The 55,847-nt window shown below is 63.2% G+C and carries 49 protein-coding genes, 9 pseudogenes and 2 riboswitches; of the genes and pseudogenes, 27 read left to right on the top strand and 31 right to left on the bottom strand.

Going from position 1 to position 55,847, the window contains the following annotated elements; translation table 11 throughout:
- Window positions 1-297 precede the first annotated feature (297 nt).
- Together AC0L7P_RS17910 and argF are read left to right on the top strand one after the other, a co-directional pair.
- Window positions 298-1,479 carry an acetylornithine transaminase gene (locus AC0L7P_RS17910; protein WP_473433939.1) on the top strand — a complete coding sequence of 394 codons (1,182 nt, stop codon included), beginning with the start codon at window positions 298-300 and terminating at the stop codon, window positions 1,477-1,479.
- A gap of 44 nt (window positions 1,480-1,523) precedes the next feature.
- Window positions 1,524-2,429 carry an ornithine carbamoyltransferase gene (gene argF / locus AC0L7P_RS17905; RefSeq protein ID WP_473433938.1) on the top strand — a complete coding sequence of 302 codons (906 nt, stop codon included), beginning with the start codon at window positions 1,524-1,526 and terminating at the stop codon, window positions 2,427-2,429.
- 152 nt (window positions 2,430-2,581) lie between these two features.
- Here argF and AC0L7P_RS17900 read toward each other — a convergent pair.
- Window positions 2,582-4,535: pseudogene (locus tag AC0L7P_RS17900) on the bottom strand (bifunctional 2',3'-cyclic-nucleotide 2'-phosphodiesterase/3'-nucleotidase).
- A gap of 230 nt (window positions 4,536-4,765) precedes the next feature.
- On the opposite strand from AC0L7P_RS17900, the pseudogene nudC reads away from it, so the two are divergent.
- Together nudC and AC0L7P_RS17890 are read left to right on the top strand one after the other, a co-directional pair.
- A pseudogene (nudC, locus tag AC0L7P_RS17895) lies at window positions 4,766-5,728 on the top strand (NAD(+) diphosphatase).
- Window positions 5,729-5,773: 45 nt separating this feature from the next.
- Window positions 5,774-6,244: an SRPBCC family protein gene (locus AC0L7P_RS17890; protein WP_473433937.1), complete on the top strand. Its 471-nt coding sequence runs from the start codon at window positions 5,774-5,776 to the stop codon at window positions 6,242-6,244.
- A gap of 12 nt (window positions 6,245-6,256) precedes the next feature.
- Here the strand turns inward: AC0L7P_RS17890 and cobO are convergent, their stop codons facing one another.
- Together cobO and AC0L7P_RS17880 are read right to left on the bottom strand one after the other, a co-directional pair.
- On the bottom strand, window positions 6,257-6,895 hold the full coding sequence (gene cobO / locus AC0L7P_RS17885) for a cob(I)yrinic acid a,c-diamide adenosyltransferase (protein ID WP_473433936.1): 639 nt from the start codon (window positions 6,893-6,895) through the stop codon (window positions 6,257-6,259).
- Window positions 6,896-6,952: 57 nt separating this feature from the next.
- The gene (locus AC0L7P_RS17880; protein WP_473433935.1) at window positions 6,953-7,489 is read right to left on the bottom strand and encodes a hypothetical protein; all 537 of its coding nucleotides are present in this window, start codon (window positions 7,487-7,489) and stop codon (window positions 6,953-6,955) included.
- Window positions 7,490-7,640: 151 nt separating this feature from the next.
- On the opposite strand from AC0L7P_RS17880, the gene AC0L7P_RS17875 reads away from it, so the two are divergent.
- Window positions 7,641-7,967, top strand: coding sequence for a hypothetical protein (locus AC0L7P_RS17875; RefSeq protein ID WP_473433934.1), 327 nt, complete (start codon window positions 7,641-7,643; stop codon window positions 7,965-7,967).
- A gap of 78 nt (window positions 7,968-8,045) precedes the next feature.
- Here AC0L7P_RS17875 and cobN read toward each other — a convergent pair whose 3' ends face one another.
- Genes cobN through AC0L7P_RS17850 form a run of 5 tightly spaced genes read right to left on the bottom strand, consistent with a single transcriptional unit; the run spans window position 8,046 to window position 14,567 of the window.
- The gene (cobN, locus tag AC0L7P_RS17870) at window positions 8,046-11,783 is read right to left on the bottom strand and encodes a cobaltochelatase subunit CobN (protein WP_473433933.1); all 3,738 of its coding nucleotides are present in this window, start codon (window positions 11,781-11,783) and stop codon (window positions 8,046-8,048) included.
- A gap of 1 nt (window position 11,784) precedes the next feature.
- Complete coding sequence (locus tag AC0L7P_RS17865) at window positions 11,785-12,240, bottom strand: GNAT family N-acetyltransferase (RefSeq protein ID WP_473433932.1); 456 nt, start codon at window positions 12,238-12,240, stop codon at window positions 11,785-11,787.
- Entirely contained in the window at window positions 12,237-13,295 is a 1,059-nt protein-coding gene (cobW, locus tag AC0L7P_RS17860) for a cobalamin biosynthesis protein CobW (protein ID WP_473433931.1), read from the bottom strand. Before cobW ends, AC0L7P_RS17865 begins: the two co-directional genes overlap by 4 nt.
- Window positions 13,232-14,431, bottom strand: a complete 1,200-nt coding sequence (locus AC0L7P_RS17855; RefSeq protein WP_473433930.1) for a CbtA family protein — start codon at window positions 14,429-14,431, stop codon at window positions 13,232-13,234. The genes cobW and AC0L7P_RS17855 overlap by 64 nt, the downstream gene beginning before the upstream one ends.
- Entirely contained in the window at window positions 14,394-14,567 is a 174-nt protein-coding gene (locus tag AC0L7P_RS17850; RefSeq protein WP_473433929.1) for a CbtB domain-containing protein, read from the bottom strand. Before AC0L7P_RS17850 ends, AC0L7P_RS17855 begins: the two co-directional genes overlap by 38 nt.
- A gap of 36 nt (window positions 14,568-14,603) precedes the next feature.
- Window positions 14,604-14,820, bottom strand: a riboswitch (cobalamin riboswitch).
- A gap of 99 nt (window positions 14,821-14,919) precedes the next feature.
- A riboswitch (cobalamin riboswitch) is annotated at window positions 14,920-15,140 on the top strand.
- A 122-nt stretch (window positions 15,141-15,262) separates the two neighbouring features.
- Here AC0L7P_RS17850 and AC0L7P_RS17845 point away from each other — a divergent pair.
- From AC0L7P_RS17845 to AC0L7P_RS17820, 6 genes and pseudogenes are all read left to right on the top strand, one after another.
- Window positions 15,263-15,679 (top strand): DUF1636 family protein, encoded by a 417-nt coding sequence (locus tag AC0L7P_RS17845; RefSeq protein ID WP_473433928.1) that lies wholly within the window; start codon window positions 15,263-15,265, stop codon window positions 15,677-15,679.
- Window positions 15,676-15,915, top strand: a pseudogene (locus tag AC0L7P_RS17840) (ATP-binding cassette domain-containing protein); the annotation flags it as partial. The gene AC0L7P_RS17845 and the pseudogene AC0L7P_RS17840, both read left to right, overlap by 4 nt.
- Window positions 15,916-16,016: 101 nt before the next feature.
- Complete coding sequence (locus AC0L7P_RS17835) at window positions 16,017-16,457, top strand: ABC transporter ATP-binding protein (RefSeq protein WP_473433927.1); 441 nt, start codon at window positions 16,017-16,019, stop codon at window positions 16,455-16,457.
- A gap of 10 nt (window positions 16,458-16,467) precedes the next feature.
- Window positions 16,468-17,404, top strand: a pseudogene (locus tag AC0L7P_RS17830) (ABC transporter substrate-binding protein).
- 3 nt (window positions 17,405-17,407) lie between these two features.
- Window positions 17,408-18,463, top strand: a complete 1,056-nt coding sequence (locus tag AC0L7P_RS17825) for a FecCD family ABC transporter permease (protein ID WP_473433926.1) — start codon at window positions 17,408-17,410, stop codon at window positions 18,461-18,463.
- 118 nt (window positions 18,464-18,581) lie between these two features.
- Window positions 18,582-22,036, top strand: a pseudogene (locus AC0L7P_RS17820) (chromosome segregation SMC family protein).
- Window positions 22,037-22,107: 71 nt separating this feature from the next.
- Here the strand turns inward: AC0L7P_RS17820 and AC0L7P_RS17815 are convergent.
- On the bottom strand, window positions 22,108-22,986 hold the full coding sequence (locus AC0L7P_RS17815; RefSeq protein WP_473433925.1) for a PRC-barrel domain-containing protein: 879 nt from the start codon (window positions 22,984-22,986) through the stop codon (window positions 22,108-22,110).
- A gap of 226 nt (window positions 22,987-23,212) precedes the next feature.
- Between AC0L7P_RS17815 and AC0L7P_RS17810 the strand changes: the two genes are divergently transcribed.
- Entirely contained in the window at window positions 23,213-23,776 is a 564-nt protein-coding gene (locus tag AC0L7P_RS17810) for a YbjN domain-containing protein (RefSeq protein WP_473433924.1), read from the top strand.
- A 53-nt stretch (window positions 23,777-23,829) separates the two neighbouring features.
- On the opposite strand, the gene AC0L7P_RS17805 is transcribed toward AC0L7P_RS17810, so the two are convergent.
- Genes AC0L7P_RS17805 through AC0L7P_RS17790 form a run of 4 tightly spaced genes read right to left on the bottom strand, consistent with a single transcriptional unit; the run spans window position 23,830 to window position 27,310 of the window.
- Complete coding sequence (locus tag AC0L7P_RS17805; RefSeq protein WP_473433923.1) at window positions 23,830-25,014, bottom strand: lytic murein transglycosylase; 1,185 nt, start codon at window positions 25,012-25,014, stop codon at window positions 23,830-23,832.
- Window positions 25,015-25,068: 54 nt separating this feature from the next.
- Window positions 25,069-25,971 (bottom strand): adenosylcobinamide-phosphate synthase CbiB, encoded by a 903-nt coding sequence (cbiB, locus tag AC0L7P_RS17800; RefSeq protein WP_473433922.1) that lies wholly within the window; start codon window positions 25,969-25,971, stop codon window positions 25,069-25,071.
- Window positions 25,968-26,942, bottom strand: a complete 975-nt coding sequence (locus AC0L7P_RS17795) for an aminotransferase class I/II-fold pyridoxal phosphate-dependent enzyme (protein WP_473433921.1) — start codon at window positions 26,940-26,942, stop codon at window positions 25,968-25,970. The genes cbiB and AC0L7P_RS17795 overlap by 4 nt, the downstream gene beginning before the upstream one ends.
- Window positions 26,939-27,310, bottom strand: a complete 372-nt coding sequence (locus AC0L7P_RS17790) for a DUF1636 family protein (protein WP_473433920.1) — start codon at window positions 27,308-27,310, stop codon at window positions 26,939-26,941. The genes AC0L7P_RS17795 and AC0L7P_RS17790 overlap by 4 nt, the downstream gene beginning before the upstream one ends.
- A 227-nt stretch (window positions 27,311-27,537) precedes the next feature.
- On the opposite strand from AC0L7P_RS17790, the gene AC0L7P_RS17785 reads away from it, so the two are divergent.
- Window positions 27,538-27,906, top strand: coding sequence for a hypothetical protein (locus AC0L7P_RS17785; protein WP_473433919.1), 369 nt, complete (start codon window positions 27,538-27,540; stop codon window positions 27,904-27,906).
- An 11-nt stretch (window positions 27,907-27,917) separates the two neighbouring features.
- Here AC0L7P_RS17785 and AC0L7P_RS17780 read toward each other — a convergent pair whose 3' ends face one another.
- The 3 genes and pseudogenes from AC0L7P_RS17780 to AC0L7P_RS17770 all read right to left on the bottom strand — a co-directional run bounded on the left by AC0L7P_RS17780 (window position 27,918) and on the right by AC0L7P_RS17770 (window position 29,181).
- A complete protein-coding gene (locus tag AC0L7P_RS17780; RefSeq protein ID WP_473435499.1) occupies window positions 27,918-28,334 on the bottom strand; it encodes an MOFRL family protein in 417 nt (138 codons plus the stop codon).
- Between the two features lie 201 nt (window positions 28,335-28,535).
- Window positions 28,536-29,014, bottom strand: a pseudogene (locus AC0L7P_RS17775) (DUF4147 domain-containing protein); the annotation flags it as partial.
- Between the two features lie 29 nt (window positions 29,015-29,043).
- Window positions 29,044-29,181: a hypothetical protein gene (locus tag AC0L7P_RS17770; RefSeq protein WP_473433918.1), complete on the bottom strand. Its 138-nt coding sequence runs from the start codon at window positions 29,179-29,181 to the stop codon at window positions 29,044-29,046.
- A 187-nt stretch (window positions 29,182-29,368) separates the two neighbouring features.
- Here AC0L7P_RS17770 and fnrL point away from each other — a divergent pair, with 187 nt between their 5' ends.
- Entirely contained in the window at window positions 29,369-30,136 is a 768-nt protein-coding gene (gene fnrL, locus AC0L7P_RS17765) for a transcriptional regulator FnrL (protein ID WP_473433917.1), read from the top strand.
- A 14-nt stretch (window positions 30,137-30,150) separates the two neighbouring features.
- Here fnrL and AC0L7P_RS17760 read toward each other — a convergent pair whose 3' ends face one another.
- Complete coding sequence (locus tag AC0L7P_RS17760) at window positions 30,151-30,990, bottom strand: universal stress protein (protein ID WP_473433916.1); 840 nt, start codon at window positions 30,988-30,990, stop codon at window positions 30,151-30,153.
- A gap of 193 nt (window positions 30,991-31,183) precedes the next feature.
- Between AC0L7P_RS17760 and ccoN the strand changes: the two are divergent.
- From ccoN to AC0L7P_RS17710, 10 genes and pseudogenes are all read left to right on the top strand, one after another.
- Window positions 31,184-32,781, top strand: a pseudogene (gene ccoN / locus AC0L7P_RS17755) (cytochrome-c oxidase, cbb3-type subunit I).
- A 13-nt stretch (window positions 32,782-32,794) separates the two neighbouring features.
- The gene (gene ccoO, locus AC0L7P_RS17750) at window positions 32,795-33,571 is read left to right on the top strand and encodes a cytochrome-c oxidase, cbb3-type subunit II (RefSeq protein WP_473433915.1); all 777 of its coding nucleotides are present in this window, start codon (window positions 32,795-32,797) and stop codon (window positions 33,569-33,571) included.
- Window positions 33,572-33,580: 9 nt separating this feature from the next.
- Window positions 33,581-33,766 carry a cbb3-type cytochrome c oxidase subunit 3 gene (locus AC0L7P_RS17745; protein ID WP_473433914.1) on the top strand — a complete coding sequence of 62 codons (186 nt, stop codon included), beginning with the start codon at window positions 33,581-33,583 and terminating at the stop codon, window positions 33,764-33,766.
- The gene (gene ccoP / locus AC0L7P_RS17740; protein ID WP_473433913.1) at window positions 33,763-34,626 is read left to right on the top strand and encodes a cytochrome-c oxidase, cbb3-type subunit III; all 864 of its coding nucleotides are present in this window, start codon (window positions 33,763-33,765) and stop codon (window positions 34,624-34,626) included. Before AC0L7P_RS17745 ends, ccoP begins: the two co-directional genes overlap by 4 nt.
- Window positions 34,571-35,188 (top strand): GFA family protein, encoded by a 618-nt coding sequence (locus tag AC0L7P_RS17735; protein ID WP_473433912.1) that lies wholly within the window; start codon window positions 34,571-34,573, stop codon window positions 35,186-35,188. Before ccoP ends, AC0L7P_RS17735 begins: the two co-directional genes overlap by 56 nt.
- Window positions 35,189-35,386: 198 nt before the next feature.
- Window positions 35,387-36,942 (top strand): annotated as a pseudogene (gene ccoG / locus AC0L7P_RS17730) (cytochrome c oxidase accessory protein CcoG).
- Window positions 36,939-37,397 (top strand): FixH family protein, encoded by a 459-nt coding sequence (locus AC0L7P_RS17725; RefSeq protein WP_473433911.1) that lies wholly within the window; start codon window positions 36,939-36,941, stop codon window positions 37,395-37,397. Before ccoG ends, AC0L7P_RS17725 begins: the two are co-directional and overlap by 4 nt.
- Window positions 37,394-39,523, top strand: coding sequence for a heavy metal translocating P-type ATPase (locus AC0L7P_RS17720; protein WP_473433910.1), 2,130 nt, complete (start codon window positions 37,394-37,396; stop codon window positions 39,521-39,523). Before AC0L7P_RS17725 ends, AC0L7P_RS17720 begins: the two co-directional genes overlap by 4 nt.
- A gap of 108 nt (window positions 39,524-39,631) precedes the next feature.
- Window positions 39,632-40,792, top strand: coding sequence for an isovaleryl-CoA dehydrogenase (locus AC0L7P_RS17715; RefSeq protein ID WP_473433909.1), 1,161 nt, complete (start codon window positions 39,632-39,634; stop codon window positions 40,790-40,792).
- On the top strand, window positions 40,792-41,118 hold the full coding sequence (locus AC0L7P_RS17710) for a hypothetical protein (RefSeq protein WP_473433908.1): 327 nt from the start codon (window positions 40,792-40,794) through the stop codon (window positions 41,116-41,118). The genes AC0L7P_RS17715 and AC0L7P_RS17710 overlap by 1 nt, the downstream gene beginning before the upstream one ends.
- Here the strand turns inward: AC0L7P_RS17710 and AC0L7P_RS17705 are convergent.
- Window positions 41,115-42,131, bottom strand: coding sequence for a ribose-phosphate pyrophosphokinase (locus AC0L7P_RS17705; protein WP_473433907.1), 1,017 nt, complete (start codon window positions 42,129-42,131; stop codon window positions 41,115-41,117). The genes AC0L7P_RS17710 and AC0L7P_RS17705 overlap by 4 nt on opposite strands.
- Window positions 42,132-42,237: 106 nt before the next feature.
- Here AC0L7P_RS17705 and AC0L7P_RS17700 point away from each other — a divergent pair.
- Both AC0L7P_RS17700 and AC0L7P_RS17695 read left to right on the top strand, forming a co-directional pair.
- A pseudogene (locus AC0L7P_RS17700) lies at window positions 42,238-42,830 on the top strand (DsbA family protein).
- Entirely contained in the window at window positions 42,830-43,621 is a 792-nt protein-coding gene (locus AC0L7P_RS17695) for an alpha/beta fold hydrolase (RefSeq protein ID WP_473433906.1), read from the top strand. The pseudogene AC0L7P_RS17700 and the gene AC0L7P_RS17695 overlap by 1 nt, the downstream one beginning before the upstream one ends.
- On the opposite strand, the gene AC0L7P_RS17690 is transcribed toward AC0L7P_RS17695, so the two are convergent.
- From AC0L7P_RS17690 to AC0L7P_RS17655, 8 genes are all read right to left on the bottom strand, one after another.
- Entirely contained in the window at window positions 43,605-44,627 is a 1,023-nt protein-coding gene (locus AC0L7P_RS17690) for a threonine aldolase family protein (RefSeq protein ID WP_473433905.1), read from the bottom strand. The two genes, AC0L7P_RS17695 and AC0L7P_RS17690, sit on opposite strands and share 17 nt — an antisense overlap.
- Entirely contained in the window at window positions 44,627-45,097 is a 471-nt protein-coding gene (locus tag AC0L7P_RS17685) for a YcgN family cysteine cluster protein (protein WP_473433904.1), read from the bottom strand. The genes AC0L7P_RS17690 and AC0L7P_RS17685 overlap by 1 nt, the downstream gene beginning before the upstream one ends.
- Window positions 45,094-46,032 carry a bifunctional riboflavin kinase/FAD synthetase gene (locus AC0L7P_RS17680; protein WP_473433903.1) on the bottom strand — a complete coding sequence of 313 codons (939 nt, stop codon included), beginning with the start codon at window positions 46,030-46,032 and terminating at the stop codon, window positions 45,094-45,096. Before AC0L7P_RS17680 ends, AC0L7P_RS17685 begins: the two co-directional genes overlap by 4 nt.
- Before the next feature lie 38 nt (window positions 46,033-46,070).
- Entirely contained in the window at window positions 46,071-46,514 is a 444-nt protein-coding gene (locus AC0L7P_RS17675; RefSeq protein WP_473433902.1) for a MaoC family dehydratase, read from the bottom strand.
- A 103-nt stretch (window positions 46,515-46,617) separates the two neighbouring features.
- Entirely contained in the window at window positions 46,618-47,490 is an 873-nt protein-coding gene (locus tag AC0L7P_RS17670; RefSeq protein WP_473435498.1) for a TIGR01459 family HAD-type hydrolase, read from the bottom strand.
- 71 nt (window positions 47,491-47,561) lie between these two features.
- On the bottom strand, window positions 47,562-48,914 hold the full coding sequence (locus tag AC0L7P_RS17665; protein ID WP_473433901.1) for an 8-oxoguanine deaminase: 1,353 nt from the start codon (window positions 48,912-48,914) through the stop codon (window positions 47,562-47,564).
- The gene (locus AC0L7P_RS17660) at window positions 48,911-49,711 is read right to left on the bottom strand and encodes an inositol monophosphatase family protein (RefSeq protein WP_473433900.1); all 801 of its coding nucleotides are present in this window, start codon (window positions 49,709-49,711) and stop codon (window positions 48,911-48,913) included. The genes AC0L7P_RS17665 and AC0L7P_RS17660 overlap by 4 nt, the downstream gene beginning before the upstream one ends.
- 71 nt (window positions 49,712-49,782) lie before the next feature.
- Window positions 49,783-50,157 (bottom strand): helix-turn-helix domain-containing protein, encoded by a 375-nt coding sequence (locus AC0L7P_RS17655; protein ID WP_473433899.1) that lies wholly within the window; start codon window positions 50,155-50,157, stop codon window positions 49,783-49,785.
- Window positions 50,158-50,452: 295 nt separating this feature from the next.
- Here AC0L7P_RS17655 and AC0L7P_RS17650 point away from each other — a divergent pair, with 295 nt between their 5' ends.
- Window positions 50,453-51,415 (top strand): NADPH:quinone oxidoreductase family protein, encoded by a 963-nt coding sequence (locus AC0L7P_RS17650; RefSeq protein ID WP_473433898.1) that lies wholly within the window; start codon window positions 50,453-50,455, stop codon window positions 51,413-51,415.
- Window positions 51,416-51,424: 9 nt separating this feature from the next.
- On the opposite strand, the gene AC0L7P_RS17645 is transcribed toward AC0L7P_RS17650, so the two are convergent.
- From AC0L7P_RS17645 to AC0L7P_RS17625, 5 genes are all read right to left on the bottom strand, one after another.
- On the bottom strand, window positions 51,425-52,051 hold the full coding sequence (locus AC0L7P_RS17645) for a hypothetical protein (RefSeq protein WP_473435497.1): 627 nt from the start codon (window positions 52,049-52,051) through the stop codon (window positions 51,425-51,427).
- Window positions 52,052-52,065: 14 nt separating this feature from the next.
- Window positions 52,066-52,806: a YebC/PmpR family DNA-binding transcriptional regulator gene (locus AC0L7P_RS17640; RefSeq protein WP_473433897.1), complete on the bottom strand. Its 741-nt coding sequence runs from the start codon at window positions 52,804-52,806 to the stop codon at window positions 52,066-52,068.
- Between the two features lie 172 nt (window positions 52,807-52,978).
- Complete coding sequence (locus AC0L7P_RS17635) at window positions 52,979-53,356, bottom strand: hypothetical protein (RefSeq protein ID WP_473433896.1); 378 nt, start codon at window positions 53,354-53,356, stop codon at window positions 52,979-52,981.
- A complete protein-coding gene (locus tag AC0L7P_RS17630) occupies window positions 53,323-55,302 on the bottom strand; it encodes an SLC13 family permease (protein ID WP_473433895.1) in 1,980 nt (659 codons plus the stop codon). Before AC0L7P_RS17630 ends, AC0L7P_RS17635 begins: the two co-directional genes overlap by 34 nt.
- Window positions 55,303-55,387: 85 nt before the next feature.
- Window positions 55,388-55,804, bottom strand: coding sequence for an EamA family transporter (locus AC0L7P_RS17625; protein ID WP_473433894.1), 417 nt, complete (start codon window positions 55,802-55,804; stop codon window positions 55,388-55,390).
- Between the last annotated feature and the right edge of the window lie 43 nt (window positions 55,805-55,847).

Here is a 55,847-nt window from a genome sequence, read left to right as displayed (position 1 = left end):
CACCCACGCGGCGGATACAAGGGATAGGCGACGCGACGTTGCATCGGGACGGCGGCAAAAAGGTTGGGTTGGCCGGGTGGCGGGGATGTGGCGCGAAAATTTACTTCACAAACCGCCCTTTCCGACGTATCCAAACCGAATGAGCATATTTACCCAGATCACGCTGCGACGCCGACGCTGATCCCGATTCCCGGGCGCGCCTTGCTGTGCCCGCTGCTCTGACCCTTCGCAAATTGTTGACAGCCCCGTGCCAAACGGCCACCAAAAGGGGCCTGTCTTGTCTTAAGGACCGATCCCATGATCCCTTCGATTCTGCCCACCTATAACCGCGCCCCCCTATCGTTTGAAAAAGGCGAAGGCGCCTGGCTGACCGAAGCGGACGGGACGCGATACCTTGATCTGGGGGCGGGGATCGCGGTGAATGCCCTGGGCCATGCCAACCCCGATCTGGTGGCGGCCCTGACGAAACAGGCGGGCGCGCTGTGGCATGTCAGCAATCTTTACAACATTCCGGCCCAGCAGAAGCTGGCCGATCTTCTGGTCGAACACACCTTTGCCGACACGGTGTTTTTCACCAATTCCGGCACCGAAGCCTGTGAATTGGCGGTCAAGATGGCGCGCAAGCATTTTTACGACGCGGGCCAGCCGGAAAAGACCGACATCATCACCTTTTCCGGTTCGTTCCATGGCCGTTCGGCCGCAGGGATTGCCGCAGCCGGATCGGAAAAGATGACCAAGGGCTTTGGCCCGCTGTTGCCCGGCTTCGTCAATCTGCCCTTTGGCGATCACGAGGCGCTGAGCAATGGGATCACCCACACCACAGCCGCCATTATGGTTGAACCGATTCAGGGGGAAGGCGGCATTCGCCCGCTGCCTGATCAATGCCTTAAAGGGCTGCGCGACCGGTGCAATTATCACGGCATCCTGCTGATTCTGGATGAGGTGCAATGTGGCATGGGGCGGACGGGAAAATTGTTTGCCCATGAATGGGCGGGGATTGAGCCGGACATCATGATGGTGGCCAAGGGTATTGGCGGCGGTTTCCCCCTGGGCGCGGTTCTGGCGAGCGAGGCTGCCGCGAGTGGCATGACGGCGGGCAGCCATGGGTCAACCTATGGCGGCAATCCGCTGGCCTGTGCCGTGGGGGCGCGGGTGATGGAAATCATGACCGATGCGGCGTTCCTGCCCGAAGTGAACCGCAAGGCGGCGCTGTTTCGGCAGGGGTTGGAATCCCTTGTCGCCGCGCACCCCGGGGTGTTCGAGGCGGTGCGGGGCAACGGATTGATGCTGGGGCTGAAATGCGTGGCCCCGAACACCGATGTGATGGCGGCGGGATATTCCGAACATGTGCTGACGGTGCCGGCCGCCGACAATGTTCTGCGCCTTTTGCCGCCGCTGACCCTGACGGACGCCGATATCGCCGAGGCACTGACCCGCCTTGACCGCGCCGCCGCCAGAGTTCAGGCGCACACCGGCTGAATTGACCACCTTTGCCCGACGCCTTCCCCCAAGAGACAGATTGTATGACCCATTTTCTTGATATCGACAAAACCGACCCTGCCGCGCTGCGGCAGATCATCGACAGCGCCATGGCGATGAAAAAGGCCCGCAAGGGCCAGTTGCGCGGCACGCCGGACGCAGAACTGCCACTGGCAAACCACATGGTCGCGCTGATTTTTGAAAAGCCCAGCACCCGCACCCGGGTCAGCTTTGACGTAGGGGTGCGGCAGATGGGGGGGCAGACGATGGTGCTGTCCGGGGCCGACATGCAGTTGGGCCACGGCGAAACCATCGCCGACACCGCCCGCGTGTTAAGCCGCTATGTCGATCTGATCATGATCCGCACATTTGAGGAACAAACCCTGCTGGACATGGCCGAATATGCCACCGTGCCGGTGATCAACGGGCTGACCAACGCGTCGCACCCCTGCCAGATCATGGCCGATATTCAGACGTTTGAGGAACATCGCGGCCCGATCAAAGGGCGCCGCGTTGTGTGGTCTGGGGATGGCAACAATGTCTTTGCCAGTTTCGCCCATGCGGCAAAGCAATTGGACTTTGAACTGGTCTTTACCGGCCCGCCGCCCCTTGACCCCGATCCGGCCCTGAGCGGGCTTTATAAGATCGAGCGTGATCCGCAGGCTGCCGTGCGGGGGGCCGATCTGGTGGTGACCGACACCTGGGTCAGCATGCATGATCCGCAATCGGCCCGGGAGCGGCGCCACAATCAATTGCGTGGCTATCAGGTGAATGAGGCCCTGATGGCCAAGGCAAACGAGGATGCGTTGTTCATGCACTGCCTGCCCGCCCACCGCGACGACGAGGCGACGAGCGCGGTGATGGACGGCCCCAATTCGGTGATCTTTGACGAGGCCGAAAACCGTTTGCATGCGCAAAAGGCGATCATGCGCTGGTGTCTCGGGGTCTGATCCAAAGGCGCGCTGCGCGCAGAACATTCCTTTGCCGCCCTTCGGGCGGGCGTGCCATCGTTGGCGGGATGTTGGGTGGCAAGTGTTGTATGAGTATTTTTATCAGTAAAAGCGGGGCGCGCCGCGATGTGGCGCGCCCTGATCACCAGGCCTCAGAGGGTCAGGCGGAAGCGGGTGAAGCCGTCGTCGCCATCGCCCATCGGAGTGAGCGTGACGCCGGGGACGGCATCTGCATAGGCCGCACCGCCGGGACCGGTATCGAAGGTGGCCGTGGTGTCGGGGAGGGGGCAAAGGACCAGTTGCCATCGGCCCTTGGGTTGATGGTGCCCTGTTCCACGATATAGCGCACGATCACGTCGCGGTTTGTATCGGGGCCTTCAAAAACGATGGTATCGCCCTTTGCACCCGGGAAATCACCGCCGCCCGACGCGCGGTAGTTGTTCGTGGCGACGATGAATTCCATCTCGTCGGTCACGGGTTCGCCCTGATATTCGAGGTTCACGATCCGCGATGCCCCGGGATTGAGCGGGGCGCCCTGGGGGGTAAAGCGCGATGGTTGGGACAGGTCGATCTGATAGGTGACGCCATCCATGACATCGAAGTTATAGCTGGGGAAATCGGGATTGAGCAGGGGTTGATCCTTGCCGCCTGCCGGGATCTGGTTGAACATCCCGGCACTGCGTTCAAGCCAGCCGTGCAACTGGGCGCCGCTGATTTTTACTGCCCGGATGGTATTGGGATAGAGGTAGAGATCGGCGACGTTCTTGATCGCCACATCCCCCACGGGCACATCGGTGTAATATTCCGGGCCGCCCCGCCCGCCGGCCTTGAACGGGGCGGCGGCGGACAGGATCGGCAGGCCCTCATATTCGGTGCCGGCCATCATCTGGGCGATATACCAGGTTTGCGCCTGGCTGACGATCTGCACCGAGGGGTCATCGGCCACCAGGGCAAAATAGCTGTAGAGGGGGCTGAGGTTTTGCCGACGCCGCGCCGGACATAGGCCAGTGTCGCGTCGTGATCGGCCTGAGCCGCCGCCAGGACCGCCGGATCGCTTTGGACCAGCGGCGTGACCGTGCGATCTTCGTTGCGTTTGACGATGGGGCGGGTTTCGCTGGCGTGGCTGGCAATCCGCCAGCCCGCGCCATCGCGTTCCAGCATCAGATCGACGACGCCAAGGTGGCTGCCCCAAAAGCCGCCCATGGTGGCGGGTTTGCCATGCAGCGTGCCCTTTGCGGCATCGACCCCGGCAAACCCTTCATAATTCGGCCCCGGGAAAACCAGGTGCGAATGGCCGGTCAGGATCGCGTCGATCCCATCGACGAGGGCCAGTGCCGTCGAGGCGTTTTCTAGGCCCTCGTGGTCTTCTGGTGCGCCGATGCCCGAATGGGACAGGGCGATGATGATGTCGGCGCCCTGTTCTTTCATCACCGGAACATGGGCGCGGGCGGCGGTCAGGATGTCGCGGGTGGTGACCTTGCCCTCAAGGTGCTTGCGGTCCCAGTTCATGATCTGCGGTGGCACAAAGCCGATCAGCCCGATCTTGATCGGGTGGGTTTCGCCGGCGCCGTCGGTCAGGGTGCGATCGAGGATGATGAAGGGGGGCAGCAGCGTTGTGTCTTTGGTCGGATCACTGCCCTGTTGCTTGACCACATTGGCCGAGACGATGGGGAACCCGGCACCGGCCACGGATTTCATCAGGAAATCAAGGCCATAGTTGAATTCGTGGTTGCCCAGGGTGCTGGCATCAAAGCCCAGCGTATTCATCGCGGCCATGACGGGATGCAGGTCGCCGTCTTTCATGCCACGCTCATAAGCGATGTAATCGCCCATGGGGTTGCCCTGAAGAAAATCGCCATTATCCAGCAGCAGGGTATTGGTTGCCTCGGCGCGGATGTCAGCAATATGGGCGGCGGTGCGGGCCAGACCGACGGTATCGACCGGACGATCCGAATAATAATCATAAGGGAAGACATGCACATGCAGGTCGGTGGTTTCCATCAACCGCAGGTGTGCCTGCCCTGCCGCGGCCTGGGCCGAAAAGGGGTGAACCATGACCAGCGCGCCGCCGGCCGCGGTGAGGTTAAGGAAGGAACGGCGGCTCATGTTGGGTACAGCTTTGACAGACATCCGGATCTCCTGAGTGGGGTGGCGGGATCATACGAGAGCATCATGACAGGAATTCCTTTGGCAAGGAATATTTCGCATATACGTTTCCGGGAGTGAATAGATTTAAGATCGCCTTTAGATTGAGAGTGTAAATATTTTCGTCTGTGGTGCATTTACCGCGTCGTGCTGGCGTGGCACCCAATGGGGGCAACCGGGCGGAGAGCGGAATGAAACTGGCGGAAACGGTGATCTTTGGTGGCGGTGCGTTGAACCGCGCGGCAGAGCTGCGCGGCGACGGGGCGGCGTTGGCGCGGATGCTGGACGATCCGGCGGCGCGGGTGCTGCCCATATGGCGGGGCAAGCCGTTGTTTTCCCTTGTGGGGGGCGCCCGACCCCCGGCTGGCTTTCCCCTGGCGATCCGGTGCTGAAGGATGGCGGGCCGCCGGTGTTTCTGGGGTTGGACAATGGCCCGCGTTTTGCCGTCGACCTGTCGGCATGGGAGCCGGAGGCGCTTCCCGATACATTGAATGATTTCTTTGATCCGTCGCAACAGCGCCACCCCGGCGTATCCGGGGATCAGGCATTTGCCGAGTTGCGCGGCGTGATGAGCGATCTGTCGCCGCAGGATGCCGAATTGGTTGCCACGGCCAAGGCCGTGCTGGGATGGCATGTGACCCATCGGTTTTGCGCCCGTTGCGGCACCGAATCACAGATGGCCATGGCGGGCTGGCAGCGCGATTGCCCGGCCTGTGGTGGCCATCACTTTCCGCGCACCGATCCGGTGGTGATCATGCTGATCACCCGGGGCAATTCGGTTTTGCTGGGCCGGCTCGCCCGGCTGGCCTGCGGGGATGTTTTCGTTGCTGGCGGGGTTTGTCGAACCGGGTGAAACCATCGAGGCCGCCGTGCGCCGGGAGGTGTTTGAAGAGGCGGGCATTCGCGTGGGGGACGTGGGGTATCTGGCGTCACAGCCCTGGCCGTTTCCCGCTTCGTTGATGTTTGGGTGCCAGGGGGTGGCACTGGACGATGAGATCACAATCGACCCGGCCGAGATCGAAGAGGCATTGTGGCTGTCGCGCGAGGATATGATGCAGGTTTTCGCCGGCGAACATCCGCGCATCAATGCCCCGCGCAAGGGCGCGATCGCCGGGTTTCTTTTATCCCATTGGGTTGCGGACAGTCTGGATTAGGTCAAAAATCCACACGCCGCCACGACACAACCAAAAGGGCAGGGCATGATCGAATTTTCGACCCGCAAGGATATCGAGGCACCGCAGGCTTATGTGTTCCGCGCCGCCTGCGATTTCACCGCGTTTGAGCGGCAGGCCTTGCGGCGCGGAATCGATGTCAGCCGCACCAGTGGCCCCGGCCCTGTGGGGCCTGACTCCACATGGGTTCTGAATGCCGAATATCGCAACCGGACCTGGAAGATAGACGGGCGCATGGTGCAGTTTGACCCCCCTTCGGGGTATGAATTGCACGGGGCGACCGCTGGCGTTGATTTGAACATCGCGGTGGATGTCATGGCGCTGGCGCGATCCGTGACGCGTCTTACGGTTGCCTTTTCCGTGGCGCCCCGCACCCTGAGCGCGCGGCTCTTGGTGCAATCCTTGCGGTTGGCGCGCCGCTCCATCGAGACACGAATGGAAACCCGCGTGGCTGTGTTTGCCAGCGATATAGAGGACAAGTTTCGCGGCATCGCCTGAGCGCGCGGGGCGTCAGAATTCCACGCCGATCTGCGCCTTGACGCCCGAACGGAACGGATGTTTCACCAATTCCATTTCTGTCACCAGATCGGCGATTTCGATCAATTCATCCTTGGCGTTGCGCCCGGTCAGAACCACATGGGTCATGGGCGGTTTGTCATCGCGCAGGAATGCCACAACCTCGTTTACATCAAGATAGTCATAGCGCAGGGCGATGTTGATTTCATCCAGCAGAACCATGGTGTTGGCCGGATCACGGATCAGTTCTTTGGCTTTGTCCCAGGCGGCAGCGGCCATTTCCATATCACGTGATTTGTCCTGGGTTTCCCAGGTAAACCCTTCGCCCATGGTGTGAAAGGCGCAGGTGTCGGTGAAGTGGCGCAGGATAAGATCACGTTCGCCCGTGCTCATCCCGCCTTTGATGAATTGAACCACGGCGCACTGCATACCGTGGGCGATACAGCGAAAGATCATGCCAAAGGCGGCGCTGGATTTGCCCTTGCCCTTACCTGTATGAACGATCACCAGCCCCTTTTGATCGGTCTTGGTCGCCATGATCTTGTCTCGGGCGGCCTTTTTCTTGGCCATCTTGGCATTGTGGCGATCAAGATCGGCCTGGGTGTCGGGCTTTGGCGTGTCGGTCATGGTCATATCCCCCGGTGTAGTCGCGCCCAGAGTGTCGCGCCTGTGAGGTGGGTGCAAGGGGGCTTATTTCAGGCGCACCGAAACGAGCGGGTATTTGAATTCGTCGGTTTGCGGGTTCGTCTGGGCGGCATTGACCGCGCCGATCACGATGGCGCCCAGAATGCCTGTGCCGATGGCGGCGTTTTGTCGCTGGGCCGAGGTGAAATTGAACGCGCTGACCGTGGACGATCCGGCGCGCCCGTCGGGGTGGGTGCAGCGCACAAAGATCGCCGGAGAGTTCGGACCGTAATCAGGCACCACCACATTGGCCGGAGTATTGAACCGGGCGGTGTAAAGCCCCGCATCCAGCACGCAGGGCACGCCGCTGATTTCCACATTGCCGCCGCCGTTTTCACCGGTGCCACGGGTGCGGATGGTGACGGTTTCCTGACCGCGGAACCGCGGCACCGGATTGCCCCGCGAACGATCACGGGCATAGACATCAATCCCCACGGCGTTGCCCGGGGTTTTGGGCGTGATCATGATTGGCGGCGTGGTGACATCGGCAACGTCACAGGCGGCGAGGGACAGAAGAACGAGAGGAAAGTAAGCGCGACGCATTGAATGGGGAACTCCGGTTTGCAAGTGATGCGATGATATTGTCCAGCCTGCGCTGTGGACAGCTGCCCGGCCAAGTATATCTTTTATTTCATCGGGTTGTGGCTAAAATACCGTTAACCAATATTTAACCTCGTTGTGGTGATAACGGGGTATGAAAAATTTATATCCTGCTTTTTTGGTATTTGCGGCAGTGGTTCTGACAGGCTGTGACAGCCCCAGCATCGCTTTTCAGGGCGTCCCGGCGCAGCAGATCACCGTTGGCCCCTCGACGTTCAGCGTCCGGGTGCGCGGCGATCGGGCCGAAGCAATGCGCATCAGCCGGGAATGGCGCCCAGGCGAGGCGGCGATCCTGGCCCGTGCGGAAACGGCGATTATGCAGGCGTCTGGCTGTGAGGTCGCCAAGAACGGGCTGACCGGGGATCAGGCGATAGTCCGGGCCAGGCTGAACTGTGATTACGGCACTTCTCGCAATACCTGAAACACTCAGTATCACCCAAGGCGTTGAAATCTCTGATTTCAGGCAGTGTTGGGTGATACAGGTTTTTGCGAAAGTGCTTTAGTGGCGCAACCGGTCGATCAGGGCGTGGGCCGAATTGGATTTCGGGGTCCAGAGGCCACGTTTGATCGCCTCGTCCAGCCGCTGGGCGATTTCGCGCAGGGCCGGGGCGTTGTGTTCGGCGATGAATTCGCGGGTGGCGTCGTCTTCGAGAAAGGCGGCATGGACCAGATCAAAGTGGTGGGATTTCACCGCGCCGGTGGTGGCTGCAAAGGCAAACATGTAATCCACGGTCGCGGCGATTTCGAAAGCGCCTTTATAGCCGTGGCGTTTTACCCCATCAATCCATTTCGGGTTGACCACGCGCGAGCGGACAACCCGCCCGATTTCATCGTCCAAAGTGCGGATGACCGGGCGTTCGGGGCGTGAGTGATCGTTGTGATAGATCGGGCGTTGCTGCCCTTGCAGGGTTTGCACAGCGGCGGCGGCACCGCCCTCGAACTGGTAATAATCGTCGGAATCCAGCAGATCATGTTCTCGGTTGTCTTGGTTCTGGACGATCGCCTCGGTTTGTTTCAGGCGGGTTTCAAATGCTCTTCGGTCCTGACGTCCCTCATCGCCCCTGCCATAGGCATAGCTGCCCCAGGCGAGATAGGCGTCAGCCAGATCGGCGGTATTGGCCCAGAGTTTTTCGTCGATCATGGCTTGCAGGCCCGCGCCATAGGCCCCGGGTTTGGAGCCGAAAACCCGGGTCGTGTCGTTTTCGCTGCGGGCACGATGGGCGGCGGGGTTCATATCCTGTGGTTCGTCCAGCGCCATGACGGCGCGTGCGGCGCTGTCAATCAGATCAATCAGTTGCGGAAAGGCGTCGCGGAAAAAGCCCGAAACGCGCAGGGTGACATCGACCCGGGGGCGGGCGAGGGTGCTGGCGGGAAGGATCTCAAAGCCGGTCACGCGGCGGTTGGCGGAATCCCATGTGGGTTTCACCCCCATGAGGGCGAGGGCCTGGGCGATGTCGTCGCCGCCGGTGCGCATGTTGGCGGTGCCCCAGGCGGTGATCAACAGGGTGCGGGGCCAGTCACCGTGATCCTGGAGGTGTTTTTCGATCAGTAGATTGGCGGATTTCCACCCCAGCGCCCAGGCGGTTGGCGTGGGCACGGCGCGGCTGTCGACGCTGAAAAAATTGCGCCCGGTCGGAAGCGTGTCAAGGCGGCCCCGTGTGGGGGCGCCGGAGGGGCCGGGCGGGATGGCACGGCCGTCAAGAGCGGTGAGCAGGGCGGTGGATTCGGCGGGGCCGCATCGGGTGACGGTCTGGGTGATGGTTTTGAGTTCGTCGAGGACTTGTGTTGTTGCGGGGCCGGGGGACGGCGCGCGGCTGTCGCCGACGCCCCGCCCACCGTCCCATAGGGTTTGGGCCAGGAGTTCGAGGCGTTCGATTGTGTCGCCGGTCGTGCGCCAGGGCTCATTGGTGAGGTCAAGCGCTGTTGGGCGCGGGCCGCTCCAGTGGGCGGCCATATCGGCATCGAGTGGGTCGAATTGCAGATCGAGATCATGGGCCAAGGCGCGCAGGAGCGATGCGTTCTTTCCTTTGCCGTCGCCCCGGGGGATGCGGGCGAGGGCGATGGCGAGATCGCGCAGCAGGGGGCCGGTTGGGGATTGGCCGAAGATGTGCAGGCCGTCACGGATCTGGGCCTCTTTCAATTCACAGAGGTAGGCATCGAGTTTGGCAAGGTCGCTGTCGGTGTCGCCGGTGAACTGCGCGTCCTTGTCGAGGCCCGATATGGCCGTGAGCGACAGGATTTCCCGGCGCAGGTGGGTGATGCGCCGGGGATCGACGCCTGCCGCCTCGTAATATTCGTCGACCAGCGCTTCGAGGTCGCGCAGGGGACCATAGGTTTCTGCGCGGGTCAGGGGCGGGGTCAGGTGATCGACGATCACCGCCTGGGCGCGGCGTTTGGCCTGGGTGCCTTCGCCGGGATCGTTCACGATGAAGGGATAGATGTGGGGCATCGGCCCCATGGCCGCCTCGGGGAAACATTCATCGGAAAGCGCGAGGGATTTGCCCGGGAGCCATTCGAGGTTGCCGTGTTTGCCCATATGGACAAGGGCGTGGGCGCCCCAGTGTTCGCGCAGCCAGATGTAGAAGGCGAGATAATTGTGCGGCGGAACCAGATCGGGGGAATGGTAGGTTTCGGTCGGGTCGATGTTATAGCCGCGCGCCGGTTGCAGGGCGACGACCGCGTTGCCGAACCGGTGGATGGAGAGTTTGAAGCCTGCGGTCGGGGCGGTGCCGGATTTGAGTATTTGAGTCAGTAAAAAGGGGTCTTGTTCGGGTTTGCCCCAGCGGGATTCGATCTGGTCGCGCAGGGCGAGGGGGAGTTTTGCGTAGTGCTTTTCGTAGGTGGCGAGGGGGAGAGTTTGCCCGCCCTTTTTGTCGGCGTGATCGGTGAGCCAGTTGGTGGGACCAGCGAGGAGGCTTTCCATCAGGGATTGGCTGTCGGCTGGGGCATTTTCGATGGTGTAGCCTGCGTTTGACAGGGTGCGCAGGGCATGGGCGGTGGCGGCGGGGGTGTCGAGGCCGACGCCGTTGGCCAGGCGCCCGTCCTTGTTGGGGTAGTTGGCGAGGATCAGGGCGATTTTGCGGTTTTTTGGTTTCGTGTTGCGCAGGGTGGCCCAGTTTTTGGTCAGGCTTGCCACGAAATCTATCCGTTCACCGTTGGCGCGGTAGGTGGCAATGGGGCATTGGGTGGCGTCGTCGAAGTAAGCCTCGCCCTTGAAGCTGATGGCGCGCGACAGGATGCGGCCGTCGACCTCGGGGAGGGCGACGTTCATGGCAATGTCACGCCCCGACAGGCCGGTTGTGCCCTTGGCCCAGGATTCTTCGGTGCCCGAGGCAAGGACGACCTGAAACACCGGGGCATTGTTGGCGGTGGGCATCGCCAGAGGGTTGGTGGTTTCGCGGTCGCCCTGATGGGGCGAGCCGGTGGCGAAGGCGGTGGTGTTGAGGATTACGTCCGGCGGGGCGGCGGTGAAGAGGTGATCGAGGGTGGCGGCGGATACCGGATCTTTCAGCGAGGCGACAAAGACGGGCAGCGGGTTCAACCCGGCGCGCAGCAGGGCGCGGGTGAGGCGGTTGATCGGGTGCAGCCCGGCGCCCTGTACCAACGCGCGATAGAATATGATCGGCACGACGGGCGCGACATCCTGCCAGTGTTCGCGGAGCGTGGCGAGCGGGGTTGGGCCGCTGCCTGGCCAATAGGCGCCCGCGCGCAACAGGGGCGCGGCGGCGGGGGTTTCGGCGCGCCGGGAGGGCGCGTTCAGCATCGCATCGGCGTAGCGCAGCAGGTTGGTGGCGTTGGCGGGGCCGCCTTCGACGAAATAGGACCAGAGCGCGTCATAGTCTTCGTCTGAGACGGTTGAAAGCGCACGGATTTCGGCATCGGGTTTGTCATCACCGGGCAGGGCGGCAAAGGGGATGCCCGCCGCATGAAGGCGGGCGGCATATTGGGTGAACCCGTATTTCCAGTATCCCGCACCGCCCAGCATCCGGGCGATGACCAGCCGGGATTTCGTGGCGCAGTTGTCCAGATGCAGATCAACCGACATGGGGTGGATCAGGTGGGTCAGGTTGGCCAGCCGCAGGGTGGGCGCATCGGCCAGTTCGGCGCGCGCCTCGGACAGGGCGGCCAGTTCGGTGTCGGCGGCCGAGATGAGCACGATATCGGCGGGGGTCTGGCCCAGATCGACGGGCTCATTTCCGTCGTCCACGGTGCCGGGGGTGGCGGCAAGAAGGTGCATGTCAGTCCAGCCGCTTTTCCAGGAAAATGCTTGTTGTGTTGGCGAGGTAAGCGCCGAAGGGGCCACAGGCGGTAAACCCGTGGCGCGCGTAAAGGCGATGGGCGGCGTGCAGGATGTTGCCGGTTTCAAGACGCAGCAGGGGCAGGCCGAGGGCGCGGGCGTGATCCTCGATCTGGCGCAACAGGGCGCCTGCCACGCCGCGCCCACGGGCGGTTTCAGAGGTGAACATGGATTTTACTTCGCCGTAGCCGTCCTTTTGTGCCAATGCGCCGGTGCCCAATGTTTCGGCCCCGTCGCGGGCGACAAAGAACGCGATTTCGGGGGATTTCAACGCGTCGAGCGAGAGGTAATGATTGTCCTCGGCGGGAAAGGACGCCTCCATCAACGCGTGGCTGGCGGCCAACAGCGCGGCGGGGCCGGGCGCAAGGGGGTCGCCCGGTTCGACAATCAATGTCACGCCAGCGCCTTTTCAATGGCGGCGCGGTTCAGCCCGGCCTGTCCGATCACCACAAGGCGGGTTTCGCGGGGTTCATTTGCGCCAAGGGGGCGGTCAAAATAGCTGTCGATGCGGGGGCCGACGGCCTGCATGGTCAGGCGCATGGGTTTGCCGGTGACGGCGGCAAAGCCTTTGAGGCGCAGGATGTTGTGGGCCTTTATCGTTTCGACCACCCGGGCCGAAAACGCCGCCGGATCGCTGAGTTCTGGCAGGGTGAGCACGAAGGATTCAAATTCGTCGTGGCCATGTTCGTGTTCATGGTCGTGATCATCATCTTCGTCGTGGTGATGGTGATGATGCACCTCGTGGCGGGCCTCAAGGCTGGCTTCGGCGGCGGCGTTCTGGCCCAAAAGCACACCAATGGGCAGGGCACCCATGGTGGCGGTGACCACCTGCACGCCATCGCGGCTGTCGGATTTCAGGCGGCTGGCCAGTGCAGTGGCCTCGTCTGTGCCCAGCAGATCGGCCTTGTTCACCACGATCATGTCGGCACAGGCGATCTGATCTTCGAACAGCTCGGACAGGGGCGTTTCGTGATCGAGGTTTTCATCCTGCGCGCGCTGGGCATCCACAGCGGCGATGTTATGGGCAAACTGGCCCGTGCTGACCGCCTTGCCATCCACCACCGTGACCACGCCATCGACCGTGACACGGGTGTTGATGCCGGGCCAGTTGAACGCCCGTACCAAAGGTTGCGGCAGGGCAAGGCCGCTGGTTTCAATCACGATGTGATCGGGCGGGTTGGGACGGTCCAGCAGCTTTTCCATGGCGGGGATGAAATCATCGGCCACGGTGCAGCAGATACAGCCGTTGGACAGCTCCATCACGTCGTCATCGGTGCAGGTTTCATCGCCGCACCCTTTCAGGATGTCGCCATCCACGCCAAGGTCACCGAATTCGTTGATGATCAGGGCAATGCGCCGTCCTTCGGCGTGTTGCAGCATGTGGCGGATCAGGGTCGTCTTGCCAGAGCCGAGAAAGCCGGTAACGACGGTGGCAGGGATTTTTGCGGGCATGGGGTATCCTTTGGGCGGGGCTTGATCGGCGGGCACACCTGAATTAGGGGCGGGCGATGAGCCATGAAATTGTGATATGCGCGTCCTGTCGGGCCGGGACCACGGCCAAAGGGGCCGCGCTGATTGCCGCGCTGGTGGTTCCCGTTGGTTTCATCCTGCGGCAGGTCGATTGCATGACCATGTGTGGCGAACCGGTGAGCGTGGCGTTTCGGGCGCCGGGCAAGGCGACATATCTGTTTTCCGGGGTGGATGCCGGCGATTGCGCCGACATCCATGGATTTGCGGCGCTGTATGCGCAGGCACCAGATGGCTGGATCGAGGATGCGCGCGCCGCCGGGCGGTTGCGCCTGTGCCTCAAGGGAAGGGTGCCTGCGTGATCGTTCATGCGGGGACGGGATTGCCCTGTTCGGCCAGCCGGGAATAAAAGAACCCGGCAAGATACCCCAGAATTGCCCATCCGGCGGCGGCTGACCCGAGGCTGCGGGTGGCAAATTCGGCAGACAGTTCCGGGGGGCAATGCCAAAGTATGTGTCAAGCATCGGCGCGCCGAATACCTGCGGCAGCAGGATCAGAACAATCCCCACCAGCGGCACCAACGACCGGCCAAAAGCGATCAGCGCGATGCCGCCCCCCGTGGCAAGGGTCGTTGCGGCCCACCAGATCTGGCGCGCGTCCACATCCGCGGCGATCGTGCCGGGCAATTCTGGCGGCAGGCCAAAGGCGGGCGCCAGTTGCACGGCAAAGAACCCGCACAGCCCCCAGATCAGCCCCGAACGTGGGGTGATTGTATGGCCGCGCAGGGCCGCCAGTGACATGCCCGCCAACAACAGAAACGCAAAGCCGGTATAGGTGACGACGTTGAACGCCACGGTCAGGCCATGGCGTGCCCAGTCGGTGCCAATGGCAGGCGCGGCGGAAATGCTCTGGGTGGTGCCGTCGATGGCGAAATGCACCCGGGCGCCGGTTTCGTACAATTCGCCTTCCAACAGCAGCGGAATCACGAACTGAAACTGGATCAGCGCGGCGCAAACGCCTGCCGCCAGCCCAGCGAACACCGCGCTGGTCAGTACAGTTTTGAACATGTTTTCGGCCTTGGGATCAGTGGCAGGGAAATGCCATGGCGTGGCGTTGGTCATGGGCGGCGTCATGCATGACGCTGGCCTGCGCAAGACCCGAGGCACAGATCAAAAGGATACCGGCAACCACCGCGAACAGGATCACGGCAGGGGTCGCCGTTTGTGTGCGGGGCAGGGTTTGTGTTTGTGTCGTCATTTGGTTCATCTCCTTGGCCCGTCACACCCGACGGGAGGGTTGCATCGCCGCATGGCAGGTCTCCTGGCTGGCGGGTCATCACATGCGCTGGCCTTCCCGGATCGCTCCAGTGGCATTCTCAGCGCAGGCTCGCCGCGGACAGTCGCGGGGGCGGCTGTGGTGGCAGGCCCCGGATTGGGTCACCTGTTCCACATTCCCAATTATGCCCGGCGTGTGGATCACGGGTTTGGGCACCATGCTGTGCCATTTGGCACCGGCGGCGGGTCCGGGTCAAGGTGATTTGCGACAATCATGGGCATGGCTGCGCCACCGGCTGCGGGCATTTTGCGGCCTTGACCGGCGCGGGTGAATCCCCCAAACAGGCGGCGATGGTTCCCGGCAGCCTAAGGCGTAAACCGGGATGAAAAGGGAATACGGTGAGGAAGAGCCAAGGCGCGCCAACTCCGTAACTGCCCCCGCAACTGTAAGCGGCGAGCGACCCCGAGGATCACCACTGTGCCCCGAATGGCACGGGAAGGATCGGGCAAGCAGCGACCCGCGAGTCAGGAGACCTGCCATCACGGGTGCCGATGTTCGGCACTTTGATGCAACCAACCCGGGCGGGGTGTCCGGTCAGGAGATCATGATGCGTTCACGGATTGCGCCGTGCCCCATGCGATGTTCGCCGCCTGCCCCGCCATTGCGCGGAGGGCGACATGGGCCAGGAAACCAACACGACCACACACAGAATAACCGTCTGCCTGTCGTGCAGACACACCGGGGCGCCTTGTTGGTCCGGTTATGAACTGATCACGCGATTGCGTGCGGCCATTGCGGCGGCGGGCGATCTGGTCGATGCCGATTTCGCCATTTCCGGCGTCGCCTGCATGACGTGCTGTTCGCGGCCCTGCACTGTGGCCTATCATGCCACGCGCAAGGCGACCTATCTGTTCGGGGATACCACACCCGAGGATGACATCGACGATCTGGTGGCTTTTGCGCAAACCTATGCCCTGCGGTACAATGGCGGGTGTTCGTCGGTGGAGCGCCCCGGCACATTGCGCAAATCGACACTGGCGCGGGTGCCGTCGATGATGATCGTGACCGAAGAAGATGACAGGCGCCTGTCATGAGCGCCGCCCATCTGACAGTTGAAAATGCCACCTGGGCGCCGCGTAAACGCGCCCCCCTGGTGCTGCATCCTGTGCGTTTTCACGTCGCTGCGGGGCGGGTTCTGGGGGTGGTCGGACCGAATGGCGCGGGCAAATCCACCTTGCTGCGCCTGCTGTACCGGTTTCACGCGCCGCATTCGGGCCGGGTTCTGGTGGGGGGCGATGACCTGTGGCAACTGCCCGCCCGCGCCGCCGCGCGCCGGGTGGCGGCGGTGTTGCAGGAACAGCCCGCCGGCCTTGGGTTGAGCGTGCGTGAGATTGTGGCGCTGGGCCGCACCCCCACCGCGCCGCGCTGTCCATGTCGGGGGCGGGGGATGGGGCGGTCGTTGATGGCATTCTGGCGCGGCTGGACCTTGCGCAATTACAGCACCGCGAATTCGCCACCTTGTCGGGCGGTGAGCGGCAGCGCGCCATGGTGGCCCGCGCCCTGGCGCAGGGCCCACAGATTCTGGTGCTGGACGAACCGACGAACCATCTCGATATCCGTCACCAGCTTGAGGTGCTGGCCCTGATCCGGGATCTGGATCTGACCATCGTGGTGTCGTTGCACGATTTGAACATGGCCGCCGCGATCTGTGACGATATCCTGATCCTTGATCGCGGACATATGCGCGGCTTTGGCCTGCCCGATACCCTGCTGAGCGAACCTTTGGTGTCTGACATCTTTCGTGTCAATGCCCGGCGCGAACGCCTGTCGATCAGCGACACCAATCATTTTTCCTTTCACCTTCCCACCTGAGAGTATTGCAATGAAAACCATCGCAGCCGCCGCTGCCCTGTGCCTGTTGGCCAGTGGCGCCATCGCCCAGACCACCGTGAAAAGCTGTGATCGCGTGGTGACATTTGATGCCCCGCCAAGGGCCGCCGTATCGCAGGATGTGAACATGACGGAAATGATGCTGGTTCTTGGGCTGGCGGACCGGATGGCGGGATACATCGGTATTTCCGACCGCCGAAAGATGAACCCTGAAATGCGCGAAGCGGTGGCAAAACTACCCGAACTGGCGCCGAAATCCCCCAGCAAGGAGGTGCTGATCGGGGCGGATGCCGATTTTTACTTGGCGGGGTGGAATTACGGCATGAAAGTGGGCGGCGAAGTGACCCCCGAAACAGCTCGCCCCATTCGGGATCAAGGTTTACGAACTGTCCGAAAGCTGTATCCACATCGGCCCCAAGGCCCCCGCCAGCATGGAGGACATGTATAACGATCTGCGCAATCTGGGCGCGATCTTTGGTGTGTCTGACAAGGCCGCCGCGCTGATCGAGGGTTACAAGGCCGATCTGGCCGGTTTCCTTGCCACCCAGCCGCCGCTGAGAACACCGCCCCGGGTGTTCGTCTATGACAGCGGCGAAGATGTGCCCTTCACCGCCGGGCGCTATGCCATGCCCAACGCCCTGATCCAACAGGCAGGCGGCATCAACATCATGAATGATTTTGAGAAAAGCTGGGCGACCGTCGGGTGGGAGGCCGTGGTGGAACGAAACCCCGAGGTGATCGTCATCGTGAATTATGGCAGCGTCACCGCCGAACAGAAGGCCGATTTCATGCGCAATAATCCCGCCTTTGCCGGGATCGACGCCGTGAAAAACGACCGCTTCGTCGTGCTGGATTATATCGAGGCCACGCCGGGGCCGCGCAACATTGCCGCGGTGAAAACCCTTGCCGCCGCCTTTCGCGCGCCCTGAGCCATGAGCGGACAAACTGACGATCACGCGCCCCGGCTTGGGCGCACATTCGGGCTGAGCCTTACTCTCTTTCTGGGGACGGTTGCCTTGCTGCTGTCGCTTTCGGTGGCGGTCAGCGTGGGGGCCGTGCAGGTGCCGATGCAAACCGTCTGGGGCGTGGTGATCAACCGGATCGTCCCCGGTACCATGGATGTCACCTGGAGCGCGGGGCGCGCCGCCATCGTGTGGGATATCCGCCTGCCCCGGGCCGCGCTGGCCTGTCTGGTGGGGGGTGGTTTGGCCGTGGTGGGGGCCAGCCTTCAGGCGGTCACGCGCAACCCTTTGGCCGATCCGCATCTGTTGGGCATTTCGGCGGGCGGGGCGTTTGGCGCCATATTGGCGCTGCTGCACACGGGGTTGTTCATCGGGTTCCTCACTGTGCCACTGATGGCTTTTGGCGGGGCGCTGGGCGCGACATTGCTGGTGCTGGCGGTGGCGCGGCTTGCCTCGGCCACCAGCGCCGATCGCTTGGTTCTGGCCGGGGTTGCGGTGTCGTTCATCGTGATGTCGGCGGCCAACATGCTGATCTTTCTGGGCGATCCGCGCGCCACCCACACGGTGGTGTTCTGGATGCTTGGCGGGCTGGGCCTGGCCCAATGGGGGCAGTTGGCCTATCCGCTGGTGGTGCTGGCCCTTTGCGGGGTCTGGCTGTTTCTGAACGCGGGCAACCTGAACGCAATGACCGTGGGCGATGAAACCGCCTCGACCCTTGGCATTCCCGTGGCGCGGTTCCGGCTGTCGGTTTTTGTGGTCGGGGCGCTGATCACCGGGGTGATGGTGGCCTTTTCCGGGGTTATCGGGTTTGTCGGACTGATGGTGCCCCATATCGTGCGGATGATCGTCGGCGGCGATCATGTGCGTCTGTTGCCGGTGTCGGCGCTGTTCGGGGCGCTGTTCCTGCTTTGGGCCGATATTCTGGCGCGCACAGTGATGGCGCCCGACGATATTCCGGTGGGCATTGTGACGGGCCTGATCGGCGGGGCGTTCTTTGTCTGGCTTTTGCGCCGCAAGGTCGGATGATCCGCGATATATTGTGGATAACTGCACTGATCCGCCGATATGCAGGGGCGGCGCGTTGACTCTGCCCATCCGGATTGGCCAAAATAGCGCCTGATCTTGCAACAGGGGCCACAGCGACGTGCGATTCACCCGTCTGAAACTCAACGGTTTCAAATCCTTTGTCGATCCGACCGACCTGATCATCGCCGAGGGGCTGACCGGGGTTGTCGGGCCGAACGGTTGTGGCAAATCCAACCTGCTTGAGGCGCTGCGCTGGGTCATGGGGGAAAACCGCGCCTCGGCCATGCGCGGCGGCGGGATGGAGGATGTGATTTTCGCTGGCACCTCATCACGCCCGGCGCGCAATTTCGCCGAGGTCGCGCTGCATCTGGACAATTCCGAACGGCTGGCGCCCACAGGGTTCAACGATGCCGATGTTCTTGAGGTGACGCGCCGGATCACCCGTGATGCCGGCTCTGCCTACAAGGCCAACAGCAAAGAGGTGCGGGCGCGTGATATTCAGATGCTGTTCGCCGATGCCTCGACCGGCGCCCATTCGCCCGCCTTGGTGCGGCAGGGGCAGATCTCGGAACTGATCAACGCCAAACCAAAATCCCGCCGTCGCATTCTGGAAGAGGCGGCAGGGATTTCCGGCCTGTATCAGCGCCGCCACGAGGCCGAGCTGAAGCTGAAAGCCGCCGAAGCCAACCTTTTGCGCGTCGATGATGTGGTCGAGGCATTGGCAGGGCAACTGGCGCAACTGGCCCAGCAGGCCCGTCAGGCGGCGCGCTACCGTGAAATCGGCGCTGAATTGCGGCGCGCCGAAGGGTTGCTTTTGTATCGCCGCTGGCGCGAGGCAGACGTGGCGCATCAGCGCGATCAGGCCGGGCTGCGCGACCGCACCGCGCGCGCGCGCGAAGCCGAACGCGCCGCACTGGCGGCAGAACAGGCGCGCGACGTGGCCGACGCCGCCTTGCCCCCCTGCGCGAGGAAGAGGCAATCGCCAGCGCGGTATTGCAACGCCTGACGGTCGAGCGCGAGGCACTGGCCGAGAGCGAGACCCGCGCCCGCGCCCAGATCGACACGTTGCAAAAACGCATCGGTCAGCTTGAACATGACGCCGAGCGGGAAGAGACCCTGAACAGCGATGCCGGTGAAACCATCGCCCGGCTGGAGGGTGAGGCGGCAGAGCTGGCCCACGCGATGGAAGGGCAGGCCGAGGCACTGGCCATCGCCGCCGCCGCCGCGCGCGAAGCGACCGAGGTTCTGGCAACGCGCGAGACAGCCCTGGGCGCGCAGACCGAAGAGGTGGCGCGCCTGTCCGCCCGTCACCATTCGGCCCAGCGGTTGGTCGAGGATTCCCGCCGCACCCGTGATCGCGCCATGGGCGAGGCCGAAAGTGCGCGCGCCGCTGTGACGGCTGCCGAAGCGGCATTGGCCAGGGTTGCCGCGAATTTCGACACCGCCGCCGCCGCCCAAACCGCCGCCGCCGATCTGGCCGCACGGGTCGAGGCGGCGCTGATTGCTGCCGATGAGGCGCGCAGCGATGCCCAATCGCGCGAGGCCGACGCCCGCGCCGAACGCAGCGCCGCCGAGGGGGAACTTGGCGCGCTTCGGGCCGAGGCGGCGGCGCTGTCCAAACTGGTGGCGCGTGACACCGCCGAAGACGGTCAGGTGATGGATCTTTTGTCCGTCGCGCCGGGCTATGAAAAGGCGCTGGGCGCCGCACTCGCCGATGATCTGCGCGCCCCGGCCATTGGGGTGGCGGGGGTGTCGGGCTGGGCGCCCTTGCCCGGTTACGGCGTGGCACAGCCCTTGCCCGAGGGTATCGTTTCGCTGGCCGATCATGTGCGCGTGCCGGATGTGCTGACCCGCCGGATCGGGCAGATCGGCCTTGTCGCGCCCGAGGAAGGCGCGCAGATGCAGGGCACCTTGCTGCCCGGTCAGCGGTTGGTCAGCACCGAAGGCGATCTGTGGCGCTGGGACGGGTTTCGCGCCGGGGCCGAAGATGCGCCCTCTGCCGCCGCCCTGCGGCTGCAACAGATGAACCGGATCGAGGGATTGAAGCAGGAGATGGAGCGCGTCAGCGCCCGTGCCGAAGGGGCCGCGACGGCCCATGACATGCTGAAAACCCGGCTTGAGGATCTGACCCGCACCGACCGCGAAGCGCGCGAGGCGCGTCGTGATGCCGACCGGCAGGTGTCTGAAACCAACCGCGCCCTGTCGCGCCTTGAGGCCGATCGCAACATTGCCGATGGCAAGCTGGAAAGCGCCCGTCTGGCCGTGACCCGCCACGAAGAAGAGGCGATGGCCGCCCGCACCCGGGTGAATGAGGCCGAAACGGCACTGGCGGGACTGCCCGATCTGGGCGGGCTGCGCGCCGAGGTCGAGGACGTGAAAATGACGGTTGAGGCATCGCGCATGACGATGATGCAGCGCCGCTCGGCCCATGATGAATTGCGCCGGGACGGCGAGGCGCGCAGCCGGCGCGCACAGGCGGTGAACAAGGAACTGACCGGGTGGCAGAGCCGTCTGGAAACGGCGGGCAAACGCATGGCCGAGCTTGAATCGCGTCTTGCCACATCGCGCGGCGAACTGGCGGCGGCCAGTGGCGCGCCCGATGAAATCGCGGCGAAACGGGCCGATCTGGACCGGGGATTTGAGGATGCGACAGCGCGCAAGGGCGCGGCGGCGGAGGGTCTGGCCAGCGCTGAAACGGGTCAGCGGATGGCGGTGATCGCCGCCCGTGATGCCGAACGCCAAGCAAGCGAAGCGCGCGAGGCCCGCGCCGCCGCCGAGGCCCGGGCCGAGGCCGCCGGTGCGGCCGTGGAACAGACGGCGGCGCGGATATTCGAGGCCCTGGAGGTGACGCCGCAGGTGTTGCTGGACACGCTGGATGCCGACCCCGAGGCGATGCCTCCGGCGGAACAGATCGAAACCGAGGTAAACCGCCTGAAACGGCAGCGCGATGCATTGGGCGCGGTGAACCTGCGCGCCGAAGAGGATGCGCGCGAGGTGCAGGGCGAGCATGACCTGCTGATCACTGAAAAGGCCGATCTGGAAGAGGCGATCAAGGCCCTGCGCACCGGTATTGCCGGGCTGAACCGCGAAGGGCGCGAACGGCTTTTGACCGCCTTCGAACAGGTAAACGCCAATTTTGCACAATTGTTCACCCACCTGTTTGGCGGCGGCGACGCGCGGTTGGAACTGGTGGAATCCGACGACCCGCTGGATGCGGGGCTTGAGATCATGTGCCAGCCGCCGGGCAAGAAACTGTCGACGCTTTCACTGCTGAGCGGCGGTGAGCAGACCCTGACGGCAATGGCCCTGATTTTTGCGGTGTTTCTGGCCAATCCGGCGCCGATCTGCGTGCTGGATGAGGTGGACGCGCCCTTGGACGATGCCAATGTGACGCGGTTTTGCGACCTGTTGGATGAAATGACCCGCCAGACCGAAACCCGGTTCCTGATCATCACCCACCACGGGGTGACGATGGCCCGGATGGACCGTCTGTTCGGGGTGACCATGGGCGAATTGGGGGTGAGCCAGCTTGTCTCGGTCGATCTGAAAAAGGCCGAAGCGCTGGTCGCCTGAGGGCTGAACGCGAAACGGGCCGGTGCGTTTGCACCGGCCCATCGTTGTTTGCAAGAAAGGTTGGGGGCGGATTATTTGTCCGCATCTTTCCATTCGGGCATATCCTTGAGCGCGTCACCGCTGGCGGCGATATGCACGCTGATATCGTCGGCATCGGCCTCGGGGTGCATCAGCGTCAGCTCATCCATGCTCACGGCGACCGGGTGTTCGCCCATCCCAAGAAAACCGCCGATGTCGAGCACGACTTCGTTCACCTTGCCTTCGTCCGAAATCAGCAGTTTGGACACATCGCCGATCCATTCGTTTTCGGCATCATAGACCCGGGCGCCGATCAGGGCATCACTGTCCACCTCGGTTGCGGCGACTTCGACGCGTTTGTCCATGTCATCCATCTTGGCGGGCATGGTGGTGTCAGCCTGGGTTGTGGTGGCGACAGTTTCCGGCGCGGCAGGGGCCGTGGTGGTTGCCGGTTGCGTGGCGTTGCCCATGGTCCAGCCATCTACGCTTTTGGCGTCGAATTCAGGGGCGCTGTCCAACTGCGCCTGAGAGGCTGTCACGACGATGAAATAATCATTCGCGTCGTTGCCATCACGCACAAAATTCAGCTTGTCCATGGTAACGGCCACGGTGCGTTCGCCAATTCCCAGAAAGCCGCCAATGTCGAGCAGGACTGCTTCGGTGCTGCCGTCGCGCGCCATGAGGATATCGCTGATTTCGCCTACATCGTTCCAGTCGTCGGACACGTCCATGGTTTCGGCGTCGGCGAATTTGACTTCGGACGTATAGAGCCGTTTGCCGATCAGATCCGAGGCGCGCAGCTCAAACGGGGTTGCTGCGGTTTGGCTGTCGGTGGGGGCCGTATAGAAGGGGCCGTCGCTCATGTTGTCCTGCGCCAGCACGGGGGTGGCCAGAAGGGCGACGAGTGCGGTTGTTGTCATGAACTTTTTCATGTCGAAGGTTCCTTTTGTTGCGCTGCGGGGAAGGCCCCGCCGTTGGGCAATCAATGTTTGTCGGGCCGCGTTGTTCCGCGATATCCGGGAAAAACTGTGTCTTTTGGCGGCAAGGGCAGGGCAAAGGATGACAAATCGCTTCATCCGGGGGGCGGCGTGCGCGTGCCGCTTGACCCAGAGGCAGGCAGTGAGGTTAACTTGGATGATTGAAGGGCGAGGAAACAACATGAACCGAATTCTTATTGCCGCCTGTGCGGTCGCGATCGGGGTTGGTGCGCCTGCGCTGGCCGAGGGAATAAGCAAGGGCGTGGGCAGCTTTCCCGTCACTGACACGCCAGAGGCCGAGACGCCGGCACCCCCGGCACCGGTTGCAGGCGGCTTGCGCAAGGGGCTGTTGGCGTCGGACCCGGAATCGATTCAGGCGGCGATGCTGTCCGAAGGGTATCAGGCAAAGCTGACCACCACCAGTTCGGGCAATCCGATGATTACCGGTAAGGTGTCAAGAAGCGATTACTGGGTGTATTTTCTGGATTGCAAGGACGGGAAAAACTGTAAGGGGATTCAGTTTCACAGCGCGTATATCCTGAACCGTCCGATTGATGCGGCCGAAATGAACGATTTCAATTCGCGCTATCGCTATGTGCGGGCCTGGCTGAGCGATGAGGGAAACCCGCGGATGCAGATGGATCTGTTGATGCGCGATGATGGCATGGGGCCGGAAACCTTTGCCACCTATCTGGATCTGTGGCGCCAGTTGGTTGTGCTTTGGGAAAAGCAACTGGGTGTCTGAGGGATGGGGGCGACGCGCGGCTGCGCCGACGCCCCACCCGCCATCCCGCAGGGTCAGAGTTGGTTGAGAAGCGTCGGCGTCGGCCAGGCATCGGCGGGCAGGCCAAGACGCTGTTGTTCGCTTTGCACCGCTTCACGGGTCTTTTCCCCAAGGATGCCGTCGATACCGCCCACGTCATGGCCAAGGGCGACCAGTTTCGTTTGCAGGGCTTTCATGCCGTCACCGTCCAGCCCCGGATCGGACGTTCCGGCGGAGAAGACTTTTGCGCCTTCCAGCCGGGTGGCGAAATAGGCGGCGGTGGTGACGTAGACGAAACTTTGGTTCCACTCAAAGTAGACGTTGAAGTTTGGATAGGCCAGAAAGGCCGGTCCCTTGCGCCCCTGGGGCAGCAGGACCGAGGCCATCAGCCCATCATCGCCAAGGGCGCCGTTGCGGGGGGTGACCCCCATGGCGCGCCATTCGGCCACGCTGCGTGGGTGGTTGAGGCCGGTTTTTGACCAATCGAGCGTTTGGGGCACCGTGATTTCGTGCAGCCAGGGTTCGCCCGGTCGCCAGCCGAGGGTTTTGAGCATGGATGCCCCGGACATCAGCGCATCGGGGGGCGAGGTTTTCAGGCTGATCTTGCCATCGCCATCGCCATCCACACCGTTGCTAAGGATGTCCTCGGGGAGCATCTGCACCATGCCGATTTCACCGGCCCAGGCGCCGGTGGTGGTGTTGGGGTCAAGTTCACCCTGTTCAAATAACGTGAGCGCGGCAAAGACCTGGGGGCGGAACAGATCGGGGCGGCGGCAATCGTGGGCCAGGGTCATCAGCGAGTTGACGGTGTTGAAATCGCCCTGCACCGCGCCGTAATCGGTTTCCAGCGCCCAGAACGCCAGCAGAACGCCGGGGCTGACGCCGTATTCGGCTTTTACCCTGTCGAACACCTTGCCCCATTTGCGCAGGTTGGCGCGGCCGTTGTCGATGCGGTTCTGGCTGATCACCCGGCGCGAGAATTCGACAAAGGGCAGTTGAAACACGCCCTGGCGACGGTCGGCGCGCAGGGTGCTGTCATCCTGACGGGTGTTGCGGAAGAAGGCATCGATGCTGGCCGGGTCGTGGCCGCGGGCCAGGGCCTCGGCCTGCATCCGGGCGCGGAAATCGGCAAAGCTGCCGCCGCAGGGCACGGCGGATTGCGCCGTGGCAAGGGTGGTGCCCAGAGCAAGGGCGGCCAAGGTTGCGAGGGGCAGGTTCATCAATGGATCCTTTGGTGCGGAGCGTCTGGGTTGCAGGGTAACAGGTGGCGCCGGTCAGGCAATGGCCAGCAGTGTCACGAGGATGAGAGCGGCCGCCCAGGCGCGCCACAACAGGCCGACGGCGGCGTCGATGTCAGAGGCGCCGGGGGTGCGGTTTCCGTCGGGGTTGACGAAAGGGAACTGTGTCAGCTTGCCATCATAGCTGCGCGGGCCGGCGAGGGCGATGCCAAGGGCGCGGGCCATGGCGGATTCGGGCCAGCCGGCGTTGGGCGATCTGTGCAGGGCGGCATCGCGGCGGATATTGGCAAACTGGTACAATTGGCCCGAGGTTGCGGCGATCAGCAGGGCGGTCAGGCGGGCGGGAACCAGGTTGAGCAGATCGTCGAACCGGGCGGCAGCCCAGCCGAAGTCTTCGTGGCGCGGGGTGCGATAGCCGATCATGCTGTCGGCGGTGTTGGTGAATTTGTAAATCAAGAGGCCCGGCAGACCGGCGACAGCAAACCAGAAGGCCGGGGCGATCACCCCGTCGCTGAGGTTTTCGGAGGCGGATTCGATGGCGCTGCGGGCGATGGCGGCATTGTCCATGTCGCGGGTGTCGCGGCTGACGATCAGGGCGACGGCGCGGCGGGCGGCACTGCGCGATTGGCGCATGGCATCTGCGACAGCACGGACATGGTCAGACAGGCTGCGTTGGGCCAGCAGGATTGCGGCGGCGATCAGTTCGGGGAAGGGGCCGAGGGGCAGGGCGGCGATCAGCGCGGCGCAGAATAGCGCGAGGGCGCAGAGCAGAACAAGGGCGAGTATGCCCTTGGCGCGGCGGGCTGTGCCGGTGTTGAGGTGTGTATCGCAGAAGGTAACGGCGCGGCCCATGAGGACGGCGGGGTGGGGCAGGCGCGCCCAAATCCAGCGTGGTTCGCCCAGCAGGGCGTCGAGCAGGAAAGCGACGGGGAGGATCATGGCTGGTGGGTGACGCGCGGCTGCGCCGACGCCCCACCCGCCATCCCACAGGCCGTTTCAACCCGGTGCCAGTCGCCGGGGGCGGGCAGGCCAAGGCGCAGCCAGCCGGGGGCATAGTGGAAAATGCGGGTGAGGATGTGGTGTTCGGCAAAGGCGACGTGCCAGCGGTGGGCATCGGGGACAGTATAGAGGCGGAACAGCGGGCAATCGCCCTGCACGGTAGCGCCGGCGCTGGTCATCAGGCTGTCAAGGCGGGCGGCATCGGTTGTGAGCCGTGCGCGTGTGGCATTGGCCCATGTGTCATCGGCCAGCGCCGCCGCGCCGATGCGCAGGGCCGGGCCGCTGACGGGCCAGGGGCCAAGGCGGGCACGCAATTGTCCGATCACCGCCGGATCACCGATGGCAAAGCCCAGCCGCAGCCCCGCCAGCCCCCAGAATTTGCCGAAGCTCTTGAGAATGACGCAGCCCGGCCCAGACATTGGCATATGGCTGTGATCGGGGGCGGTGTCACAGAAGCTTTCGTCGAGCACGGTGAAGCGGGCGAAAGGGCCGCCCCGGAATTCACCCGTAGGGTTGTTGGGATGCACCACCACGCAGGTGTCGGCGCGATCCGGCCCCACGTCCCAACCGGCATGGCGGAATGCGGCGGCATGTTCGTTATAGGTGTCGTCGCGGATCTGCACCTGCTGGCCGCTGAGGCAATAGGGAAGCGCGGCGATCAGGGCCGAGGCACCCGGCGCCGCCAAAAATGCGGCACCGTCCGGCACGGCCCAGGCCCTGCGCGCGGCCTGTTCCAGCGCGTGGGCGGCGGCGCTGTCGGGCAGGGCGCCCCAATCGGCGGGGGCCAGGGGCGGCAGGGGATAGGGAACAGGGTTGATCCCGGTTGACAGGTCGATCCAGTCGGACCGTTGCCCGCCCCATTGCGCGATTGCGCCGTCCAATGCGCCGCCGTGATCGCGTTTCGGGGTCATTCCCCCTCCGTGGGAAGTGGCGGATGGCGCGTAACGAAATGGCCTTTAACCCCTTGGGGCCACTGACGATAGGGCACCTGCCCGGTTTCTGTGGCCGCATGAAGGGCGGCGTAATCGGCGATCGCCTCGGCGGCCTCGGCATCGGGGGTGAACCGGCCCAAGGTATAGTTCAGCTTGCCCGCCCCCTGAACCGCCACGTTGCAGCCGTGGGTACACCCCATGAGGCAGGACACCCGGCGCGTGCGCACGCCGGGACGCGGAACTGCCTCGATCAGGGCGGCAAGGCGGGCGCCGTCGGTGATTTCGGCGCCGGATTCTTCCCACCCCTCACGTTTGCAAGTGTCGCAGATGGTGATCCAGGTGGTCATTGGGCGTGGTTCCCGCTGTTGGGTGATTTTCCGACCCTGTCACGGATCGGCGCGAAAATTCACCGCTCGGGCGGAAACTGCAAGCGGAATATCGCCAGATTGGCGAAGCTGATGCCGATCCCGCGATTGTGAGGTATTTGCCGGGTTTCGTTAACCGTTCGTTAACGGTTGGGTTGGAAACCTCCAGACGACAGGCACGCGTCGCCGATCTGATGGGTGGAGGCAGTATGAATGTGCTTTTGGTACAAGAGAATCCGGCGCTGGCCGATCTCTGGGCCGGTTGCCTGCGGCGCAAGGGCGCGCGGGTGTCGGTGGTGCGGTCGCAAGACGCGGCGATCAGGTTTCTGAGCTGTGGCAACGCCGAAATCGTGATCCTTGATCTTGGGCTGCGCGATGGCTCTCCTCTGGCGGTGGCGGATTACGCCAGCTATCGCCATCCGGGGATCAGGATCATTCCGGTGACCGCCGATTCATTCTTTTCGGACGGGTCGGTTTTTGCCCATGTCCCCAATACCTGCACCACCATGGCACCGGGCATCCTGCCCGAGGATATGGCCGCCATCGTGCAGCATTACGGCGCCAGCGCCGGAGGGTGAGCGCGGGTCGCTTATGCCGGAAGGGACAGCAGGATCTGGATGTCGGCCACGTTGGTGCCTGACGCCCCGGTGATCAGCAGATCGCCGGACAGGGCCAGCGCGGCGTTGCTGTCGTTGTTGGCCAGCAGGGCGGTGGGATTGCCCGCAGCGGCCATGCGCGCCCAGCTTTCGCTGTCGGTGATCCCGCCGGCCGCTTCGGTGGGGCCGTCGCGCCCGTCGGTGCCGCCGGACAGGAACACCCAGCGCCGGGTTATGGGCGCATCATTTGCCAGGGCCGCAACACGCAGGGCCAGTTCCTGATTGCGGCCACCAAGGCCGTCACCGGTCAGTTTTACCGTGGTTTCCCCGCCCCAGAGCAGGGCCGTGGCCGGCGCATCGGCAGGCAGGGCGCGGGCGGCGGCGTGAATGGCGCGGGCGGCGTCGGCCACATCGCCGGTCAGGTTGTCGCTGACGATGCGGGTGTCGAAATCAGTTTCAGCAGCTTTGGCCACCGCGCGCAGGGATTGGCCGTTTGACCCGATCAGGTGGTTGTCGGCCTGCACCGGTTCCGGGGCGTCGGCGGGGGCCGAAAGATGGGTGCGCAAGGGTTCGGGCAGATCGTCCCATACGCCGGCGCGGTGCAGGGTTTCGGCGGCTTGCGCCCGGGTGCCGATGGGCGCGACCGTCGGCCCCGAGGCGATGGCGCGCAGATCATCCCCGATCACATCGGACAGCAAAAGGCCCGTCACCGGTGCGGGCATGGCCAGCCGTGCAAATCCACCCCCTTGAGGCGCGAAACCTGTTGGCGGATCAGGTTCATGTCCACGATATCCAGCCCGCTGGCCAACAAGGCGCGGTTCAGCGCGATCTTGTCATCCAGTGTCAGCCCCGCCACCGGCGCCGGAACCAGGGCCGAACCACCCCCGGAAATCAGCGCGATCACCTGATCGTCGGCGCCGGCCTGTTCCAGCAGGGTGATTACCGCCTGTCCGGCGGCCTCTCCGGCGGCATCGGGCACCGGGTGGCCCGCGCGCATCACCGTGGCGCCCGGACAATCGGCGGTATTTTCGTGATGGGTGACGCAGAGGGCCACATGCGGCCCGCTGACCCGCGTCAGTGCGGCGCGCATCATGGCGGGGGCCGCCTTGCCGATGGCGATCAGGATGGTGCGGCCCTTTGCCCGGGGCAGGGGGTGAGGTCAAGCTGACGGGCAACGGCCGCCGCCGGATCGGCCTGGGCAATTGCCTTTGCGAACAGGGATTGGGCGCTGTCGCGCAGATCTGACAAATTGCTCATGGGTGTGGTTCCGGGGCAGAATATGAATTGCGGACAAACAACGGGCTGGGACTCTGAGTGTCAAGCGCGGTGGTGGAGTATTCGTCGCACCCCGCATTCCCGGTGTGGCATTTTGTCCGGCAATTTTCGGGGGCTTCGATCCCGGTGCCGCCTTGTCGGCCAGAGGGGGCGTGGGTAAGTCAGGCCGATGAAAAACACTGCCATCTCCTCGCCTGTTCCGCAATTGCAAGAGGGCAGCCTTTTGTCGGGCGATGTCGGCAAATGCTGTGCCTGCCCGATTCGGACCAGGGCGATCTGTTCGCGCTCGGGGGCGGATGAATTGTTGCAGCTGGAACAAATCAAATATTATCGCACCTTCGCCCCGGGTCAGCCCATCGTCTGGCGGGGCGACCGGATGGAGCATGTGGCCTCGGTGGTCAGTGGGGTCGCCGCGATCAGCCAATCCCTTGAGGATGGTCGCACCCAGATTGTCGGGCTGCTGTTGAGCAGCGATTTCATCGGGCGCCCGGGGCGTGAAATCGCGCCCTATGATGTCAGCGCGATCAGCGCGGTGACCCTGTGCTGTTTCCGGCGCCGCCCGTTTGAACGGTTGATCGCGACCTCGCCCAGTGTTTCCAAGCGCCTGTTGGAAGTGGTGCTGGACGAATTGGACTGCGCACGCGACTGGATGCTTTTGCTGGGGCGCAAGACGGCGCGCGAAAAGATCGCAAGCCTGCTGGCCCTGATCGCCCGCCGTGCGCGGCTGGCCGATACGGGGCCTTTTGAATTGCCACTGACGCGGGAAATGATGGGGGATTATCTGGGGCTGACGCTGGAAACCGTCAGCCGCCAGATGTCCGCGCTCAGGGCCGAAGGGATTATCACGGTCGATGGCAGCCGGGCGATTTCGGTGCCCGATATGGTCCGGCTGCGCCGCGAGGCCGGGGATGACGACGGGATGATCAACGCCCGGTAAACGCCGTGTGGCGGTCAGTGGGCCATGAGAACCGGCAGGGGGCAATGTTCCAGCATGCGCCGGGTGGTGCCGCCAAGGAAATACTGGCGCATCCGTGAATGCCCATAGCCGCCCATGACAATCATATCCGCCCCCTGGGCCGTGGCTTCGGCGACGATCACCTCGGACACCCGCGCCCCTGCCGACGGCACCACGCTGATGCGCACCTTGGCGCCGTGACGGTTCAGGAACGCCGCCAGCGCGCCGCCCGGGTCCGACCGTTCGGGGCCTTGGCCGGGCGGGTCAATGACACAGATCACCACCTCTTTTGCCTGTGCCAGAAACGGGATCGCAGCCCGCGCCGCCGTAAGGGTGGATTTGCCCTGATCCCAGGCCAGCAGAATGCGTTCCGGTGTGTCCAGTGTTTTAGTGCCTTCGGGCAACAGCAACAGCGGCGCATCACTGTCCAGCAGCGCCGCCTCGACCGCGGCGATATCGACCTGGCCGCGCCATTTTCCATAGGGCTGCGGCAGGATTGTCAGATCAGAGAACCGCGCCTGCTGAGCAAGGACATAGCCAATGCCCGCGCTGGGGGCGACCACGGCGATGTCATCCCAGCTTACGTCTTCGGCGGCCATGCGTTTGGCCAATGCCTCGGTCATTTCGGCGGTGGATGTATCGGCATCCGCCAGCGATGTCGTGATCAGCGTGGTGTTTATGCCGGCATAGCTCAGCCCCGGATCGACAGAATTGACCCCCACCAGAACGACACTGAGGTGCGCCTCGAGGCGTCGCGCCAGATCTATTGCCGCATCCAATGTGTCGGTGTTCTGCGATTCACTGTGCAGAAGCGTCGTGATTGTCTTGAAACTCATGGGTGGCCTCCTGTTTCGGGGATATGCGCAGCGGACGCTGTGAACTGCCGTCGCGTGTCATGATCCTTGTCATGATAAATGTGGGCAAGTGTTGATTTAGATCAAGGCGCCGCCGTCACGTTTGCGAGATCAGCCCTGTCGACAGAACGGGCACGACGCATTGCCCGGCAACGATGGGAACGGGGCGCGGGCCATGGTCAACACATTCAAACTTGTCCTTTTGGGGGAATCGCGCTTTTGGCGGCGATTGCTGCCAATTACGGGCGTGATCTGGCGTATCAGGTTCATGCCATCATCATCATGTTCGTTGCGGCGGGAATGTTCATCTGGGTGCTGCGCCGCTTTGGTGACGCAACGCCACCGGCCGATACCTCGGGGTATATGGACGGGGTGATCCGGTATGGCGTGGTGGCCACAGCGTTTTGGGGGATCGTCGGGTTTCTGGCCGGGACGTTCATTGCGTTTCAACTGGCGTTTCCGGCGCTGAACCTTGAATTCGCCCAGCCGTTCGTGAATTTCGGCCGCCTGCGCCCCCTGCACACCAGTGCGGTGATTTTCGCCTTTGGCGGCAATGCGTTGATCGCCACCTCGTTTTACGTGGTGCAACGCACCAGCAGTGCGCGGCTTTGGGGCGGGAACCTCGCGTGGTTCGTGTTCTGGGGCTACAACCTGTTTATCGTGCTGGCGGCGACCGGGTATCTTCTGGGGTCGACCCAATCCAAGGAATACGCCGAGCCGGAATGGTATGTGGATATCTGGCTGACCATCGTGTGGCTTGCCTATCTGGCGGTGTTTATGGGAACGCTGATCGTCCGGGCCGAAAAGCACATCTATGTCGCCAACTGGTTTTACATGGGGTTCATTCTGACCGTGGCGATGCTGCATGTGGTGAACAACCTATCGATCCCGGTGTCGGTCTTTGGCTCCAAATCGGTGCAGGTGTTTTCCGGGGTGCAGGATGCCATGGTGCAATGGTGGTATGGCCACAACGCCGTGGGCTTTTTCCTGACCGCCGGTTTCCTGGGGATGATGTATTACTTTGTTCCGAAACAGGCGGGGCGCCCGGTTTACAGTTATAAACTGTCGATCATCCACTTCTGGGCGCTGATTTTTCTCTATATCTGGGCCGGTCCGCACCATTTGCATTACACCGCCCTGCCTGATTGGGCCGCGACACTGGGCATGGTGTTTTCGATCATCCTGTGGATGCCCAGTTGGGGCGGCATGATCAATGGCCTGATGACCCTGCAAGGCGCCTGGGACAAACTGCGCACCGATCCGATCATTCGCATGATGGTGGCCGCGCTGGCCTTTTATGGCATGTCCACGTTCGAGGGGCCGATGATGTCGATCCGCGCGGTGAATTCGCTGAGCCACTACACCGACTGGACCATCGGCCATGTGCATTCCGGTGCTTTGGGCTGGAACGGGATGATCACCTTTGCCGCGCTTTATTTCATGACGCCGCGGTTGTGGGGACGTGAAAGGATGTATTCCATGGCGGCAATCAACTGGCATTTCTGGTTGGCGACAATCGGCATCGTTCTTTACGCCTCGTCCATGTGGGTCAGCGGTATCATGGAGGGCCTGATGTGGCGCGAGGTGGATGCGCAGGGGTTCCTCGTCAACAGCTTTGCCGACACGGTTGCAGCGAAATATCCGATGTATGTGGTGCGCGGGCTGGGCGGGGTAATGTATCTGGCCGGTGGTCTGATCATGGGATGGAACATGTGGATGACGATCCGCGGAGGTGCCCGCGTCAAGGCCCCCGTCGCCGTCCCGGCAGAATAAGGAGGCCGCAGATATGGCCAAGACCCCGAACTCCCCCGAAGACAGTGCCGCGCCGCGCCGCAAGGCATCGTTTCTCAGCCGTCACCAGATCCTTGAACGGTCCCCCACCCTGCTGCTGGTGGCGTCGCTGCTGGTGGTGTCGGTTGGTGGCGCGGTCGAGATCGCACCGCTGTTCTATCTGCAAAACACCATCGAGGATGTGGAGGGCATGCGCCCCTATACCCCGCTGGAGCTGACCGGGCGCGATATTTATGTCCGCGAGGGGTGCTATCTGTGCCACAGCCAGATGATCCGCCCCATGCGCGACGAGGTCGAACGCTATGGGCATTATTCGCTGGCGGCGGAATCCATGTATGACCACCCCTTCCAGTGGGGCAGCAAACGCACCGGCCCTGATCTGGCGCGTGTGGGCGGGCGGTATTCCGATGCCTGGCACGTGGATCATCTGAAGAATCCGCAATCGGTGGTGCCTGAATCGATCATGCCGAAATATGCCTTTCTGGCCGATACGCAGATCGACGGCAGATATGTGGCTGATCTGATCGGCACCAACCGTTTCGTTGGTGTTCCCTACACCGATGAAATGGTCGAACAGGCTCGCGCGGATTTCACGGTACAGGCCGATCCTGACGGTGATTATGACGGGTTGCAAAATCGCTATCCGGGGGCCGTTGTCAGCAACTTTGACGGGCAGCCACAGTTGACCGAAATGGATGCGCTGGTCGCTTATCTTCAGATGTTGGGCACGCTGGTTGATTTTTCGACCTTCACCCCCGACGCAAGCCGATAGGGGGCTGCGATGGAACGCTATACCTTTCTGCGCCACTTGGCCGATAGCTGGGTTTTGCTGGCCTTGACGCTGTTTTTTCTGGCTGTGATCGCCTGGGCCTTTCGCCCCGGCAGTCGCGGAATGCACGACGATATCTCGCAGATCCCCCTGCGGGACGACACTGAAAGCCTTGCAATCAGGGGGCGAAAGAAATGAGTCGGAAGACCACCGATAAAGCGACCGGCGTTGAAACCACGGGCCATGAATGGGACGGCATCAAGGAATTGAACAACCCGCTGCCACGCTGGTGGCTGTGGACGTTGTACGGCACGATCGTATGGGCCGTCGGCTATACCATCGCCTATCCCGCCTGGCCGCTGATTTCGGGGGCGACCTCGGGTGTTCTGGGCTATTCCACCCGGGGCGAAGTGGCCAGAGACATCACAGCCGTGGAACAGGCCAACGCCGCCCTGACCCGCCAGTTGGCCGATGTCGACCTTGCCAGCCTTGAGGGCAACGCCGAGTTGAACCGCTTTGCCTCGGCGGCGGGGGCGGCGGTGTTCCGCACCAATTGTTCGCAATGCCACGGTTCGGGCGCGGCGGGGGCTGTTGGGTATCCCAACCTGCTGGATGATGACTGGTTGTGGGGCGGCAGCATCGGGGCGATTGCCACCACGGTGCGCCACGGCATCCGCAACGACACCGATCCTGACGCGCGCTGGTCGCAAATGCCCGCGTTTGGCGAAATTCTGGAAAAGGGCGATATTCCGGCGCTGGTTGCCCATGTGCGGCAAATCTCGGGGCAGGATCATGACACGGCACTGGCCGGTCGGGGGGCCGCGCTGTTTGCTGATAATTGCGCCTCTTGTCATGGCGACACCGGCAAAGGCGACCGGGAACAGGGCGCGCCCGACCTGAGTGACGCGATCTGGCTTTATGGCGGCGATGCCGACACGCTGACCCAGACAATCACCGATGCCCGGTTCGGGATCATGCCCGCCTGGGCCCCGCGCCTGAGCGATGCCGAAATCAACGCCGTCGCCGCCTATGTCCACCAACTGGGTGGCGGCGAATAACGAACGGGGCGCGCGCCCCATGCCCCCGCCCGGCTTTGTGCTGGCAGGGGCGGGGAATGGCGGGTCTGAACCCGTTTTGACTATTCGCCGGATCCGGCTTAGAAACGCCCGACCGATTTCTTTGCATGCGCGATCAGGCACGAAGGACCGCACCAATGGATCACTTGGCGTCAGGAAGCTGTCTGTGCGGCGCCGTCCGGTTTCACATCAATGGCGCATTCGAGAGCTTTTTCTTTGTCATTGCGCGCGTTGCCGCAAGGATACTGGTTCTGCCCATGCGGCAAATCTGTTTTCGTCCAAGGCAGAGATTACCTGGCTGGCGGGGCGGGAAAATATCAAGACGTTCCAACTGCCTGAAACGCGACATGCAAAAAGCTTCTGCATGGAATGCGGCTCTGCCCTGCCAATGTGTCAGATGAACGGTGCCTTGCTGGTCGTGCCTGCGGGGTGTCTGGACAGCCGGATCGGCCTGCGGCCCGATGCGCATATCTGCTATGGCGACCGCGCGGATTGGGCCTGCGCGGTTGCGTCTGCAACGAAAATCGACGGCCTTCCCGGCTAGGCTGATCCATATAAAGTCTGGCCCGTTGATCCGACAAATGGGGCCGTCGTTCGCAATGCCCAGCCTGGCGGTTGATGCCTCGTTTCGCGCAGCGCCCTGCGCGCCCCCAGAGACCCTTGGTCGCAGTTTGATCTGCATCAATTTCATGTTTGATTGCCTGCGCTAGGGTGCATTGCCCAACAGCACCGGAGCCACAGCATGGCATCAGAGTCCTCAACGCCGCTTTATACGCCGCGCGAACCGATTTTCCCGCGTCGGGTGAACGGGGCCTTTCGCCGTGCCAAGTGGTGGATCATGATTTTCACCCTCGGGATTTATTATCTCACCCCGTGGATCAGGTGGGATCGTGGCCCCGCGCTTCCGGATCAGGCGGTGTTGATTGATCTGGCCGGGCGACGGTTTTATTTCTTCTGGATCGAAATCTGGCCCCACGAATTCTACTTTGTTGCCGGTCTTTTGATCATGGCAGGGCTGGGGTTGTTCCTGTTCACCTCGGCGCTTGGTCGGGTGTGGTGCGGCTATGCCTGCCCGCAAACGGTGTGGACCGATCTTTTCATCCTTGTCGAACGCTGGATCGAGGGCGACCGCAACGCCCGCATGCGCCTGTGGAAGGCAAAATGGGATGTCCGCAAATGGCTGTTGCGCCTTGGCAAATGGGCGGTCTGGCTGCTGATCGCCGTGGCCACCGGTGGGGCGTGGGTGTTTTACTTTGCCGATGCGCCTGCGCTGGCCGGTGATCTTTTTACGCTGAATGCCGCCCCCGTGGCCTATGCGACCATTGGGGTGCTTGCGGCGACCACGTTTGTTTTCGGCGGGTTCATGCGCGAACAGGTGTGTATTTACATGTGCCCATGGCCGCGCATTCAGGCGGCAATGATGGACGAAGGCACCCTGACCGTCGGCTATCGCCACTGGCGCGGGGAACCCCGGGGCCGGCACCGCAAGGGGGCACGGGCCGCCGCCGCCTTGCGACAGGCCACGCCCTATACCGTGGCGGAAAAGGATCTGCCTTCGGATGTGACGGGGCAGATGGGCGATTGCATAGATTGCATGGCCTGCGTCAACGTCTGCCCCATGGGGATCGATATTCGGGATGGGCAGCAGATGGAATGCATCACCTGCGCGTTGTGCATCGACGCCTGCGACGATGTGATGGCCAAGATCGGGAAACCGCGCGGGTTGATTGACTATCTCGCGCTGGACGACGAGCCGCCGATGATTTCCATGCCTGCGGCGACGGTTGCTGGTGGCCCCGGGGTGCCGCCTGTCGCTGCCCGACCCGCGCCGGGCTGGCGACCCAAACCCTGTGGAAGCATGTACTGCGCCCGCGTACCATCATCTATACCACCCTTTGGCTGCTGATCGGGGTTGGGTTGGTCTGGGCGTTGTTTGTGCGGTCGGATATCGGGCTGACCGTGGCGCCGGTGCGCAACCCCACCTTTGTCACCCTGTCTGACGGGGCGGTGCGCAATGCCTATGTGCTGCGCCTGCGCAACATGCAGGGCGAGGACCGGCGGTTCCGCCTGCTTATCACCTCTGATGCTGCCATGCAGATCGCGTTGGAGGGCGCAGCGGCAGGGGATACGGTGACGGTTCCGGCCAATGCAATCCTGCAACAGCGGGTCTATGTGACAGCCGGGCCAAACGATCCGGCCAGCACGCGCGACCATACCGATCTGACGATCTGGGTCGAGGATGTGCACGGCGGCGAACGGGCTGGCCGCGCCACGACATTCAACGGAAAGGGCAAATGATGCAACGGGAACTGACCGGCTGGCATGTGCTGTCAATCATCGGGGGTGGTTTTGCGATCATCGTGGCGGTCAATCTGACCCTTGCCTATCAGGCCGTGGCCACATTTCCGGGGCTGGAGGTTGAAAGCTCTTATGTGGCCTCCCAGATGTTTGACACCGACCGCGCCGCGCAAGAGGCATTGGGCTGGGACGTGTCGGCAAAGCTGGATCAAGACGGCTCGCTTTATCTGACGTTCGCCAAGGGGGATGCGACAGTGCAACCCGAAATCGTTTCCGCCACCCTGGGTCGGGCGACCAACATCAGGCAGGACCAGACGCCGGAGTTTCACTTTGACGGGCGCAGTTTCGTGTCCCACGTCAATCTGGGGCGTGGCAACTGGAACCTGCGGTTGGTGGCCCGGGCCGGGGACGGTACGCTTTTCAAGCAACGTATCATCGTCGAGGTGTCGCAATGACCACAGCCTGCCCTGCGTGCCCGCCAATGGCCGATTCCGGCACCACAGCGCCCGCCGAGGGTGGATTGCAGATTTCGCTGCCAACGATCCATTGCGCGGGCTGCATGTCGCGGGTGGAAAAGGCGCTGGCGCAGGTTGACGGGGTGATTTCGGCGCGGGTCAATCTGGGGCTGAAACGCGTGCGGATCGAAACCGCGCCGGGGGTTGGTGCCGCGCCCTGCCTTGCGGCGATCCGCGCCGCCGGGTTCGACGCGCTGGAACTGGACAGCGCGGCCCTGGGCAGTGAGGTTGACAGCACCGGGCGCGCCTTGCTGATCGCAATGGCCGTGGCCGGGTTCGCGATGATGAACGTGATGCTGTTGTCGGTTTCGGTCTGGTCGGGGGCGCAGGATGCGACGCGGGATCTGTTTCACTGGATTTCCGCGATGATCGCCCTGCCTGCCGTGGCCTATGCCGGGCGGCCGTTCTTTTCGTCGGCCGTTTCAGCGCTGAAGGCGGGGCGGCTGAACATGGAGGTGCCGATTTCACTGGCGCTGATCCTTGCCTGTGGCATGTCCCTTTATGAAACGCTCGAAAGCGGGCGACACGCCTATTTTGACGCGGCGCTGTCGCTGACGTTCTTTTTGCTGATCGGGCGGTATCTTGATCACCGCACCCGCATTGCCGCGCGTTCGGCCGCGCGGGAACTGGCGGCGCTGGAGCCCTCGCGCGCCGAACGGATTACCGCCAATGGCGTGGAAACCGTGGCGCTGGCACAGATCGCCGTGGGGGATATGTTGCAGGTGCCCGCCGGAATGCGTGTGCCGCTGGACGGCGTGCTGATCCGGGGCGAAACCACGCTGGACCGCGCCCTTGTGACCGGCGAAAGCGCGCCGGTGACGGCCGGGCCGGGGGATCGGCTGGCGGCAGGCGAGGTGAACCTGACCGGCGCCCTGGAAATGCGCGTCACGGCGGTGGGCGAAGACAGCACCCTGCGGCGCATGGCGGCGCTGATCGAGGTGGCCGAAACCGCGCGCAACAAATATTCCGGGCTGGCCGACCGGGCGGCGGCGATCTATGCGCCGGCGGTGCATCTTTTGGCGCTGTTTGCCTTTGTCGGTTGGGTCTGGGCCAGTGGCGATCTGCGCCTGTCCCTGAATATCGCGATTGCGGTGCTGATTATCACCTGCCCCTGTGCGCTGGGGTTGGCCGTTCCGGCGGTCAGCACAGCCGCCTCGGGGCGGTTGTTCCGGCGCGGCGTGCTGTTGAAAAACGCCACGGCGCTGGAGCGGCTGGCCGAGGTCGACTGCGTGGTCTTTGACAAGACCGGCACCCTGACCGATGGGCGCGCCCGGGTGCAGGATGGGCTGTCGGCAGAGGCGCAATCGGTGCTCAAGGCGCTGGCGCTGGCCTCGCATCACCCGGTGGCACAGGGCCTTTTGGCCGGGTTGCCGCGTGATGTGGTGGCTGCCGACCTGAGTGATGTGACCGAGATAAGCGGCGATGGCGTGCAGGCCCTTTGGCGCGGGCAACCCGTGGCGCTGGGGCGTGCCGCCTGGCTGGGGGGCGACAGCAACCCGACGCTGAAAATTGATGAAACCCTGCATTCTCTGGCCACGGGCGAACAGATGCGCCCCGGCGTGGCCGCTGCGGTGACAGGGCTGCACGCCATGGGCATCGACACGATCCTGTTGACCGGTGACACCGCGAAGGCCGCCGATACCATCGCGGATGCGGCGGGCATTGCTCAGGTGCAGGCCGACATGCGCCCCGAGGACAAGGTGCGCGTGCTGGACGGGCTACGCGCGCAGGGGCGCCGGGTGCTGATGGTGGGCGACGGGTTGAACGATACGCCGGCATTGGCCAGCGCCTTTGTGTCGATGGCGCCGGCCAGCGCGATGGATGTGGCGCGGGTGGTGTCGGACATGGTGCTGCTCAACCCCGATGTGTCGGTCCTGCCTGATGCGGTGACGCTGGCGCGCCGCGCCAAAAAGCGGATTGTCGAAAATTTCACCATGGCGGCAGCCTATAATGTGATCGCCGTTCCATTGGCCGTGGCAGGGTTTGCAACACCGTTGATGGCGGCGCTGGCGATGTCGGCCTCGTCGATTACGGTGCTGCTGAATGCGCTGCGGATACGGGCATGATGATCGGGGGCTTTCGGCGCCGGTTCCAAAGGGGGTGCGCGGTGTGGCCAAGGGTTGACGCGCGGCGCGATCCTGCCACTCTTGCGGGTGTAAAACGGGAGGGCGGCGATGTTCACGGCAACCATGAAATTCGACCACGGCGAAGACATCGACGCGCTGCGCGACATGGTGCATCGCTGGGCGCAGGACCGGGTCAAACCCATGGCCGCCGAAATTGACCAGACCAACGAATTTCCCCGGGCGCTTTGGCGTGAAATGGGCGATCTGGGCCTGTTGGGCATTACGGTGCCGGAACAATACGGCGGCGCTGACATGGGGTATCTGGCCCATGTCGTGGCGGTTGAGGAAGTGGCCCGCGCCAGCGCCTCGGTGTCGCTGTCTTATGGCGCCCATTCCAACCTTTGCGTCAATCAACTGGCCCTGAACGGCAGCGATGAACAAAAGGCGAAATACCTGCCCAAGCTGGTCAGCGGTGAACATGTGGGCGCCTTGGCCATGTCCGAAGCGGGGGCGGGTTCGGATGTGGTGGGAATGAAACTGCGCGCCGAAAAGCGCAACGGATATTACGCCCTGAACGGCACCAAATACTGGATCACCAACGGTCCCGACGCCGACACCCTGATCGTCTATGCCAAAACCGACCCCGAGGCTGGCAGCAAGGGCATCACCGCCTTTATTGTTGAGCGGGGGATGAAAGGATTCACCACCTCACCGCATTTCGACAAGCTGGGGATGCGCGGTTCCAACACCGCCGAACTGGTGTTCGAAGATGTCGAGGTGCCGTTTGAAAACGTGCTGGGGGCCGAAGGCAAGGGCGTGCGCGTGTTGATGTCGGGGCTGGATTACGAACGGGTGGTTCTGTCGGGCATCGGCACCGGCATCATGGCCGCCTGTCTGGATGAAATCATGCCCTATCTGTCGGAACGCAAACAATTCGGCCAGCGGATCGGGGATTTTCAACTGATGCAGGGCAAGATCGCCGATATGTACACCAAACTCGGCTCGGCCCGGGCCTATGTCTATGCGGTTGCCGGGGCCTGTGACCGGGGGCAGGTGACGCGCGCCGATGCGGCGGCCTGCGTGCTGTACGCGTCAGAAGAGGCGATGGTGGTGGCCCATCAGGCGGTGCAGGCCATGGGCGGTGCCGGATTCATGAATGACAGCGCCGTGTCGCGCCTGTTCCGCGATGCCAAGCTGATGGAAATCGGCGCGGGAACGTCGGAAATCCGCCGGATGCTGATCGGGCGCGAAATGATGGGCGCCATGTGATGCGCGCCGCGCCCCGGTTCCTGCAAGGTGGGGCGCTCCTGCCGCGTCCGGTTCTGTGGGTGATCGTGGCGTTGTCGCTGGGCGCGGGGGTGTTGGGGTTTGTCAGTGGCCGCAGCGTGGCCGACCTGACCGAAAGCGAAGTTCTGGCCATATATGGCGCGCTTTACGCCCAGCAGACCGGCGCTGCGCCGGATCGATGCGTTGCCACGCCGGGGCGTGGCAAAGTCTGGTTGATCCTGCGGTGTGGCACCGGCGACGGGGCGCGCCGTTACCATGTGGCCCGCGATGGCGGGCTGATCACGCAGGAGGACGGGCCGTCGGCCTAGCGGCTGTATAACCCCTCATAGATCGGCCCAAGGGTTTCGGGATCGAACAGCGAGGAAACGCTGGTGCCGTTCCAGATGTTCAGGATCGCCTGGGTAAACATCGGCGCTGTGGGGACGATGCGGATGTTGGGGGCGGCCTGAACGGCGGCGGTGGGTTCGATGCTGTCGGTGATGACCAGCGATTTCATGACCGATCCGGTGATCCGTTCAACGGCCGGGCCGGACAGCACGCCGTGGGTGATATAGGAATGCACCTCTTTTGCGCCGGCTTCGATCAGCACTTCGGCGGCTTTGCACAGGGTGCCGGCGGTGTCACACATGTCATCGACGATCAGGCAAACCTTGTCTGTCACATTGCCGATCACCGTCATTTCGGCCACTTCACCGGCCTTTTCGCGCCGCTTGTCGACGATCGACAGCGGGCAGCCGATCCGTTGGGCCAATTCCCGCGCCCGGGCCACGCCGCCCACATCGGGGGAAACGATCATCAGATCATCCATCCGGTCGGCAAACTGGTGCTTGATATCCAGCGCGAACACCGGCGAAGCATAAAGGTTGTCCACCGGAATATCAAAGAACCCCTGAATCTGTGCCGCGTGCAGATCCATGGTCAGCACCCGTTCAATCCCGGCCTCGACGATCATGTTGGCAACCAGTTTCGCGGTGATCGGCGTGCGCGCCTTGGTGCGGCGATCCTGCCGGGCATAGCCGAAATAGGGGATCACGGCGGTGATCCGCGCGGCGGACGACCGGCGCAGGGCGTCGGCCATGATCAACAGTTCCATCAGGTTGTCGTTGGCCGGGTTGCTGGTGGGCTGAATGATGAACATGTCCTCGCCGCGGACGTTTTCATAGACTTCGACAAAGATTTCGGCGTCGTTGAACCGTTCGACACGGGCATCAAGCAGATTGACGCTCATCCCCCGGTGCAGTGACATGCGCCGTGCGATGGCGGCGGCAAGGGGGCGGTTTGAATTGCCCGAGATAAGCTTGGGTTCAGACATGGCAGGCATTTTGAGGGGTTCCCGTGGTGGCGCAGTAACGGAATCGTCACGTTGACACCGCTTAGCATGGGGCTAGGGTGCCGCAAACCTTTTGCCCCCTGCGGAGACGCCGAAAATGGCCAATATCGATTATTTCCTTGCGACAATTTCGCCCTATACCTATCTCGTCGGCAACCGGCTTGAGGAAATCGCGGCAAAACATGGGGCCAGCGTCACCTATAAGCCTATGGACATCATGCAATTATTTTCCCGCACCGGGGGAAACCGCCCAAGGACCGGCATGTGTCGCGGCAGGAATACCGCCTGATGGACATGGAGCGTTCGGCAAAGATGCTGAACATGCCGTTCAATGTGAAACCCGCCCATTGGCCCACCAACATGGCGCCGTCGTCCTATGCGATCATCGCGGCGCAGAATGCCGGTGGTGGCGATCTGCCCAAACTGGTGGCGGCGATCACCCACGCCTGCTGGGCCGGGGACAAGAATATCGCGCAGGATGATGTGATCCGGGCCTGCCTTTCAGATGCGGGGTTTGACCCGGCCCTGGCCGACAGCGGGTTGCTGAGCGGGGCCGAAACCTATGCCGCCAATCTGGAAGAGGCGGTTGCGCGCGGAGTGTTCGGGGCGCCATTTTTCCTGACCGAAGACGGCGCGCGGTTCTGGGGTGTTGACCGGCTCGATCATCTGGATGCCCATCTGGCCGGCTGATGACAATCAGCGACCGGGCGGGTCATGCCATCCATTGGCAGCGCCATGGCGATGGTGCGCGCAATGCATTGTTCATCCACGGCGCGCTGGCCCATTCCGGCATCTGGCGTGACATTTTGCCGGGCCTGCCCGTTGCCGCGACAACGTTTGATTTGCCCGGTCACGGGCGCAGTGCCGATTGGCATGGCGCTGATTATCACGGCACCTGCACCGATATCGCGCGCAGTTTTTGCGCAGGCCCAACCGATCTGATCGGCCATTCCTTTGGCGCCACGCTGGCCCTGCGCCTTGCGGTGGAGCGGCCCGAATTGTGCCGGACCCTCACCCTGATCGAACCGGTGTTCTTTGCTGCCCCCCGTGCCGACATGGCGCCCGAGATTGCCGCGCATGACGCGCAGTTTGCGCAGGTTTTCGCGGCGCTGAAGGCAGAGGATAATATCGCAGCGGCGCGCCTGTTCACCGAGGTGTGGGGCGATGGCCGCCCATGGGCGGACCTGCCCGAGGGGGCGCGCAGGGCAATGGCGGCGCGGATGCCGTTGATCGCCGCCGGTGTGTCGGCCCATGACCGCGACGGAGCGGGGTTGCTGGCACCGGGGCGGATGGAGCGGCTGACGATGCCGGTGCTGTTGATCCGGGGGGATCGTTCGCCACCGGTTATCGCCGCCGCCCACCGCGCCCTGATGGCCCGCATTCCGGGTGCGAGCGAGCAGGTGATCGCCGGGGCGGGCCATATGGTGCCGCTGACCCATCCGGGGGCGGTGCGGGCGGCGGTGCTTACAGCAGTGCGATAAAGCGGTCGATCTGATCGGCGCCGATGGACCAGTCACAAACAAGGCGTGCAGAAAAATCGCCCGCCGCATTCCGTGCGCCGAAATATTCCGCCCCCGCGTCGCGCAAACGGGCGTGGGTGGCGGCGGGCAGATCGGCAAAGATCATGTTGCCCTGCACCGGATGATTTGGCGTGATGCCGGCACCTTGCAGCCCGGCGGCCAGACGGGCCGCGTTGGCATTGGCGGCGCGGGCGGTTTGCAGCCAAAGATCATCGCTCAGATAGGCCTGCATCTGCGCGCTCAGATAGCGGTGCTTGGAAAACAGATGGGCGCCGCGCTTGCGCCGTAGCTCGAATTCCCACGCCTTTTCCGGGTCGAAAATCACCGCCGCCTCAACCCCCATCAACCCATTCTTGGTGCCGCCGAATGACAGGGTGTCAACGCCCAGCCGCCATGTCATTTCCGCCGGCGTGGTGTTCAGCGCGGCGATGGCATTGGCAAAGCGGGCGCCATCCATATGCACAGGCAACCCGTGGTCGCGCGCCACCGTGGTAAGGTCTGACAGTTCGGCCAGGGAATAAAGCGTGCCGAATTCCGTCAGTTGGGTGATGGTCAGCGGCCCCGGCTGCACCCCATGCACCACCCCGCGCGGATGGCGCGCGATGGTGGCGCTCAGGCTTTCGGCTGTCATCTTGCCGTGGGGGGCCGGGACCGGCGACAGTTTGGCACCGCCGCTGAAGAATTCGGGCGCGCCGCATTCATCCACATCGGCGTGGGCCGCTTGGGCGCAAAATATCGTTTCCCATGGCTGGGCCATGGTGCCCAGCAACAGGGCATTGGCCGCCGTTCCGGTGGCCACCAGATAGACCGCCGCCTCGGGGGCCTCAAACAGATCGCGGATCTGTTGGCGCACCCCGTCCATCAGGGTGTCGGTGCCATATCCGCGTGCAAACCCGGTGTTCGCCGCGCCCAGGGCCGCCATCACGGCAGGGTGGACAGGGCCGGTATTGTCAGAGGCAAAAAACATCAGCTAGGCTCCTCGATGATATACTCTTCCCATTCTTCCTCGGGAACTTCGAATTCGGGTACGGTGATTCCCTGAACCGAGACACCGGCATCATGCACCGATTGCGCATCGCCCGAGATGAGCGGGTGCCAGTAAAATAATTGTTTGCCCTCATGCAGCAGGCGATAGGCGCAGGTGGTGGGCATCCAATAGGCGTTCTTGGCGATATTGCCCGGGGTCAGGGTGATGCATTCCGGCACGAATTGATGGCGGATCGGGTATTGCGAACAATGGCAGCTTTCCCCGTCCAGCAGCCGACAGGCCACGCGGGTCAGGGCGACCTCGCCGGTGTCTTCGTCCTCCAGCTTGTTGAGGCAACATTTGCCACAGCCGTCGCACAGGGCCTCCCATTCCTTCTTGCTCATGTTTTTCAGGGGGATACGTTCCCAGAACCGGGGGCGCAGGCCGCTGCGGTCAATCGGATCACTCATGGTGCGGCCAGAATGGCGCGGGCGCGGGCGCTGTCATCATCCATCTGGGCGATCAGCGCATCCAGACCGTCGAATTTTTCTTCGCCGCGCAGATATTCGACCAAGGCAACCGAAAGATGGGTGCCGTAAAGATCGCCTTTGAAATCGAAGAGAAAGGTTTCGATATTGGGTTGGTTTTCGCCAAACATCGGGCGCACGCCGACCGAACTGACCGCATCATAGGTGCCCGCGTGCGGGCCGCTTAAAACATCGACGCGCACCGCGTAAACGCCAAATTTTGGCGGGTGCAGCCCGGCGATGCTCATGTTGGCGGTGGGATAGCCCAGATCACGGCCCCGCTGATCGCCGTGAATCACCTCGCCCTCGATGCGGTGCATATGGCCCAGCATGGCCGCCGCGTCGCGCGGGCGGCCGTCGGACAGGGCCTCGCGGATGCGGGTGGAGGATACGGCGCCATCCTGCGCCTGTAACAGGGGCGCGATGCTGACCCCGAACCCCATGGCGGCGCCGAATGTTTCCAGATCGGGCGCGGTGCCGGCCCGGCCCTTGCCGAAACAGAAATCAGCGCCCACCACCACATGGGACAGGCCCAATCCACCCGCAATCACATCGCGGGCGAATTGTTCGGGCGTCAGCGATGACAGGCCCTTGTTGAACGCAATCTCATACAGCCGGGTGATGCCCAGCTTGGCCAGACGGTTTGCCCGGGCCTCGGCGTTCATCAACCGAAAGGGCGGCGCGTCGGGGGCGAAAAACTGTCTTGGGTGCGGTTCAAACGTCAGAACCCCAAGGGGGCAGTTCAGCCGGGTGGCGTGGGTGCGGGCGATGTCGATCACCGCGCGATGGCCCCGATGCACCCCATCGAAATTGCCGATCGCGACGCTGGCGCCGCGATTTTCGGGTGACACAAACTGATAGTCCCGGATGATCCGCATAAGGATCGGATAGCGGGGCTTTAATGGCGGTGCAAGGGTCAGTCGAATTTGCGCGAGGGGGCCAGCACCGTTGCATCGCCCGCCAGCACGGGTTTGCCATCAATGGTGCAGGTGGTGCGCAGCCCCACGCGGCGTTTGGCGTGGTCGATATCGGTCACGGTCACTTCGGCGCGCACCGTATCGCCGGGGCGCACGGGGGCCAGAAATTTAAGCGTCTGCCCCAGATAAACCGTGCCATGACCGGGCAGTTGTTCACCGATCACCGCCGAAATCAGCCCGGCGGTGAGCATCCCGTGGGCAATGCGCCCTTCGAAAATCGTGTCCCGGGCATAGGCATCGTCCAGATGCACGGGGTTGTGATCGGTGCTGACTTCGGCAAACAATTCGATATCGCGGTCGCTTATCTGTTTGGTCAGGTGGCGCGACATGCCCATTTCGATGTCTTCGATACAGATCGTGCCGCGCGGCTGATTATCGAGCATGGCGAAATCCTTTTGAAACAAATCACCCTACGCGGGTCGGATTTCGCAATAATATTACTTTGCAGGTGCAGAAAGCAAGGGGATTCCGCAGCGTGCAGCCCGATCAGCGCAACTGGCCAATGGCAAAGGTCGGCGTGGCGGGGGCGGTTTTCAGGAATTGCGCCAGCGCGTCGGGTTCAGGCTGATGGGCGGTTCCGGTTTCGGCAAGGGCCAGCCCGCCGGTGATGAACAGGGAATCCAGATCTTCGCCCATGGCACCCAGTATATCGGTGGCGATGCCATCGCCGATGCACAGGATGCGCTGGTCGGACATGTCGCGCCCGAGTTCGGTGATGCGGCGGCGCGCCAGATCATAGACCGCCGGATGGGGTTTGCCGACCATCAGCGTTTCACCGCCCATGTCGCGGTAAAGCCGGGCCAGTGCCCCGGCGCACCATTCACGTTTGTCGCCCCGGTCAACCACGATATCGGGGTTGGCGCAAAGCAGTTTCAGACCCCGGGCAATGGCCGACAGGAACTGTGGACGCATCTCGGACGGGTCGGCATATGGGTCGAACGGGCCGCAGCACAGAATGCCCGTGGCCTCGTCCAGTTTCACCCGTTCAATCGGCACCGGATCGGTGACGATCCTGATCGGGTCAAAGAACACCTCGTCGTGGGGCTGGCCGATGAAATACACCTTTTCGCCAATGGCCCCCTGAAACATCGCAACGCGGGCAGAATCGCCCGAGGTGGCGATGGAATCCCAGCAGTCGGCGGGGGTGTTGAACCGCTCCAACTGTTTGACAACGCTGGCCCTTTGGCGCGGTGCGTTGGTCAGCAGAATCACGGTGCCGCCTTTGGCCTTGAAGGCGCGCAAAGCCTCGACGGCGGCGGTATGGGCGGTGATGCCATTGTGCAGGCAGCCCCAGAGATCGCAGAACACGGCGTCGTAGTTTTCAGAAATCTCGGCGAGGGATTGGATGATGCGGGTCATGATGCTCGGGTGTTTGAGGGCGGGTTGCCCCTGTGTAAAGGCTTGCATCGGAACTGACCATAGCAGAGCCCCTACGCCCCCTGCGCCAGCCGCGCGGCCAGCCGGGTTTGTTCGGCCATGGCGGCGGGCAGGTCAAGCGTGGTGATATGCCCGTCGCGCACCACTTGGCGGCCTTCCACGAACAGGTCGCGCACCCGGGTTGGCCCGGCCAGCAATAACGCCGCGCTGTCCCAGCTTCCGGCCTGTTCAATGCCTGTGCTGTCCCACAGGGCAATATCGGCCCGCATTCCCGGTGCGATCTGGCCGATGTCGTCGCGCCCCAGCACGGCCGCACCGCCGCGCGTGGCGATCCACAGGGCCTCGTGGCCCGCCATGGCATCGGCGCCATTTGCCACCCGTTGCAGCAACATCGCCATCCGCGCCTCGGCCATCAGGTTGCCCATGTCGTTACTGGCCGACCCGTCAACCCCAAGGCCCACCCGCACCCCGGCATCGCGCATGGCGCGTACCGGCGCGATGCCCGATCCAAGACGGCAGTTGGAACAGGGGCAATGGGCCACACCGGTCAGCGAACGCGCGAACAGCGCGATTTCATCCCGGTCCAGTTTCACGCAATGGGCGTGCCAGACATCATCGCCGGTCCAGCCCAGATCTTCGGCGTATTGGCCGGGGCGGCAGCCGAAATTGGCAAGGGAATAGGCGATGTCTTCGTCATTCTCGGCCAGGTGGGTGTGCAGGCGCACGCCCTTGTCACGGGCCAGCAGGGCGGCGTCGCGCATCAATTCGCGGCTGACGGAAAAGGGCGAACAGGGCGCAACACCGACCCGGCACATGGAGCCGGGGGCGGGATCGTGAAACGCATCAATCAGGCGGATCGTATCGTTGAGGATGTCCGCCTCACGCTCGACCAGGCTGTCCGGGGGCAACCCGCCCGCGCTTTGCCCGATCGACATGGCGCCCCGTGTGGGGTGAAACCGCAACCCGATGTCGCGCGCCGCGTCGATGGTATCGTCCAGACGGGCGCCGTTGGGATACAGGTAAAGGTGGTCAGAACTGGTGGAACACCCCGACAGGGCCAGTTCGGCCAGCCCGATGGTGGCGGATACGCGCATTTCATCAGGGCCAAACCGCGCCCAGATCGGATAGAGCCGCTGCAACCAGCCAAACAGCAGCGCATCCTGCGCCCCCGGGACCGCACGGGTGAGGGTCTGAAACAGATGATGGTGGGTGTTGACCACCCCGGGGGTGACAACCACCCCCGCGCCGTTGACGATTTCGGCGCCGTTCAGGGGCAGACCAGTGCCGATTTCGGCAATCACACCGTCGCGCAGGCGAATATCGTGATCATGCAGAACCCGCCCAAAGGGGCCGGTGTTATCCATGGTCAGGATCGAACCGGCAGATTGGACAAGGGTATGGCTCATCCCGTGACGCCGCGCAAAAGCGCCAGCGCCTCGGCGTGGATTTCGCGGTTGGCGGCCGCCAGAACGCGGCCACCCTGATGCACCGGCCCGCCCGTCCAATCGGTTACGATGCCCCCTGCCGCCTCGATCACCGCCAGAGGGGCCTGAATGTCATAGGCATAAAGCCCCGCTTCGATGACCAGATCAATCTGACCCGCCGCAATCAGGGCATAGGCATAGCAATCGGTGCCATACCGGGTCAGCCTCGCCCGGGACGATACGGCACGAAACGCCGCGCCTTCATCCGCGCTGCCCACTTCGGGGAAAGTGGTGAACAGGATTGCATCGGACAGGGGGCGGGCAGGGCGACAGCGCAGGGTGCGCCGCCCCTGCGGCCCCTCGCTCCACGCCTGACCAAAGCCGCCGACAAAACGTTCACCGATATAGGGTTGGTCAATCACGCCAAGGGCGGGGCCACTGGCTTCGCCCACGGCAATCAGCACGCCCCAGGTGGGGGTGCCCGACAGAAACCCCCGGGTGCCATCAATCGGATCAAGCACCCAGGTCAGCCCGCTGGTGCCGGGGGTATGGCCGAATTCTTCGCCATGGATCGCATCATCCGGGCGCTGCTGGGACAGCACGGCGCGCATCGCCTGTTCGGCGGCGCGATCGCCTTCTGTAACCGGGTCAAACCCACTGTCCGCCTTGTTATCGCTCGTCAGCTCTTCGGTACGAAAATACCGCAGGGTTTCGGGGCGGGCCGCATCGGCAAGGGCCAATGCGCAGGCAATCAGTTTCGATTGAGTGTCTTGATCCATTCCGCCGTCCCCTAAATGCTTTCCCGAACGGGTAAGGGGGCGGCGCGACGGGTCAAGAGAGCGACGTCACCTCAGGCGGCGTCGCTAAGCACGCGGGCCAGCTCAAACAACCGGCGACGCTGATTTTCGGGAATGGCGTAATATGAACGCACCAGTTCCAGGGCTTCGCGGTCGGCAAGGATGTCTCCGCGAACATGGCCATCGGCGGACACTTCACCGACGCTGTCTTCAACCATACCCTCAAAGAAATAGGCGACCGGCACATCAAGCGCCGCCGAGATATCCCAGAGCCGCGAGGCGCTGACACGGTTCATCCCGGTTTCGTATTTCTGTATCTGCTGGAATTTGATCCCGACAAGTTCGGCAAGCTGTTGCTGGGTCATGCCCAACATCCAACGACGGTGGCGTACCCGCTTGCCAACATGTACATCTACGGGATGTTTCATAATCACTACTCCTGAACTCACGCTTGTATGCCAATGAACCCAGAAACGAACATCAACTCAACCTAGCTTTTAAGACAGGTTCGTTATGAATTCGTTAAAAGTGTTTATCAACAGTGGGTTAATGACGGTGTTGTGAACGGCTCGGCGTCTTGGGTGGGTGACAAACTCGCCTCTAGGGTGTTTTTGTTGACTTTCGCGCCCGATATTTCGGCCTGCGACCTGTGGGAGACTAAAAGAGACTCGGCCTTTCGCTCAGGTTGTTCACGTTTTGGCGCCCCTACGTACGGAGTAAAGGATGCAAGCCTTTCAGGTTACTGATCACGAATCACCCCCGGCCCTGGCCGAAATCCAACCACCCGCACCGGGTCCGGGGCAGGTGGCGGTGCGAATCGCGGCCTGTGGTCTGAATTTTGCCGATCTCTTGATGGCACAGGGCAGGTATCAGGAACGCCCGCCGCTGCCGTTTACCCTGGGGATGGAACTGGCCGGGACGATCACGGCCCACGGCCCGGATGTGGACGGCCCGGCCATTGGCACCCGGGTGGCGGTGTTTTCCGGCCATGGCGGGTTGGCGCAGGAAGGGGTGTTTGAGGCCGCGCGCTGTGTGCCGCTGCCCGATGCGATGCCCTTTGACCACGGGGCCGCTTTTCAGGTGGCCTATGGCACCGCCCATGTGGCGCTGGCCCATCGTGCAAATCTGCAACCGGGTGAAACCCTGCTGGTGCTGGGGGCCGCCGGTGGTGTAGGCTTGACGGCGGTGGAAATCGGCAAATTGATGGGCGCGCGGGTGATTGCCTGCGCCCGGGGCGCGGCAAAGTTAGGGGTGGCGCGGGCCGCCGGTGCGGATGTGCTGATCGACAGCGAAACGAATGATCTGCGCGGCGCCCTGAAGGATCTTGGCGGTGTCGATGTGGTCTATGATCCGGTTGGGGGCGATTTGTTTCGCGCCGCCATGGGGGCCTGCCGCCCCGAAGCGCGGATTGTGATTGTGGGCTTTGCCAGTGGCGATATTCCCCAGGTGCCGGCCAATCATCTGCTGGTCAAGAACATCACGCTCATGGGGTATTACTGGGGCGGATACATGCGGTTCAAACCCTCGGTCCTGACCGACAGCCTGCAACAGCTTTATGCGTGGTATGGCGCGGGCCGCCTGCACCCCCATATCAGCCACCTTCTGCCGCTGGAGCGTGCCGCCGAAGGGCTGGAACTTCTGCGCAGCCGCGCCTCGACCGGCAAGGTGGTGATCACCACCGATTGACGGCCTGCCTCAGCCCCCGCGCCCCAGCCGCGCAAACAAGCGCAACCCGTGCGCCGCATCATCCGCCGCCACGGGCAACAGCGGATCATAGGCGGCGCGGATCAGATCACCGATTTCGGGGCGCAGGATGGTGGCCCCGCCCGGCGCCACCGCCAGCGGCGAACGGTCGCCAAAGGCGCGATCCGACCACAGCAAAACCGCCTGCACCGCCTGTGACAGCGCCAGCGTTTCCGCCGGGATGTCGGACAAATGCCGATCCATGCGCAGGAACACAAAGGCAGCCTTGATGCCGCCGTCGGGGTCGAACCGGAAAATCCGGTATTGGTTGGCGTCGGCGTCGCTCAGCCGGTCCAGCAGAGGCATCAGATCGGGGATCATCCGCTCCAGCCCCGGCAAATCGCGCAACTCATCCCAGTCGCGCAGAAAGAACACCATCAGATTGGCGCCCAGCTCAGGGTCCGTTTCGGCCATCTTGTGGCCGGCCAATGTCACCACTGCCTCGATCGCGCCCTTGATGACGGGCAGGGTCGCATCGTCTACGCCGAAAACCACCGGCACAATGGGCCGCCCCCAGCGGGCAAAGGCAAAGCGCCCGTCACCGCGGGTGAACAGGGCGTCCACATCTTCGGGGGTCAACGCCGCGCCGTCGCTCACAGGGCCGCCGCGACCTCGTCCGAAAAGTCGAAATTGGCGGTGACGGTCTGCACGTCGTCGTCATCTTCCAGCGCCTCGATCAGCTTCATCAGCTTCTGGGCGTCGTCCAGCTCCAACTCGGTGCGGGTCTGGGGTTTCCAGACCAGCTTGGTGGATTGCGATTCGCCCAGGGCCGTTTCCAGCGCGTTTGACACGTCATTCAGATCGGTGTCGGCGCAATAGATGTAGTGGCCTTCGTCGTCATGCTCGACATCCTCGGCGCCCGCTTCGATGGCGGCCATCATGATGTCATCTTCGCTGCCGGCCTCGGCGGGATAGGTGATTTCACCCTTGCGGTCGAACATGAACGACACACTGCCGGTTTCACCCAGATTGCCGCCGTTCTTGGTAAAGGTCGACCGCACGTTGCTGGCGGTGCGGTTGCGGTTGTCGGTCATGGTTTCAACAATAACCGCCACACCGTTGGGGCCATACCCCTCATAGCGGATCTCGTCGTAATTCTCGGCGTCGCCCCCGCTGGCCTTGTTGATCGCGCGCTGGATCACATCCTTGGGCACGGAAACCGATTTGGCCTCTTTCACGGCAAGGCGCAGGCGGGGGTTCTTGTCGGGATCCGGGTCGCCCATCTTGGCGGCGACGGTGATTTCCTTGGACAGCTTGGAAAACAGCTTTGCGCGCTGGGCGTCCTGGCGCCCCTTGCGATGCTGGATGTTCGCCCATTTTGAATGGCCTGCCATGGTGCCTGCTCTCCGCTTGCGTCTGAGGATAATCGTTGCTCTTTACCGCAGGTCCGGGGCGGCGTTCAAGCCTCCATGCTCACGCAACGGCGCGGTTGCGTGCCAGCGGGCCCCGCCCCTGCGGATGCAGGGGTGGGGGCTTGGGGTGGCGCCGCACGGCGCCTCCGGCGGATCAAACGCCGTCGGGTATGCCAAATCGGGCGGTTTCGATGGCGATAACCGAGGTGCCGCCATCCGCAAGCCGCACCAGAACCCGGCGCGCGGCCAAAACCCCGGATGGCAGGGTTACCTCATATCCCAACAAATGCGGACAGCCCGACAGCCGCCCCTGCCACACCCGCGCCGTGCCGGGACGGGGCGCCACGCAAAGCGTGCCATCGCTAAATTGCACCGTCACCGTATTGCGATACAGGATCGCGGTGCGCGGCCCCGCACCCGTGGTGTCAGGGGCAACCAGCGGCCCTGACGGCGCGCATCCGGCCAACCCCAAAACCGCAGCAATGACCAGCCCGCGCATCACAGGGGCCAGATCAAGGGAATCATTACACATGCACTCAGCCCCAACAGAATGTTCAGGGGAATCCCCACCCGCATGAAATCGGTAAACCGGTATCCCCCTGGCCCATAGACCAGCATATTCGTCTGATACCCGATAGGGGTCGAAAACGCCGCCGACGCGGCAAACATCACCGCCACCACAAGGCCCCGGGGGTCCAGCCCCAAAGCATTGCCCAGCTCAATCGCGATCGGCGTAAAAATCACCGCCACCGCATTGTTCGACACCAATTCTGTCAGGGTCGAGGCCAACAGATAAACGCAAAGGATCACCGCCAGGGGCGGCAGCGCGGCCAGCCAGGGTTCCAGCGCGCCCACCAGCATGGTAACAGCGCCCGAGCTTTGCATGGCGGCCCCTACGGCCAGCATGGCAAAGATCAGCGCCAACAATCGCCCCTCGACAAAGGTAAACGCCTCATCCGCGTCGATGCAACGCGACAACAGGATCACCGTCACCGCCAGCACCGCCAGCGCAAAGATCGGCGCGACGTTGAAAGCGGCCAGAATCACCACCGCCCCCAGCGCGCCAATGGCAATGGGCGCCTTGCCCCGGCGATACGCCTGAGCGGCCGGCTTTGCCACATCCACCAGGTTCATGTCCTGCGCGATCCGGCGAATATCTTCGGGTGTGCCCTCCAGCAAAAGCGTATCGCCCACCCGCACGACCACTTCGTCCAGCTTGCGCCCGATGTTCTGGTTGCGCCGGTGAACCGCCAGCGGATACACCCCATAGCGCCGCCGCAGACGCATGGCACCAAGGCTGCGCCCGACCATCCGCGCGCCGGGTGTGATCAGCACCTCAACCGTTTCCGTCGCAACCGAGCTGAGCTTGTCGACCGGGCGCAGGTTCGGATCCTGTTGCAGGCCCAAAAGTTCGGCCATCTCGGTGCGCAGCACCACCCTGTCGCCCGCTTCCAATGTTACATTGCCCAGATCGCGCCGCAGCGACGCGTCACCGCGCAGCACATCGATCACCCGCACGCCTTCGCGCTGGAACAGCGCCACCTCCGAAGGTTTCTCGCCGATCAGGTCAGAATCATGGGGCAGGGCGACCTCGGTGAAATACTTCATCCGCCGCCGGTCGCTCAGCATCACCCCCATGGATTGACGGTCGGGCAACAGCCGCCGCCCGATCAACGCCATATAGGCCCCGCCAAGACAGACCTGCAACAGCCCCAGCGGCGCGATTTCGAAGATCGAAAACCCCTCCATCCGGTTTTGCCGTGCCACCCCGTCAACCAACAGGTTGGTCGAGGTGCCGATCAGGGTGATCGTCCCGCCAAGGATTGCCGCATAACTTAGTGGAATCAACAGTCTGGATGGTGAAATGCCCATCCGCTGGGCCAGTTGCATGAACACCGGAATCATCACCACCACCACCGGGGTGTTGTTCATGAATGCGCTGCCGATGGCGACAATGACAAGGCTCAGAACCACGGTCAGAACCGGGCGCGTTTCGGCGTTGCGGTCGGCCTGCTGGGTCAGCCACAGCAAGGCGCCAGTGCGCACCAACCCGCCCATGACAAGGAACATCGCGGCAATCGTCCAGGGGGCCGGGTTTGAAAAAACGGCAACGGCATCTTCATAGGGCAACAACCCCAGAACAAACATCACCGAGGCCCCGGCAATCGCCACGACTTCGGTGGGATAGACCTCGCTTGCGAACATCACCAGCATGACCAGGATGATCGCAAAGCACAGGATCGCCTGCACCATTGGGTCGAAACTGAACAGTTCCATCAATATCGCCCTTCCGGCCCCGCCACCCGTGCAGACTCTAGCGGTCTCGGGGCTGACGACAAGGGCGCTTTTCAATCGCGGTTGAACCAGAAATACACCCATCAGCAAAATTGCAAGGGCCAGCCAGATGCCCCCCGTATATCGCTCACCCAGCAATGCCATCGACCATCCGATCCCGGCCACCGTCACGATATAACTCATCTGCGCCGCAAAGACCGACCCGGCCTGCCCCACCAGCCAGAGACATAGGTGGTATAGACAATCGTGTTGACGCAGGCCGACAGGATCAGCGCCAGATCGGGCGCCGGTAGTGGCTCAGCCCGGCCAGCCGCCGCCAGCTAAACCGCTCATTGCCAAGGGGCAGGGCAATGGGAAAGGCAAACATCGGCACCAAAGACATCAGAATGGCCAGAACCCCGCCCGGCAGACGGATCGCCGCCGTGTAGGATGCGGAATTGGGCAGCACCGTCCCGACCAGCGCGATCACGAAATACAGGCGCCGATGCACAGCCCCCAGCGGCAGGCGCCGCCGCCGCGCCAGTGTCACACTGCCCAACAAGAGAATTCCAATCACCTGTTGCCAGAAGATCAGCCCAAAATGGCGATACCCTTCGCCCACCGCGACCTTGCCCAAGGGAATGGAAAGCCCCCGGCCTGCGCCAAGACACACCAAAACCACAAACAGCCCGGCCCGGCTGGTCACGCCGCGCCCTGCTTTTTACTGATGAAAATACTCCCGCCGGAGG

Source organism: Oceaniglobus sp. K40-3, from assembly GCF_055808395.1.
Note: the sequence above shows the minus strand (reverse complement) of the source record. Positions and strands in the feature narration are given on the sequence as shown.

Bases quoted from the DNA above. Each gene is read 5' to 3' on its own strand.
- AC0L7P_RS17910 (WP_473433939.1), top strand. From the start codon at position 298: ATGATCCCTTCGATTCTGCCCACCTATAACCGCGCCCCCCTATCGTTT.
- argF (WP_473433938.1), top strand. From the start codon at position 1,524: ATGACCCATTTTCTTGATATCGACAAAACCGACCCTGCCGCGCTGCGG.
- AC0L7P_RS17890 (WP_473433937.1), top strand. From the start codon at position 5,774: ATGATCGAATTTTCGACCCGCAAGGATATCGAGGCACCGCAGGCTTAT.
- cobO (WP_473433936.1), bottom strand. From the start codon at position 6,895: ATGACCATGACCGACACGCCAAAGCCCGACACCCAGGCCGATCTTGAT.
- AC0L7P_RS17880 (WP_473433935.1), bottom strand. From the start codon at position 7,489: ATGCGTCGCGCTTACTTTCCTCTCGTTCTTCTGTCCCTCGCCGCCTGT.
- AC0L7P_RS17875 (WP_473433934.1), top strand. From the start codon at position 7,641: ATGAAAAATTTATATCCTGCTTTTTTGGTATTTGCGGCAGTGGTTCTG.
- cobN (WP_473433933.1), bottom strand. From the start codon at position 11,783: ATGCACCTTCTTGCCGCCACCCCCGGCACCGTGGACGACGGAAATGAG.
- cobW (WP_473433931.1), bottom strand. From the start codon at position 13,295: ATGCCCGCAAAAATCCCTGCCACCGTCGTTACCGGCTTTCTCGGCTCT.
- AC0L7P_RS17855 (WP_473433930.1), bottom strand. From the start codon at position 14,431: ATGACCAACGCCACGCCATGGCATTTCCCTGCCACTGATCCCAAGGCC.
- AC0L7P_RS17850 (WP_473433929.1), bottom strand. From the start codon at position 14,567: ATGACGACACAAACACAAACCCTGCCCCGCACACAAACGGCGACCCCT.
- AC0L7P_RS17845 (WP_473433928.1), top strand. From the start codon at position 15,263: ATGGGCCAGGAAACCAACACGACCACACACAGAATAACCGTCTGCCTG.
- AC0L7P_RS17835 (WP_473433927.1), top strand. From the start codon at position 16,017: ATGTCGGGGGCGGGGGATGGGGCGGTCGTTGATGGCATTCTGGCGCGG.
- AC0L7P_RS17825 (WP_473433926.1), top strand. From the start codon at position 17,408: ATGAGCGGACAAACTGACGATCACGCGCCCCGGCTTGGGCGCACATTC.
- AC0L7P_RS17815 (WP_473433925.1), bottom strand. From the start codon at position 22,986: ATGAAAAAGTTCATGACAACAACCGCACTCGTCGCCCTTCTGGCCACC.
- AC0L7P_RS17810 (WP_473433924.1), top strand. From the start codon at position 23,213: ATGAACCGAATTCTTATTGCCGCCTGTGCGGTCGCGATCGGGGTTGGT.
- AC0L7P_RS17805 (WP_473433923.1), bottom strand. From the start codon at position 25,014: ATGAACCTGCCCCTCGCAACCTTGGCCGCCCTTGCTCTGGGCACCACC.
- cbiB (WP_473433922.1), bottom strand. From the start codon at position 25,971: ATGATCCTCCCCGTCGCTTTCCTGCTCGACGCCCTGCTGGGCGAACCA.
- AC0L7P_RS17795 (WP_473433921.1), bottom strand. From the start codon at position 26,942: ATGACCCCGAAACGCGATCACGGCGGCGCATTGGACGGCGCAATCGCG.
- AC0L7P_RS17790 (WP_473433920.1), bottom strand. From the start codon at position 27,310: ATGACCACCTGGATCACCATCTGCGACACTTGCAAACGTGAGGGGTGG.
- AC0L7P_RS17785 (WP_473433919.1), top strand. From the start codon at position 27,538: ATGAATGTGCTTTTGGTACAAGAGAATCCGGCGCTGGCCGATCTCTGG.
- AC0L7P_RS17770 (WP_473433918.1), bottom strand. From the start codon at position 29,181: ATGAGCAATTTGTCAGATCTGCGCGACAGCGCCCAATCCCTGTTCGCA.
- fnrL (WP_473433917.1), top strand. From the start codon at position 29,369: ATGAAAAACACTGCCATCTCCTCGCCTGTTCCGCAATTGCAAGAGGGC.
- AC0L7P_RS17760 (WP_473433916.1), bottom strand. From the start codon at position 30,990: ATGAGTTTCAAGACAATCACGACGCTTCTGCACAGTGAATCGCAGAAC.
- ccoO (WP_473433915.1), top strand. From the start codon at position 32,795: ATGGCCAAGACCCCGAACTCCCCCGAAGACAGTGCCGCGCCGCGCCGC.
- AC0L7P_RS17745 (WP_473433914.1), top strand. From the start codon at position 33,581: ATGGAACGCTATACCTTTCTGCGCCACTTGGCCGATAGCTGGGTTTTG.
- ccoP (WP_473433913.1), top strand. From the start codon at position 33,763: ATGAGTCGGAAGACCACCGATAAAGCGACCGGCGTTGAAACCACGGGC.
- AC0L7P_RS17735 (WP_473433912.1), top strand. From the start codon at position 34,571: ATGCCGAAATCAACGCCGTCGCCGCCTATGTCCACCAACTGGGTGGCG.
- AC0L7P_RS17725 (WP_473433911.1), top strand. From the start codon at position 36,939: ATGATGCAACGGGAACTGACCGGCTGGCATGTGCTGTCAATCATCGGG.
- AC0L7P_RS17720 (WP_473433910.1), top strand. From the start codon at position 37,394: ATGACCACAGCCTGCCCTGCGTGCCCGCCAATGGCCGATTCCGGCACC.
- AC0L7P_RS17715 (WP_473433909.1), top strand. From the start codon at position 39,632: ATGTTCACGGCAACCATGAAATTCGACCACGGCGAAGACATCGACGCG.
- AC0L7P_RS17710 (WP_473433908.1), top strand. From the start codon at position 40,792: ATGCGCGCCGCGCCCCGGTTCCTGCAAGGTGGGGCGCTCCTGCCGCGT.
- AC0L7P_RS17705 (WP_473433907.1), bottom strand. From the start codon at position 42,131: ATGCCTGCCATGTCTGAACCCAAGCTTATCTCGGGCAATTCAAACCGC.
- AC0L7P_RS17695 (WP_473433906.1), top strand. From the start codon at position 42,830: ATGACAATCAGCGACCGGGCGGGTCATGCCATCCATTGGCAGCGCCAT.
- AC0L7P_RS17690 (WP_473433905.1), bottom strand. From the start codon at position 44,627: ATGTTTTTTGCCTCTGACAATACCGGCCCTGTCCACCCTGCCGTGATG.
- AC0L7P_RS17685 (WP_473433904.1), bottom strand. From the start codon at position 45,097: ATGAGTGATCCGATTGACCGCAGCGGCCTGCGCCCCCGGTTCTGGGAA.
- AC0L7P_RS17680 (WP_473433903.1), bottom strand. From the start codon at position 46,032: ATGCGGATCATCCGGGACTATCAGTTTGTGTCACCCGAAAATCGCGGC.
- AC0L7P_RS17675 (WP_473433902.1), bottom strand. From the start codon at position 46,514: ATGCTCGATAATCAGCCGCGCGGCACGATCTGTATCGAAGACATCGAA.
- AC0L7P_RS17670 (WP_473435498.1), bottom strand. From the start codon at position 47,490: ATGACCCGCATCATCCAATCCCTCGCCGAGATTTCTGAAAACTACGAC.
- AC0L7P_RS17665 (WP_473433901.1), bottom strand. From the start codon at position 48,914: ATGAGCCATACCCTTGTCCAATCTGCCGGTTCGATCCTGACCATGGAT.
- AC0L7P_RS17660 (WP_473433900.1), bottom strand. From the start codon at position 49,711: ATGGATCAAGACACTCAATCGAAACTGATTGCCTGCGCATTGGCCCTT.
- AC0L7P_RS17655 (WP_473433899.1), bottom strand. From the start codon at position 50,157: ATGAAACATCCCGTAGATGTACATGTTGGCAAGCGGGTACGCCACCGT.
- AC0L7P_RS17650 (WP_473433898.1), top strand. From the start codon at position 50,453: ATGCAAGCCTTTCAGGTTACTGATCACGAATCACCCCCGGCCCTGGCC.
- AC0L7P_RS17640 (WP_473433897.1), bottom strand. From the start codon at position 52,806: ATGGCAGGCCATTCAAAATGGGCGAACATCCAGCATCGCAAGGGGCGC.
- AC0L7P_RS17635 (WP_473433896.1), bottom strand. From the start codon at position 53,356: ATGTGTAATGATTCCCTTGATCTGGCCCCTGTGATGCGCGGGCTGGTC.
- AC0L7P_RS17630 (WP_473433895.1), bottom strand. From the start codon at position 55,302: ATGAGTTATATCGTGACGGTGGCCGGGATCGGATGGTCGATGGCATTG.